At 53.1% G+C, this 57671-nt stretch carries 56 protein-coding genes and 1 riboswitch (1 of these 57 running past the window's edge); of the genes, 28 read left to right on the forward strand and 28 right to left on the reverse strand.

Annotated elements, in window-relative coordinates:
• Window positions 1-2304 (forward strand): hypothetical protein (locus ABJ205_RS10590; protein WP_348510052.1); only part of this gene is annotated, 2304 nt, incomplete at its 5' end.
• A 95-nt stretch (window positions 2305-2399) separates the two neighbouring features.
• Here the strand turns inward: ABJ205_RS10590 and ABJ205_RS10595 are convergent.
• The 4 genes from ABJ205_RS10595 to ABJ205_RS10610 all read right to left on the reverse strand — a co-directional run bounded on the left by ABJ205_RS10595 (window position 2400) and on the right by ABJ205_RS10610 (window position 4515).
• Window positions 2400-2783, reverse strand: a complete 384-nt coding sequence (locus ABJ205_RS10595) for a hypothetical protein (RefSeq protein WP_348157887.1) — start codon at window positions 2781-2783, stop codon at window positions 2400-2402.
• Between the two features lie 210 nt (window positions 2784-2993).
• On the reverse strand, window positions 2994-3521 hold the full coding sequence (locus ABJ205_RS10600) for a hypothetical protein (RefSeq protein ID WP_348157890.1): 528 nt from the start codon (window positions 3519-3521) through the stop codon (window positions 2994-2996).
• 286 nt (window positions 3522-3807) lie between these two features.
• The gene (locus tag ABJ205_RS10605; protein WP_348157893.1) at window positions 3808-4206 is read right to left on the reverse strand and encodes a hypothetical protein; all 399 of its coding nucleotides are present in this window, start codon (window positions 4204-4206) and stop codon (window positions 3808-3810) included.
• Between the two features lie 108 nt (window positions 4207-4314).
• Window positions 4315-4515: a hypothetical protein gene (locus ABJ205_RS10610; protein ID WP_348157895.1), complete on the reverse strand. Its 201-nt coding sequence runs from the start codon at window positions 4513-4515 to the stop codon at window positions 4315-4317.
• 447 nt (window positions 4516-4962) lie between these two features.
• On the opposite strand from ABJ205_RS10610, the gene ABJ205_RS10615 reads away from it, so the two are divergent.
• Window positions 4963-5244 (forward strand): hypothetical protein, encoded by a 282-nt coding sequence (locus ABJ205_RS10615; protein ID WP_348157898.1) that lies wholly within the window; start codon window positions 4963-4965, stop codon window positions 5242-5244.
• Here the strand turns inward: ABJ205_RS10615 and ABJ205_RS10620 are convergent.
• From ABJ205_RS10620 to ABJ205_RS10650, 7 genes are read right to left on the reverse strand one after another with little or no spacing between them, the layout of a single operon-like run.
• The gene (locus ABJ205_RS10620; protein WP_348510053.1) at window positions 5241-6116 is read right to left on the reverse strand and encodes a hypothetical protein; all 876 of its coding nucleotides are present in this window, start codon (window positions 6114-6116) and stop codon (window positions 5241-5243) included. The genes ABJ205_RS10615 and ABJ205_RS10620 overlap by 4 nt on opposite strands.
• 29 nt (window positions 6117-6145) lie before the next feature.
• Window positions 6146-7660, reverse strand: coding sequence for an aldehyde dehydrogenase family protein (locus tag ABJ205_RS10625; protein ID WP_348157903.1), 1515 nt, complete (start codon window positions 7658-7660; stop codon window positions 6146-6148).
• Window positions 7657-8592, reverse strand: coding sequence for a polysaccharide deacetylase (locus ABJ205_RS10630; RefSeq protein WP_348157906.1), 936 nt, complete (start codon window positions 8590-8592; stop codon window positions 7657-7659). Before ABJ205_RS10630 ends, ABJ205_RS10625 begins: the two co-directional genes overlap by 4 nt.
• 28 nt (window positions 8593-8620) lie before the next feature.
• Complete coding sequence (locus tag ABJ205_RS10635; protein ID WP_348157909.1) at window positions 8621-9814, reverse strand: CaiB/BaiF CoA-transferase family protein; 1194 nt, start codon at window positions 9812-9814, stop codon at window positions 8621-8623.
• Window positions 9811-10758 carry a hydroxymethylglutaryl-CoA lyase gene (locus tag ABJ205_RS10640; protein WP_348157912.1) on the reverse strand — a complete coding sequence of 316 codons (948 nt, stop codon included), beginning with the start codon at window positions 10756-10758 and terminating at the stop codon, window positions 9811-9813. The genes ABJ205_RS10635 and ABJ205_RS10640 overlap by 4 nt, the downstream gene beginning before the upstream one ends.
• Window positions 10755-11390, reverse strand: a complete 636-nt coding sequence (gene leuD, locus ABJ205_RS10645) for a 3-isopropylmalate dehydratase small subunit (RefSeq protein ID WP_348157915.1) — start codon at window positions 11388-11390, stop codon at window positions 10755-10757. Before leuD ends, ABJ205_RS10640 begins: the two co-directional genes overlap by 4 nt.
• Window positions 11390-12763: a 3-isopropylmalate dehydratase large subunit gene (locus ABJ205_RS10650; protein WP_348157917.1), complete on the reverse strand. Its 1374-nt coding sequence runs from the start codon at window positions 12761-12763 to the stop codon at window positions 11390-11392. Before ABJ205_RS10650 ends, leuD begins: the two co-directional genes overlap by 1 nt.
• 137 nt (window positions 12764-12900) lie before the next feature.
• Between ABJ205_RS10650 and ABJ205_RS10655 the strand changes: the two genes are divergently transcribed.
• The 5 genes from ABJ205_RS10655 to ABJ205_RS10675 are packed head-to-tail and all read left to right on the forward strand — an operon-like array spanning window position 12901 to window position 15137.
• Window positions 12901-13581: an isochorismatase family protein gene (locus ABJ205_RS10655; protein ID WP_348157920.1), complete on the forward strand. Its 681-nt coding sequence runs from the start codon at window positions 12901-12903 to the stop codon at window positions 13579-13581.
• Between the two features lie 30 nt (window positions 13582-13611).
• Window positions 13612-13779, forward strand: coding sequence for a hypothetical protein (locus ABJ205_RS10660; protein WP_348157922.1), 168 nt, complete (start codon window positions 13612-13614; stop codon window positions 13777-13779).
• Window positions 13780-13824: 45 nt separating this feature from the next.
• A complete protein-coding gene (locus ABJ205_RS10665) occupies window positions 13825-14043 on the forward strand; it encodes a hypothetical protein (RefSeq protein ID WP_348157925.1) in 219 nt (72 codons plus the stop codon).
• Window positions 14044-14064: 21 nt separating this feature from the next.
• Window positions 14065-14214, forward strand: a complete 150-nt coding sequence (locus ABJ205_RS10670) for a hypothetical protein (protein WP_348157928.1) — start codon at window positions 14065-14067, stop codon at window positions 14212-14214.
• Window positions 14211-15137: a polysaccharide deacetylase family protein gene (locus ABJ205_RS10675; RefSeq protein ID WP_348157931.1), complete on the forward strand. Its 927-nt coding sequence runs from the start codon at window positions 14211-14213 to the stop codon at window positions 15135-15137. The genes ABJ205_RS10670 and ABJ205_RS10675 overlap by 4 nt, the downstream gene beginning before the upstream one ends.
• A gap of 6 nt (window positions 15138-15143) precedes the next feature.
• Here ABJ205_RS10675 and ABJ205_RS10680 read toward each other — a convergent pair whose 3' ends face one another.
• Window positions 15144-15506, reverse strand: coding sequence for a hypothetical protein (locus ABJ205_RS10680; RefSeq protein ID WP_348157934.1), 363 nt, complete (start codon window positions 15504-15506; stop codon window positions 15144-15146).
• Between the two features lie 197 nt (window positions 15507-15703).
• Between ABJ205_RS10680 and ABJ205_RS10685 the strand changes: the two genes are divergently transcribed.
• The 3 genes from ABJ205_RS10685 to ABJ205_RS10695 all read left to right on the forward strand — a co-directional run bounded on the left by ABJ205_RS10685 (window position 15704) and on the right by ABJ205_RS10695 (window position 17764).
• Window positions 15704-16009, forward strand: coding sequence for an REDY-like protein HapK (locus ABJ205_RS10685; protein ID WP_348157937.1), 306 nt, complete (start codon window positions 15704-15706; stop codon window positions 16007-16009).
• A 3-nt stretch (window positions 16010-16012) separates the two neighbouring features.
• Window positions 16013-16846: an SDR family NAD(P)-dependent oxidoreductase gene (locus ABJ205_RS10690; protein ID WP_348157940.1), complete on the forward strand. Its 834-nt coding sequence runs from the start codon at window positions 16013-16015 to the stop codon at window positions 16844-16846.
• 108 nt (window positions 16847-16954) lie between these two features.
• Window positions 16955-17764: an IclR family transcriptional regulator C-terminal domain-containing protein gene (locus ABJ205_RS10695; protein WP_348157942.1), complete on the forward strand. Its 810-nt coding sequence runs from the start codon at window positions 16955-16957 to the stop codon at window positions 17762-17764.
• On the opposite strand, the gene ABJ205_RS10700 is transcribed toward ABJ205_RS10695, so the two are convergent.
• From ABJ205_RS10700 to ABJ205_RS10730, 7 genes are all read right to left on the reverse strand, one after another.
• On the reverse strand, window positions 17761-18621 hold the full coding sequence (locus tag ABJ205_RS10700; protein WP_348157945.1) for an isocitrate lyase/PEP mutase family protein: 861 nt from the start codon (window positions 18619-18621) through the stop codon (window positions 17761-17763). The two genes, ABJ205_RS10695 and ABJ205_RS10700, sit on opposite strands and share 4 nt — an antisense overlap.
• A 19-nt stretch (window positions 18622-18640) precedes the next feature.
• Window positions 18641-19408, reverse strand: coding sequence for an arylmalonate decarboxylase (locus ABJ205_RS10705; protein WP_348157948.1), 768 nt, complete (start codon window positions 19406-19408; stop codon window positions 18641-18643).
• Between the two features lie 31 nt (window positions 19409-19439).
• A complete protein-coding gene (locus ABJ205_RS10710) occupies window positions 19440-20642 on the reverse strand; it encodes an NAD(P)/FAD-dependent oxidoreductase (protein WP_348157951.1) in 1203 nt (400 codons plus the stop codon).
• Between the two features lie 97 nt (window positions 20643-20739).
• Window positions 20740-21948, reverse strand: coding sequence for a serine hydrolase (locus ABJ205_RS10715; RefSeq protein ID WP_348157954.1), 1209 nt, complete (start codon window positions 21946-21948; stop codon window positions 20740-20742).
• Window positions 21945-23141 (reverse strand): class I SAM-dependent methyltransferase, encoded by a 1197-nt coding sequence (locus tag ABJ205_RS10720; RefSeq protein ID WP_348157957.1) that lies wholly within the window; start codon window positions 23139-23141, stop codon window positions 21945-21947. The genes ABJ205_RS10715 and ABJ205_RS10720 overlap by 4 nt, the downstream gene beginning before the upstream one ends.
• Window positions 23138-24328: an MFS transporter gene (locus ABJ205_RS10725; protein ID WP_348157960.1), complete on the reverse strand. Its 1191-nt coding sequence runs from the start codon at window positions 24326-24328 to the stop codon at window positions 23138-23140. Before ABJ205_RS10725 ends, ABJ205_RS10720 begins: the two co-directional genes overlap by 4 nt.
• 44 nt (window positions 24329-24372) lie before the next feature.
• Window positions 24373-25650: a hypothetical protein gene (locus tag ABJ205_RS10730; protein WP_348157962.1), complete on the reverse strand. Its 1278-nt coding sequence runs from the start codon at window positions 25648-25650 to the stop codon at window positions 24373-24375.
• A 208-nt stretch (window positions 25651-25858) separates the two neighbouring features.
• Between ABJ205_RS10730 and ABJ205_RS10735 the strand changes: the two genes are divergently transcribed.
• The 9 genes from ABJ205_RS10735 to ABJ205_RS10775 all read left to right on the forward strand — a co-directional run bounded on the left by ABJ205_RS10735 (window position 25859) and on the right by ABJ205_RS10775 (window position 35002).
• Window positions 25859-27058, forward strand: coding sequence for a class I SAM-dependent methyltransferase (locus ABJ205_RS10735; RefSeq protein ID WP_348157965.1), 1200 nt, complete (start codon window positions 25859-25861; stop codon window positions 27056-27058).
• Window positions 27055-27417, forward strand: coding sequence for a hypothetical protein (locus tag ABJ205_RS10740; protein WP_348157967.1), 363 nt, complete (start codon window positions 27055-27057; stop codon window positions 27415-27417). Before ABJ205_RS10735 ends, ABJ205_RS10740 begins: the two co-directional genes overlap by 4 nt.
• 24 nt (window positions 27418-27441) lie before the next feature.
• Window positions 27442-28698 (forward strand): serine hydrolase domain-containing protein, encoded by a 1257-nt coding sequence (locus ABJ205_RS10745; protein WP_348157969.1) that lies wholly within the window; start codon window positions 27442-27444, stop codon window positions 28696-28698.
• 90 nt (window positions 28699-28788) lie between these two features.
• A complete protein-coding gene (locus ABJ205_RS10750) occupies window positions 28789-30213 on the forward strand; it encodes an MmgE/PrpD family protein (RefSeq protein ID WP_348157972.1) in 1425 nt (474 codons plus the stop codon).
• On the forward strand, window positions 30204-30614 hold the full coding sequence (locus ABJ205_RS10755; RefSeq protein ID WP_348157975.1) for a nuclear transport factor 2 family protein: 411 nt from the start codon (window positions 30204-30206) through the stop codon (window positions 30612-30614). The genes ABJ205_RS10750 and ABJ205_RS10755 overlap by 10 nt, the downstream gene beginning before the upstream one ends.
• Window positions 30615-30643: 29 nt before the next feature.
• Window positions 30644-31156, forward strand: a complete 513-nt coding sequence (locus tag ABJ205_RS10760; RefSeq protein WP_348157978.1) for a DUF3598 domain-containing protein — start codon at window positions 30644-30646, stop codon at window positions 31154-31156.
• A 170-nt stretch (window positions 31157-31326) separates the two neighbouring features.
• Window positions 31327-33699 carry a TonB-dependent receptor gene (locus tag ABJ205_RS10765; RefSeq protein WP_348157980.1) on the forward strand — a complete coding sequence of 791 codons (2373 nt, stop codon included), beginning with the start codon at window positions 31327-31329 and terminating at the stop codon, window positions 33697-33699.
• 23 nt (window positions 33700-33722) lie between these two features.
• On the forward strand, window positions 33723-34763 hold the full coding sequence (locus tag ABJ205_RS10770; RefSeq protein WP_348157983.1) for a DUF1838 family protein: 1041 nt from the start codon (window positions 33723-33725) through the stop codon (window positions 34761-34763).
• 41 nt (window positions 34764-34804) lie between these two features.
• The gene (locus ABJ205_RS10775) at window positions 34805-35002 is read left to right on the forward strand and encodes a hypothetical protein (protein ID WP_348158070.1); all 198 of its coding nucleotides are present in this window, start codon (window positions 34805-34807) and stop codon (window positions 35000-35002) included.
• Window positions 35003-35037: 35 nt separating this feature from the next.
• Here ABJ205_RS10775 and ABJ205_RS10780 read toward each other — a convergent pair whose 3' ends face one another.
• From ABJ205_RS10780 to ABJ205_RS10800, 5 genes are all read right to left on the reverse strand, one after another.
• The gene (locus ABJ205_RS10780; RefSeq protein WP_348157984.1) at window positions 35038-36591 is read right to left on the reverse strand and encodes a DUF87 domain-containing protein; all 1554 of its coding nucleotides are present in this window, start codon (window positions 36589-36591) and stop codon (window positions 35038-35040) included.
• A 121-nt stretch (window positions 36592-36712) separates the two neighbouring features.
• Window positions 36713-37489 carry an ABC transporter ATP-binding protein gene (locus tag ABJ205_RS10785; protein ID WP_348157987.1) on the reverse strand — a complete coding sequence of 259 codons (777 nt, stop codon included), beginning with the start codon at window positions 37487-37489 and terminating at the stop codon, window positions 36713-36715.
• Window positions 37486-38463 (reverse strand): iron ABC transporter permease, encoded by a 978-nt coding sequence (locus ABJ205_RS10790; protein WP_348157989.1) that lies wholly within the window; start codon window positions 38461-38463, stop codon window positions 37486-37488. Before ABJ205_RS10790 ends, ABJ205_RS10785 begins: the two co-directional genes overlap by 4 nt.
• Window positions 38460-39311: an ABC transporter substrate-binding protein gene (locus ABJ205_RS10795; RefSeq protein ID WP_348157991.1), complete on the reverse strand. Its 852-nt coding sequence runs from the start codon at window positions 39309-39311 to the stop codon at window positions 38460-38462. The genes ABJ205_RS10790 and ABJ205_RS10795 overlap by 4 nt, the downstream gene beginning before the upstream one ends.
• On the reverse strand, window positions 39311-41236 hold the full coding sequence (locus ABJ205_RS10800) for a TonB-dependent receptor (RefSeq protein ID WP_348157993.1): 1926 nt from the start codon (window positions 41234-41236) through the stop codon (window positions 39311-39313). The genes ABJ205_RS10795 and ABJ205_RS10800 overlap by 1 nt, the downstream gene beginning before the upstream one ends.
• A gap of 171 nt (window positions 41237-41407) precedes the next feature.
• Window positions 41408-41631, reverse strand: a riboswitch (cobalamin riboswitch).
• Window positions 41632-41949: 318 nt separating this feature from the next.
• Here ABJ205_RS10800 and gmd point away from each other — a divergent pair.
• The 7 genes from gmd to ABJ205_RS10835 all read left to right on the forward strand — a co-directional run bounded on the left by gmd (window position 41950) and on the right by ABJ205_RS10835 (window position 51145).
• The gene (gene gmd, locus ABJ205_RS10805) at window positions 41950-43071 is read left to right on the forward strand and encodes a GDP-mannose 4,6-dehydratase (RefSeq protein WP_348157995.1); all 1122 of its coding nucleotides are present in this window, start codon (window positions 41950-41952) and stop codon (window positions 43069-43071) included.
• Window positions 43072-43081: 10 nt separating this feature from the next.
• Complete coding sequence (locus ABJ205_RS10810) at window positions 43082-44053, forward strand: GDP-L-fucose synthase (RefSeq protein WP_348157998.1); 972 nt, start codon at window positions 43082-43084, stop codon at window positions 44051-44053.
• A 359-nt stretch (window positions 44054-44412) separates the two neighbouring features.
• Window positions 44413-45117 carry a hypothetical protein gene (locus ABJ205_RS10815; RefSeq protein WP_348158001.1) on the forward strand — a complete coding sequence of 235 codons (705 nt, stop codon included), beginning with the start codon at window positions 44413-44415 and terminating at the stop codon, window positions 45115-45117.
• Window positions 45118-45316: 199 nt separating this feature from the next.
• A complete protein-coding gene (locus tag ABJ205_RS10820) occupies window positions 45317-47302 on the forward strand; it encodes an exostosin family protein (protein ID WP_348158004.1) in 1986 nt (661 codons plus the stop codon).
• A gap of 116 nt (window positions 47303-47418) precedes the next feature.
• Complete coding sequence (locus tag ABJ205_RS10825) at window positions 47419-48309, forward strand: FkbM family methyltransferase (protein WP_348158008.1); 891 nt, start codon at window positions 47419-47421, stop codon at window positions 48307-48309.
• Window positions 48310-48317: 8 nt separating this feature from the next.
• The gene (locus ABJ205_RS10830) at window positions 48318-49271 is read left to right on the forward strand and encodes a glycosyltransferase (protein WP_348158011.1); all 954 of its coding nucleotides are present in this window, start codon (window positions 48318-48320) and stop codon (window positions 49269-49271) included.
• A 56-nt stretch (window positions 49272-49327) separates the two neighbouring features.
• Entirely contained in the window at window positions 49328-51145 is a 1818-nt protein-coding gene (locus ABJ205_RS10835) for a hypothetical protein (RefSeq protein ID WP_348158014.1), read from the forward strand.
• A 3-nt stretch (window positions 51146-51148) separates the two neighbouring features.
• Here ABJ205_RS10835 and wecC read toward each other — a convergent pair whose 3' ends face one another.
• The 3 genes from wecC to ABJ205_RS10850 form a co-directional block, all read right to left on the reverse strand.
• Window positions 51149-52405 (reverse strand): UDP-N-acetyl-D-mannosamine dehydrogenase, encoded by a 1257-nt coding sequence (gene wecC / locus ABJ205_RS10840; protein ID WP_348158017.1) that lies wholly within the window; start codon window positions 52403-52405, stop codon window positions 51149-51151.
• An 86-nt stretch (window positions 52406-52491) separates the two neighbouring features.
• Window positions 52492-53613, reverse strand: coding sequence for a UDP-N-acetylglucosamine 2-epimerase (non-hydrolyzing) (gene wecB / locus ABJ205_RS10845; protein ID WP_348158020.1), 1122 nt, complete (start codon window positions 53611-53613; stop codon window positions 52492-52494).
• Window positions 53614-53637: 24 nt separating this feature from the next.
• Window positions 53638-54705, reverse strand: a complete 1068-nt coding sequence (locus ABJ205_RS10850) for a CDP-alcohol phosphatidyltransferase family protein (protein ID WP_348158023.1) — start codon at window positions 54703-54705, stop codon at window positions 53638-53640.
• Between the two features lie 118 nt (window positions 54706-54823).
• Between ABJ205_RS10850 and ABJ205_RS10855 the strand changes: the two genes are divergently transcribed.
• Window positions 54824-55756: a CDP-alcohol phosphatidyltransferase family protein gene (locus ABJ205_RS10855; protein WP_348158026.1), complete on the forward strand. Its 933-nt coding sequence runs from the start codon at window positions 54824-54826 to the stop codon at window positions 55754-55756.
• Here the strand turns inward: ABJ205_RS10855 and ABJ205_RS10860 are convergent.
• Window positions 55735-56562, reverse strand: a complete 828-nt coding sequence (locus ABJ205_RS10860) for a glycosyltransferase family 1 protein (protein ID WP_348158029.1) — start codon at window positions 56560-56562, stop codon at window positions 55735-55737. The genes ABJ205_RS10855 and ABJ205_RS10860 overlap by 22 nt on opposite strands.
• 677 nt (window positions 56563-57239) lie before the next feature.
• Here ABJ205_RS10860 and ABJ205_RS10865 point away from each other — a divergent pair.
• Window positions 57240-57671 carry the beginning of an inositol-3-phosphate synthase gene (locus ABJ205_RS10865; RefSeq protein ID WP_348158032.1) on the forward strand. The gene runs 672 nt beyond the window's last position, so only the first 432 of its 1104 coding nucleotides appear in the window; it begins with the start codon at window positions 57240-57242; the stop codon falls past the right edge of the window.

Below are 57671 nucleotides of genomic sequence, written 5' to 3' on the forward strand. Positions count from 1 at the left end.
TCGATCACCGCAGGCAGCACATTTACGCTCGATGTTGACGGGGATCTCACCTTTGACAGCGCCAGCACGAGCAATGGCAATCTTCAGTTCAGCGCGAGCGGCGATATTACTGGCGGCTCTGTCGATACCTCGATTGGCAACGTCGCTGTGGGCGGCAGTGATGCGATCACGCTCAATGCAGGCGGCCTTCTGTCGATTGACAGTGCGACCTCGCTGGATGCTCTTAACCTTACCGGCGGCAGTATCGATGCGGGAATGATCTCCACCGATGTAGGTGCAATCAATGTCACTGCCACAGCCGATGCTGCCGTCAATGAGGCCATGCCAGCCACCAACATCATCATCACCGGTGCGAGCGCGGCCATCAACAGCGGGAACATCTCGGGCAATCTGACGCTCAATGCCAGTTCGGGTGATGCGCGCATTATGCCTGTGGGCGATGCACAGCTTATTGTTGGTGGAACCGCTGACCTGAATGCCGCTGGCAATCTTCTCATCAGTCATTCCGGCAACACCGACGCGTTCGATACGATTGTTGCCGATGGTCAATTGTTGATCGATTCAGGTGGGGACATCGCCGCACAGCCAGGTTCGACTCTGGTTTCAAATCAGAGCATCGATATTGATGCTGGCGGTGCAGTAACGCTCGATGCAATCCGCGATGCAGGTACACTTACGCGCATATCGGGCGATATGGGCGTTTCGGTCGACCGGATTGAAGCCGAGAATGCCCTTTTCACGGCGATCAATGGAACCGCTGCGATCACGAGTAATGCAGATGTCGAAGATCTAGTAACCATTTCTGCTCAGTCGGTGTTGATCCAGACTGTCGACGACCTGATCCTTGATGCAACCGCCAGCGGCGGCGGGGTCGATGTTTCAACGGCCGGTGATCTTTTCATTCAGTCGGTCGGTGCCACGCAAGACATTGCTCTGGTCTCAGCCAATGATTTGACTTTGAGTGGGCAAGTTAACGCAGGCGGCGATTTGATGATTGATGCAGGCGGTCTGCTCGCCATTGATGCCTTGGCGGGGGGCGCAAATGTGAGTGTCGGCGCGAATGATATCGCGATCTCAGACAACGGCGCTTTGGGCGATGCGATCTCCACGCAAAGCATCACGATCAATGCGTTCGAAGAAGCCCGCATTGGCGGTTCAGCTAGCAATTTGGGCGTGTTCGAGATCGACAATGACGAATTTTCTCGCATCCATTCTGCCGGAAGCGTGCTTTTCAGAGTTCAACCGCTATCGGCAGGCGGCGATGCTCTGATCACTGCGGGCGATCTTGATGTGATCGCAGGCGATGGTTCGAGCGTGTCTGGTCAGAACATCGGGCAGAACGGCAGCATTACTTTCCAATCAAGCCGTGACATTGTATTCAACGGCAATGTTGGGGTGACCAATGCGACGCTTGCGACGCTGCTTAGCGCTGAAACAGTCGATCTTCTTCGCATTGATAATGTGACCGGCGGTCTCCACGTCCTTGACGCGAATGGCACAATCACAGGCACCATTGATCTTGTTGCAAGCGATCTGCTCGCGGTAACCGATGCGGCCTTCGCCGACATTCAGGGCATGGATTTGGCAGATGTCGATGCGCGCTTGGCATTGAATGATGGGGTTGACCGCCCCGATGGCGTTTTGCGCGCGGATACCCTCAACATTGATACAATCGCCAGCCAGGTGTTCATCCAGAACACATCGGCTGACACTGACAATGATGGACGGCGTGGGATCACCGTCAACGCTCTCACTATTTCCGATAGCGGAGGTACGGTTCAGCCGATCGTGATTAATGGCGTGGTAAACGGTCAAACGGGACTTGGCGCGATTGCCGCAACCAACGTGACCAGCACATTTGACGCAGCCTCGACCATCAATGGATGCCTGGTGAGCAATCCCGCCAGCTGTATTGCGGCGACTGGTACGCCGCCCTCGCCAACGCCGCCGCCACCACCAACGCCAACGCCACCACCAACGCCAACGCCAACGCCACCGCCCACCTCGGTGCCAGCCCCGACGCCCTCTCCGTCGCCAACGCCCACACCGGTCGATATCCCGGATGAAATTGCTCAAACCAATTCTGAGACGCGTGATGTTGTCGAAGCACTGGCGGATCAATCCGAACCAGCGATTGATCCGCCCGCTTCCTTAGAGGCGCAGGAGTTTGGTTTCTTCGGTTCAAGGGCAGAGATAGATTCCTCCGAAACCGTCCTGATTGACGACCCCGTTACTGGCGTTGGCAACGAAGACTTTTGGACTGACGAGGATTGCGTTGAAGAAGGCGGAGAAAACGGCTGCTAAGGGTGCTGTCAGACGGTGTTGTCAGACTACTGTACTTGTTGTGTATCGGAGTTCTGAGGGTAGGGCATGTTCTGCGTATCGGAGACGAGTGCGGGTTAGACTAACAGCACCGATATGAGTGATACAGAACGCCTATGCCTATTCTTTCGTGCAATTTTGGCGCTTGCTAATTGAATCGCTGTTTCTGGGTCGATAACGCCCTCGATTTGAGAAATTGGAGGATTGTCGGGATCGGTTTGAAACAAGACATCGCTGGGCCGTGGTCTTGCGCTATCGCTGGGCGATAGCAGACGCGCACATTCTGACGTTCCGCCATTCGATGAGGTGCATTCCCAGCGCAGCTCCATCCGGCATGCATACCCGCTCACGTCGGGAATTGGGTCGGCATTGCGCGGGTATCCTCCTGGGATAAAGCGTGCTCTCACCAGTCCCTCGTATTCGCCGTTCACCAACGGAATTCGAACAGAAGTATCTGCCATTTCGCGTCCCTCCTAGTTCTTGAGGCTGCAAGTAAGGAACGCTGCCGTAAGCAAGAACAGCGTGGCGACGGTGACCCGCTTGAGCATGGTCATGTGATCTGACCTCATTGCACATTTTCCTTTATCTCAGACGAATTGCCTAATGCTGGTGGACCACTTCTTGGTGCTCGTTATCAGCAGTAACTGTGGTCAATCCGGTCGATTTAATGCTCAACGCACCGGACTGATCGATACTGTTTTGATGCTAAGGGTGCAGTTGGGAATCGTAATCTGAATCAGTGGGTTAGGAGAGTTATTGTTGAGGTGATAACTACTGTTGTTGTTGATTGAACGCCTCATTTCCGCGTCGACCAGAAACGAAATCACTCCCGAATCTGCATATTCCAATTGAACTTCTTCCTGCTTCACTTGCCCGTCTCGGACATAAAGAAGATTGGCATTGGAAGCGGAAGCTCCATCATAATACACCTCGACCAGATAGTACCTTGACGGGTTTGCTCGCGGGCGTGTCAATTCCAGGCCGAATGCCCCACTTGAAACGACTCTGGTTTCAGCGTTTCCTCGCTCAATAAGTAGACCTGTCTGCACGCTAAGCGTGTTTAGAAATAAGCTGGCGCCTGGACGCCATCTCACGGGACCATTGACTATTCCTTTTACCTTCAATGGAACTTCAAATTGACCCTTTTCAATTTCCAAATGGGTTGGCGCGCTGATTCCTGTAATCTTGGCCTCAGCCATGGATCTTGCCAATGCCAAGCGCTGTTCTTTACAGAGGGGGCTAAGGGTTGCACGCACTTGGACGTCAATATCAGCTCTTGCTGGATTAATGACTGTAGGGCGAACGCTTGGCTTCAATGCATCGCGGATCGCGTCACTGCGCCTGTCGATTGCTCTGAACTGGCAGGATAAGTGATTCCCGAGGCAAGTATAGCGCCTGCACCAATCGCGATAGTTGATTTCCTAACATTCATAACAGCCCTTTCCATGAAGCCCGCTCTGGTTGGATGCCTTCGTGCGTGTTGGTTCAATCCTCGATAACCGTGAGATCAAGACTCATATTCGCTTGCTTGTTTTCGCCGGGAAGGACCGAGAAGTTGGTGATCCCGGCGATATCAGTAGGCCCGCACATCAGGCGGAAACCGTTACGTCCTTCAGGTGTGTTCGCGCTCTTAGGGTCGATACTGCATCTCATCAGCGCAGTGGCGGACAGATCACCCCCGGTCAGCTCAGCCGCGTCGAAAGTCGATTGCATCTGACTGGCACCGCGCAGCTCCACTAGGCTGGGCGATGAACCGACGATTGTGATCAACTCGGGCAAGCCACCCGCAGATGAGGGCGCGTCACATGATGATTTGACGAGGTTCTCGCGCCGGTTACAGGTGCTGGTGTCATTCGATCGGAGAATAATTTTGATCGCCGTCAATGAGCGAGCATCACCTTCGGCCGTGTACTCAAAATCTTGCAGTGAATAGTCGCGCTGTCCGCAGCCGATCCGCTTTTCATCACGGCCAACGCTAAATATAGTTGTAAGTCAGGGACGAAAGCTTTCGACTGTGACGCCTGATGGTAGAGCACTTTCTTTTCTAGGAACTTCAACCACTTCCTCTACGGCTGGCTCCTCGGTAACTGGATAGTCAGATCCGCCCAATTCCGAGGGTTCATTTGGCGAACCACACGCGCCTAGAACCAGCGCCGCAGAAATAACGACTGAAGTTGGTACGTTGATTGCCATGATGCCGTTTCCTTCCGTGTAATCAGTTAAAAATGCAGTTGGCGCCGACGCGCCCCTTGGTGGAGCCGCTGTCTCCAGTTACGGAGCCACCAACACCACAACCTGTTGTACCAGTTAGATCATCGGCATTGCCTAGCATCCCGTCAGCCCCTCCAGTTTTCATCGCACTCTGGCGCGTTGCCTAGCCAAAAAGGAGAGGTAAGGAAGACAACTCTTGCATTGATTGAGGCAAGCAAAGTTCGGCGCAATGACCTGGCTTTCAAGACAATTCTCCAACAGTTTGGCATGCGACCAATTTGATAGGTGAGGAGTAGGCGTAGCGCTTCTGCAAAAAGTCCATGTCGTTGAGCCTAGTCCTCGAATATCGACCGCACTGAAGAGAACTATTGGATCGAAGGAAATGCCGCATCTACCATTTGGTATAAGACGAGGCGTGACGCTGATGTTATGTTGAGGTATTCTCTGGGTGAGGGCACGATCACGATGGACGATGAGAGCCGCAATCAATTAGCGCTTCTTGATGCGATCTATGGAGCAGCGATCGAGCCCAAGGACTATCTCTCATTCGCTAAGGTGTGGGACGAGACCATCCTTAAATTTGTGGAGGGCGACGAGGATGCATCGTATTCTTCACATGCTGACGCGTCGAAGAGATGTTCGTTAAGATCAATGGCGAAACGCATTACCTGTGGCGCGGTCGATCACGAAGGCGGAATTCTCGAGAGCTAAGTCACTAAATCTATGAGCTCTAGAAGCTCACCCTCGTTGCCAAGATAGGTGGCAGTCCGGCGACCCAAATAGGGCGCTGCGGCAACTCGCCGGACGGGGGTGAGAGGAGCAAGCGTGATTTGGTCAAGGTCTGCGACTCCAAGCGTCACAATTGCGTTACCGGGCGGCAGATGACCCACCTCAACCGGCCTTTTGATTGTTTGGCCGGGATAGCCGTCAATTTCGATGATGGGCATCCGTTTGTTATGAACCATAGTGAGACTGGTCATATGGTCATCGCTCAACCCAAATGCCCGGTTGATTGATGAATAAGGGATGGTGTGGGTTTCGTTTTCGTCCAAACCCAAATTGTCGCAATACCAACGCAATGCCGCGGTCCGATCATGCGCCGCGAGAATGCAGATAAAGGCCGCGTCTACAGGGCATTTCGCCCGAGGAAGATCAGTTGTCGGCGTGTCATCGCGAACTTCGTTTAGATAGACCATCTCCTGCCCGTTACCGACCATTTGCATGGCAATGAGGTGGTCGAGCCCGGTAATATGCCGCGGCGGCCCAACAATATTGAAGCCGCTGCCCTTTAACCGATCGGGCCATGAAAACGCATCTTCCACGCTCAGTTCGAACGCGGCCCAACCATAGCTGCTGGTTGCCCGAAAGCCTGCGGGAAGCGGCTGTTCGACAAGGCGAATGAAGCTGGGTGCACCAGATTGGTGTTGGAGCACGGCTTGTTTGTGACCCGCAACTTTGTCTGCTCGCCACGATGCGGCATCTGCTTGCGAGACAAAGTTTTCCGAGACCAGCTTCAGACCAAGACGGCCGCAATAATCCTCAAGCGCCAAAGCCAAATTGGGGACAGTCGCTGTTACGCACACTATGCTTCCATGCTTGAGACTGGCGCTAGTCATACAACGGCGCAAACGGTCTTCAATTCGAGGTAGTTTTCCAGGGCGGCCTGACCGCTGTCCCTGCCATATCCCGACTGCTTGGTTCCTCCAATTGGAAGCGAAGCATCATACATTGCGTGGCTGTTGATCCAGACGGTCCCAGCAGCCAGGCGATTGGCCAACCGCGTTGCGTTGGAGAGCCCTTCGGACCAAATTCCGGCGGCAAGGCCAAATTCACTGTCGTTGGCGGCCGCAACAACTTGGTCGGTGGTTTCGAAGGATTGGATGACTAAGACAGGGCCGAAGATTTCTTCACATGCTGCCGCCGCATTTCCGGGCAAGTCGGTGATCACGGTTGGTTCGACAAAGCTGGCATTCGGTCCCGAAACTTTGCCGCCACAATGCACCGTGCCGCCGTCATCGAGGGCGCTCTGAACATAGCTGGCAACTTTTGCAGCGTGTTGCGGTGAGACGAGTGGGCCCATCTGTGTATCAGGAGCGAGCCCATGGCCAAGCTTGATCGACTGGGCAATCTCGACAATTCCGGCGACGACCTGATCATATAGGCTTGAATGCACATAGAGACGGGAGCCGGCAATGCAGACCTGACCGCCGTTAAAGAAGATAGCATTGGCAGCGCCCGGGATCGCTGTGGAAAGATCCGCATCAGGCATAATGATGACCGGTGATTTACCGCCAAGTTCCAAAGTGACCCGCTTAAGGTTGCCTTGGGAAGCTTCAACGATTGCCTTTCCGGTAGAAGTTGATCCGGTGAACGCAATCTTATCTACTTGCGGGTGCGCGGCAAGCCGTGCGCCTGCTGCTGAACCAAGGCCTGTAACCAGATTGATGACACCTTTAGGCAAGCCTGCCTCAGCTATCAATTCGACAAGTCTAATAGCGGTAAGCGAAGTGTCTTCGGCTGGTTTCAATACAATGGTGCAGCCCGCTGCCAAGGCGGGGGCGAGTTTCATGGCTGTCAGAACCAGAGGGCTGTTCCATGGCACAATCGCGCCCACCACGCCGACTGCTTCCTTGCGGGTGTAGGCGAAAATTTCCTTACCCTCTGGTTGATAGGTTATCGAAGTTGGGATCGAGGCGCCTTCGATTGCGGGAGCTAGGCCAGCAAAGTAGCGAAATTGCGCAGCGGCACCCGGGATTTCGGCCCAGCGCCCGACATAGAGCGCTTTACCTTGGTCAAGGGTTTCCAATTCAGCGAGCTCGTCGATATTGGCTTCGATTAGATCTGCGATCCTGTGAAGAATGGCGCTGCGCTCCATCGGACTGGTTGCATTCCAAGGCCCTGTGTCGAATGCTGTTCGCGCGGCGAGCACTGCTCTATCAACATCTTCCGCAGCACCTTTTGCGATTTGTCCGATCACGTCCCCGGTTGCGGGATCATGCGTAGCGAAGTGCTCACCGGTGCTCGCATTGATCCATTCGCCGCCGACAAACAGTTTGTGTGGACTTTGGCTTAGAAACGCTTGGGCCGCTTCGCCTGGCGCAATCTCAGCAACGGATTTCTGGGTCATGCTTCGCTTCCTTTTGACGTCAGTTGCCCAGGGATATGATCGTGATGGTTGTTGGCATAGTGCTCGGCGAGTTCTTCGCGTGTTGGCCACCAAATACCATCAAGGCTTTGTGCAAATTCGATGAATTCCTGCAATGCACGGATCATATGCGCGCGGCCTGAAACATGCGGATGGAGCCCGACATTCATGATCCGTGGCTGGGTCGCGCCCTCTTTGTGCAGCACGGATAATTCTTCGATCAACAGGTCGCGATACTGATCGGTGGTGCGATTGTTGCGGGTCACGATGGTGAAGTCATTGATCACATTGGAATAGGGAACAGCGACAAGCGCCCCCGCATCTGTTCTGATCATGTAAGGCTGATCATCGTTCATGATGTCACAGTAGAATTTGAACCCTTCTTCAGCCAAAATTGTAGGGGTGTTGAGAGTGCCGCGAAGGCTTGACGAGAGCCAGCCTTTCGGGCGCTTGCCGACGTGTTTTTCGTAGATGTCGATTGAGCGCCGAATTATATCTCGTTCTGAATCTGGGTCGTCGTGGAAATCGGTTAGCAGTTCGCCTTGCTCAAAATTATGTGCGATTAATTCCCAGCCTCGATCAAGGCAGGCATCTGTCATTGCGCAGCGGCGTTCGAATGTCACCGCATTCGTCGTGCAGCTTGCCTTGGCTCCCAATTCATCGAGCATGTCGATAATGCGCCAGACACCTACTCGCTGACCGTATTCGCGCCAGCTGAAATTGGGATAGTCGGGGATCCGCCCGGCCAACATATTTGGAAGCAAGGCTGGCCCGCCCGCATAATAGGGTTGATCAGTATCTTTGGTAAGGTCCCATGTTTCCAGATTGATGGTTATGATCAACGCTACCCGCGCATTGCCGGGCCATTCCAGTTTGCCGCGCTGGGTTATCGGAGTAAAATCATATTCAAACATGGTGCACTCTCATCAAGATTTTGTTTGCTTACTGGTCAATTTGGGTCGCTCCATCGGCTACCAGTTCTTTTATTCCTTCTTCGGAATATCCCAATTCGGTTAGAATTTGTGCGGCGTTGGCGCTGGCTGTTGATAGGCTGGCGTCACGTGCGACCAATTGCCCATCCATTTCAATTGGGAGAGCTGGCAGAGCGGTTTGTGTGCCATCCGGCATGTTGACTTTTTCCAGCGCGCCGGACGCAATCAGATGCGGGTCATTAAACAAGTCATCGGGTTTGCTGATTGGAGCGAAAGGAATACCTGTCCCATCGAGTTTTGCGATAATTTCCGCCTTCGTCATCGTCTTCATTATTGCGCAGACTTGCGGCATGATCTTGCCGCGGGCTGCGACACGGGCATTGTTTTCGCGCAAGGACCCGTCCGACCAAAGTTCTTCGAAATCAAAGATATCGCAGAATTTCTTCCACAGCGCATCGGTAACAATTCCGATAAAGAGCGGTTCATCTTTAGTCTCAAAAACATCGTATATTGCCCATGCCGACACGCGCACTGGCATGGGCTTTGCGGATGCTCCAGTAACAGCCAATTGCGCCATATGCTGACCCACGAGATAGGCTGTGGTTTCGAAAAGCGATGATTGGACTTTCTGTCCTTTTCCGGTCCGGTGACGCTCTTCAACAGCTGCTAGGATGCCGATAACGCCGAACATGCCCCCTGTGACATCAATCACGCTGGCCCCTGCGCGCAGCGGTTGGCCAGGAGGGCCAGTCATATAGGCCAGTCCCCCCATCATTTGAGCTACCTCGTCAAGAGCGGTACGGTTTTCGTAAGGGCCGGGCAGGAACCCTTTCTGGGAGGAGTAGATCAATCGGCTGTTGCTCGTTGAACAATCCTCATATCCAAGGCCTAGGCGATCCATCGCTCCAGGACGGTAGTTCTCAACAAGTATATCGGCACCTTCAACCAATTCGCGCGCGACTTTCTTGCCGGATGGATGTTTAAGATCGAGGCAAATGCTCGATTTGTGCCGGTTATACATGGGGAAGTAGCCAGCGCCCGATCCGCGAAGGTCACGTGTTCGATCACCTCCGATTGGTTCTACACGCGTGACCTGCGCACCCAGCGATGCCAAGATTGCGCCAACGGTCGGCCCCATGACCATGTGAGTGAACTCAACGACCTTAAGACCGCTTAAAGGGCTAGGTGTGGCGGTATCAGTCATGATGCCGCTGCCGACTGGCTAGAGCTTAGATACCCCAATGGTACGCCTGCATCAGCCGTGAAACCATACAGCGGTTCATCCGGCAGAGCATTGGCAAGAATGGTTCGAACTTTAAGCAAAGCATCGAGGTCAATTCCGCAATCTAGGCCCATAGCGTTGAGCATGAAGGCGAGATCCTCGGTGACAATGTTTCCAGACGCACCCGGCGCAAATGGACATCCACCTAACCCACAAAGTGAGGCATCGAATGTTGTGATGCCAGCCTCTAACCCGGCGACGACATTTGCCAGCCCTAAACCGCGCGTATTGTGCAGATGTAGGGAATTCAGTTTGTTAGCCCCCACGGCGTTTTTGACCTGCTTTGACAGGTTGCGCACTTGCGCCGGATTAGCATAGCCAGTCGTATCCGAAAGGCACAATTCCATCGCACCTGCCGCGATGGTTTTTTCCGCCAATCGAGTGACCGCGTCCGCCGAAATTGGCCCCTCCATAGTGCAGCCGAAAGCAGTCGACAGGCCGACTTCGAAATAGGGGCGCGATTTGGTTGGTTGCTGGTTTACAAGATCTGCGATTGCCCGGATCTCTTCCAGCATTCGGGCATGGTTTTTGCGGACATTGTTAAGGCTGTGCGTTTCCGACATCGAAAAGGGTATCGAGATTTTATCTGCGCCCGCCTCAATGGCTCGTTCCGCTCCTCTAAGGTTGGGCACAAGCACCGCAACCTCAAGATTTGGCAAGGTCTTGGCAAATGCGACCAATTGGGCCGTGTCTGCCATTTGCGGCAAGAGCTTTTTGGGAACAAAACTGCCAACTTCAATCTCGCCAACACCGGCTGCGGCTTCCGCTGCAATCCATGCTTTCTTGGCGCTTAACGGCATTACTTGGGCAAGGCTTTGGAGGCCATCGCGCGGGCCGACTTCGCTGATTGTTACCTTTGTGCTCACGAAAGATGACCCTGTTGATCTTGCGGGTTCAAATAGATCCAAGGGCGTTCTTTTGCATCTGCGGCCTGCCAATTGGCGATTGAAGCTGAGTGTTTCAGGGTCAGATCTATTGGTTCGAGCCCGCTCGTCAGTATGGCTTTGGCCTCGTCATCGATTTCAAAACCCCAAAAAGTCCCGCCCGAAAGAGCGATTTTTTGAGTCGATAGATCGACAGTCAATTCGCCATCTAATTGCGAAATTTCTTCAATCGCCCTCTCGGATAGAGCAATGCAGAGTAAGCCGTTTCGCGAGCAATTGTTTTGAAAAATCGGCGCAAAGCTTGGCGCAATGATGGTTCGGATCCCATATTCCGCCAACGCCCAGACAGCGTGTTCGCGGCTGGAGCCGCACCCGAAGTTTTCTCCAGCGAGTAGAATGCCGGCGCCTGCAAATTCCGCGTGGTTGAGCATAAAAGCTGGATCTGGCTCATAGTCAGTTCCAGACAGATAGCGCCAACCGGCAAATAGGCCTTTCGCCAGCCCCGTTTTTCCGGTGCTGCGCATTTCGCGTGAGGGGATAATCTGGTCAGTGTCAATATTGACCGTTAGCATCGGAATTGCACGTGACCTAAGACTGGTGAATGGACGGGGCATCAATTCAGCTCCCGATGGTCAGTGATAGCGCCACGAACTGCACTTGCTGCGACGGTTTCCGGGCTGGCGATATGCGTTTTCACCGAGACACCTTGCCGGCTCTGAAAATTGCGATTGGTTGAACTGATCACGCGCGCACCTTCCGCAAAGCTCTCGCCCCCTGCAAAGAAACACATTGAACATCCACTCTCACGCCATTCAAAGCCAGCATCCAAAAATATCTGGTCCAGCCCTTCGCGTTCGGCCGACCGTTTTACTTCTGATGAACCCGGCACGCAGATCGCTGTGATCCCAGCAGATACTGTTCGGTCCTTGAGTATTTTGGCGGCCCGGCGAAGGTCGCTGAGCCGGGCATTGGTGCAACTGCCAATGAAGGCGGCATCAATCGAGGTGCCTATCAGCTGCTGACCGCGTTCCAACGCGATGTATTCGAGAACCGCTTTGTCGGCATTGCTGGGGACGCAACCTGTGATTGGGATGGTGGCATCGACGCTTGTTCCCCAGCTGATCATGGGCGCAAGCTTGGCTGCGTCAATGACAATTTCACAATCAAATTGAGCGTTCTCATCGCAATGTAGATCTTGCCAATCTGTAAGTGCCGCATCCCAGAGTTTCCCTTTTGGGGCAAAGCGGCGGTTCTCAAGATAATCAAACGTCTTCCCATCTGGAGCGATGATTGCGGTCATGGCGCCGAATTCGGTGGCCATGTTGCACAGGGTCATCCGCGCTTCCATGCAAAGGGAACGGACGGTTGAACCGCAAAATTCGATGACGCAGCCCGCCCCGCCAGACGCTGAATGTTCTGCAATAAGAGCTAGGATCAAATCCTTTGCTGTTACGCCCTGACTAGGAGTTCCTGTAAACTCAACTCGCATTGTTTTGGGCCGTTTTAGCCGCAATGTCCCCGTGGCCATTGCATGTTCAGCATCAGATGAACCCACCCCCCACGCTAACGCGCCAAAGGCTCCTTGGGTGCAAGTGTGGCTATCAGGTGTAATCAATGTGCAGCCTGGCAAGACTATGCCCAGTTCAGGAGATATGACATGCGTGATCCCCTGATCTGGATCGGTCACGTCAAACAGATGGATTCCTGCTCTTTTCGCAGCTTCGCGTGTTTCCGAAATGAAGGCCTGTCCGCCGGGTATAAGGGTTTTGTCACTGCGTCCGGGCCTAGTGTCGACGATATGGTCCATCACGCAAAACACCCTCGACGGATCACTCGGTTGACGTCCTGCCGCAGCCAGCGAGTTGAGCGCAACGGCTCCAGTGCGTTCGTGTAGGAATATCCGGTCGATCGCGATCAGAGCGCCGCCCTGCATGATCGGCGCTACCGTGTGGCGATCCCAGATTTTGTCGAACAGTGTCTTGGACATGGCCCTGTTCGCAACAATCACACCGGTAAAATACACTGATCTCGGCCAAATGCTCGCTGTGCGAGCAAATTTCCCGTGAACCTCCGCGTCTGCATCTGGGCAAAGCATAGCTCAAATCGATATGCAGGAGGTGCAGAATGACGCAAATTGGTACCACGATGGTTCGGGATGGTCGCACAGCGCGGCAGATATTTGACGAGCTGATTTCGAATCCTGCACGCAAGAAGTTTGGTTTTGGACAACGCCTCGCAATTGTGAATGTCGATGTGCAGCAGGCTTACACGCGGACTGATCTATTCAAGACTGCCTATGAAACCGATCCGAGACAAATCGAATACATCAACACTATTTCGACAATGGCCCGCGCCAAAGGAATGCCGGTCATTTGGAGTAGGGTAGCCTATAAAGATGATGCCAGTGACGCGGGGGTTTGGGGCACGCGTACTGATACAGAGGACTCACTTCAGAACATTCGCTATGGATCACCGCGGCACGAATTTGACCCGCGCTGCGATATCGGGAGCGATGATTTGTGTTACACGAAACGTATGCCGAGCGCCTTTTTTGAAACGCAGCTCGCCAGTTATCTGACGTGGCACAAGGTTGACACTGTTGTGGTTACGGGCGGCTCAACTTCAGGCTGTGTCAGGGCGACCGCAGTAGACGCATTGAGTTTTGGGTACCGCACTATTGTCCCGATTGAGACCTGCGCGGATAAACATGAAAGTTATCATTTTGCCAATCTCACTGACCTGCAAATCAAATATGCTGATGTGGAACCGGTCAGCGCAGTGGTCGATTGGCTGGAGGCGCGCTAATACCAAGAGAATTGAGCGATCCGGGCCTGTATGATTACGCCCCGTATGGTGGTCGGTCCAAAATCCAATGGCCTGATGGAAAGACCTGCGCTGTTTGGATCGCCCCCAATCTGGAATATTACGAGCTCGGTCAGCCTCTCAGTCGCACTTTGTGACCATATCCCAGAAGTCGTAGCCGATGCCAATGCGTGCGGCTGAGAGTTCTTCAGTCATGGCATTTACAACACGCGGTATTCCTATGGCATGGACGAAGCGCAAGAACGCGCGATTATCGAAGATTCGATAGAAACGGTGGAGCGGACAACTGGTCAACCGACCCAGATTAAAGTAACAAAGGGTTCGCTAACCGCGATCCCATACTCTTTGGAGGTGAACGACCATTTTGGTTTCTTCATCTACAATATGTCGCCGCGAGAATATGCGGAATCTCTGATCCGACAATTTGACCGGCTGGCAGATTAAGGCGCCGCTTCGGGCACAGTCATGTGCATACCGCTACACAGCTATCTGATCGGTCAACCGCACCGGATTGGCGCCTTTGAGCGTGTGCTTGATTATATCAGCCGAGACGGGCGAGCATGGATTACCAAAGCGGGCGATATCGTAGACAACTTCAAGGAGCGGCAAAAATGAGCCTTGATCCCGAATATCTGATCTACCTAAAACGCCGGGAGGGGATGGATCATGATTTTTATCCCTACAGCAACTTTTTCACACGTCCCAAAACCCAATGGGCCAATGGTGAGAAGCTGTTGATCTGGCCGGTTGTCAGTCTGGAATATTTCCCGATGGTTCCAAGCGATGATCCTTTTCGCGCGCCCGGCCATATGCAGACTGCTTACCCAGATTACCGCCATTACACCGCACGCGAATACGGAACTCGGATCGGTATCTACCGGCTGCTTGATGCGTTTGAGAAATGCGGGATCACAATATCAATCGCGATGAATGCGGCAGTGGCAGAACGTTATCCGGAACTGGCGGGCGATATCATCTCCGCCGGCCACGAAATCATAGCACATTCGGTTGATATGAATGGCACGATCGCGGGCGGGATGGATGAAGAGGTCGAGCGCAGACTGATCATTCACAGTTTCGATACGATTGAAAAAGCAACCGGGCAGCGGCCACGAGGGTGGCTTTCCATTGCGCGTTCGCAAAGCTTCAACACTCCGTGGCTTTTGGTGGAAGCTGGCGCAAAATACATGTGTGATTGGGGCAATGATGAAGTGCCCAATCGTTTCGACACCCAAAGCGGCCCGACAACGAATATCCCGCTCAACCATGAATTGTCTGATCGGCAGATAATCAACGTCCAGCAGCACTCAATTGACAGCTTTGCGGAGCAAATTCGAGACGGCAGTGATTGGCTTCTGACCGAAGCCGGCGAGCATGGTGGCCGTCTTCTGCTACTTCAATTGACGCCCTATATCAGCGGGCTGCCGTTCCGCATCGGAGTGTTGGAGAGATTGATCGCAGATCTTTCTGCCAATCCTGATATTCGCTTTGCCACCGGCGCCTCTCTTCTCAAACAATGGGAATCCAGCTGCAGTTAGTTGCAATCAACTGTCCCGAATATCTTTGCTGACCTGCTCCAGATCGGGTTCGTTTTCCCGCATGGCTTCGACATTTTGCTGAACCCCGCGCATCACGCGGGCGATATATTCTCGGGTGCTTAGGCCTCGTTCAAATGCGGCATCACGATCGGGTGTATAGCTTTCGATGTCATCACGATTGATGGTGCCCTTTTGATCCAAGAGCCGTTCGATTGTGTCGAGCCTTTCGCGTACAACCGACACCTCGGCAACCACGGCCATCAAGATCGAAAGCATCCGTTCGGATTCGGGTGCGTCAAAATATTGAGGACGCTTGCCTTTCGCCTTTTTGCCTGCGAGCGAGATCCAATCCAGTTCATCGCCGCTCATAATCCATTTTCTCCGATCGAAGTGGTCATGCCGCTAAAAGGGCAAACAACAGTGTTTGCGGCTTAATCGATAGGCGAGACCGGTCTCGTGCTTGCATATGCAGCCGTGTTTTTCTCGCTCTGCGGATAAATCGACCGAATCTACGAGGCGTCTACTAGCGACTGACTAGCTGTTTCCTAAACGAAGGGAACGGCACCGTGAAAATCATTGTTTTGTTTAATCTCAAGCCCAGCGTCAATCGCGCGAGCTACGAAACTTGGGCCAAAACTACCGATATCCCGGGCGTGAACGGGCTGCCATCCGTCGACAGGTTTGAGGTGTTCAAGACCACTGGCGTGCTGGGCGGAGATGCAAAACCAAGCTATGAATATGTCGAGATCATTGATGTGAATGACATGGATGCCTTTGGCGCGCAGACCTCCACCGAGGTATTTCAAAAGGTCGCAGCAGCCTTTGGGGATTTTGCCAAGGACCCTGAATTCATTTTGACAGAGGCACTTTGATCTATGGCCCAATTTGCAGGAAAAACCGTCATCGTCACTGGTTCGGGCCGACATAGGGGACTGGGCCAAGGGATACTTCAACGCTTTGCCGATGAAGGAGCGAATTGTGTCGTTTCCGATATTGGATCGCCTAAGGAACATATGGGTTCAGACCACATTGGTTCGACGGCGGAGATGGAAGAAGTCGCTCAGGAATTGATCGAACGAGGCGGGCAAGCGATGACCGCACCGTGCGACGTGCGTGATCCAGATGCGTGCCAGGCGATGATAAATGCAGTGGTGAATCATTTTGGTCACCTGGACATCATGATCAACAATGCGGGCATCGGATATATCATGAAGCCGCTGCTTGAAACGAGCGCCGATGAATGGCGTGCGGTGATCGATGTAAACCTTTCAGGCGCGTTCCATTGCACCAAAGCGGCTGCTCACCATATGGCGGATCGGGGCGAGGGTGGACGGATCATCAACATCGCAAGTCAGGCGGCGAAAAGCGGCTTTCCCCATATGGTACCGTATTGCAGTTCGAAACATGGGATGATCGGGCTCACCCGTTCTGCCGCAGTTGAATTGGCGCAAGAAAAAATCACCGTAAACGCGGTGTGTCCAAACCACGTCACGACAGGATTGGGTGAAAAGCAAAATGCCTATTTCGCAAACTATAAGGGCTTCGCGGATGTCGAGGCGTATCTTGAGGATATGCGCGCCCGCAATCCTTCGGGGCGCACGGGTTTGCCTAGCGACATCGCAGCGGCTTGCGCTTGGCTAGCCAGTGATGACGCCGCGTATGTAACCGGAGAGGCGATGAATGTTTCGGGAGGGGAGGAAATGCACTGAGCAAGCTTTGGGAGCGCAGAAAGCTCTCCGACCTAGACTTGCGAAACATTGTAGGTTCAATGCCGTACGCATAGGATCAAATGGTCTAGCCTGAAAAGAAAGATCAATATGGCCGAAGCAAATTTCGACAGGGGCGTGCCGATACGAGCGATTAGCCGAGGCTTGTCGGTTTTGAAGACAGTCAATCGGATCGGCCCGATTTCCATGATGGAGATATCACGGGCTTCTGAAGTCCCTTATCCCACAGCTTGCAGGATCGTGCAGACGCTTATTCACGAAGGTATGATCGAGAGGGAGCCGGCGCGAAAACGCTACCGCGTCACCGGGCTGGTGCAGACACTATCTACTGGCTACCAGGCCGAAGATGCACTGGTTAACATTGCGCGGGACCATCTCGTCGAACTAACTGAACAGGTTAACTGGCCTATATCGTTGGCTACCCGAGTTGGGACCAGCATGATGGTGCGCGATTCCACCCACGGCTTAACAAGTTTGACTTTCACAAATTACTATCCGGGTTACACTTTGCCCATCTCAGAATGTGCGTCCGGTAAAGCATATATCGCGCATTGCGGCGAAGCTGAGCGTGAGGCGATTATTGAAGGCTGGCGTGTAACAGATAACGATACATCGCGGGTTGGGCTTGTGATGGTAGGTGACAATGCTGTTTTGAATGACATTCGGGCAAAAGGTCATGCCGTTCACAATCGCAACACATACACAGTCGATGCTGGAAAAACCTCGTCGATTGCCGTTCCTATCTTGCGAAAAGGACAGGGCGAAGTCGCCGGGACCCTGACGTTGATCTACTTTGCGTCTGCAATGGATAACACCGAGGCCGCACGTAAGTATCTTAACTGTTTGCAAGAAAAAGCCCGTGATATTGCGCGTGAGCTTGATGCTGCAGAAGCTGCCTAAGCTTTTCCAAAACGCTTTTGCAACGCTGCGATCCGTTCCATCCCTAGAAGCTGGGTCATCTCTGCGAAATCGAACATTGCATCGCCATCTTGACTAGCATTGTCCCCACTCAATCTAGCAAAGAACTTATCGGCAGCGGCTGCTGCGCTAAGGGGGCCTCCAGCTGGGTAAATGACAATTGAGACGCCCAATTCCTCATATTGCGAAGGCTGTAGGATAGGCGTCTTCCCGCCATGTGCGGCGTTGATCATAAGTGGAAGGTTTAAGGTTGTCGCAGCTCGGTTAATCTCGTCAGCTGAAATGGGCGCCTCTAGGAACAGCCAATCGGCGCCCGCTTCCGCATAGGCTTTTAATCGGTTGAGCGCGGCATCAAGACCTTCTGATAGCCGTGCGTCTGTGCGTGCAATTATCAGCATGTCATCGTCCCCGCGCGCTTCACTTGCGACCTTTACTCGCTGGCGCATCTCGTCAATTGGAACGACATCCACTGGCCCGGAATGGCCGCACCTTTTCGGGAAGCTCTGGTCTTCGATTTGGATCGCCCCGATCCCGGCATGGGCGTAGCCGCGGACGCAATGATCGAGATTGGCCAAACTACCAAAGCCAGTGTCTGCATCTGCGATAATGGGGGCGGAGCTTTTCTCTGCCATCCGAGCAAAAGGTGTGATGAAATCTCGGTACCCGGCAATGCCGACATCAGGTTCGCCCAAAGTCGATGCGGCATTCCAATAGCCAGAGGCATAATGCGCGCCAAATCCATATTTGTTGACGAGCAGCAATGACATCATGTCGTGGATACCTGGCGCGACCAAAATATCGCCCGATGCGACGCGTTTCCGAAGTAAAGCGCCGCTCATACCAATCTCTCAAGAATGATCAGAACTCCTCTAACAGGCGGCCAAAGCCAGCAACCTTGTCGGTGATCCCATTCATCCGCAATGCGTTCCAATATGTTGCTGTGTTAATCGCAATCACCGGTTTGCCCAGATACATTTCTGCTGCTGCGGCTAAACGGGTCATCGAAAGATTGGTTCCCACTTGCACGATTGCATCGACATCATCGCCATCAAGTGCGTGGAGTTGGTCGCGCAAGGTTGCGGTGGGCACTTGGGCGATACTCGTCCAGCTCGGGCATTGCAGACATATGTCACGGACAACCTCTATCCCGTGATCAGCCATAAAATGTGCGACCTGGGCATTGGCTGAAGGGTAATAGGGCGAGATAACCGCTATACGCCTTATATTGCCGTATGCATTGAACGCTTCGATCAAGGATTGTGAGCCGGTGCAAAGCTTAAGCCCTGCTTCCGCTTCGATATTGTCACGCCATTTTTGAGCGCCTTCAGCGCCCCCGTAGAATGTGACGGCGGACATCCCCATGACCAGAAAATCAGGGTTGCAGGTCAAGGCACCGCGCACAGCCGCAAGCGTATTGCGCGATATTTCCAATGTCCCCGCCATAAAGCTGTCATCCGAGATCGCTTGGGCATCATCGACGACAATTCGGCTGTAGTGGTTGGTCACGCCGACCGGCCGCATTCCATCAAAATCGGGCTGAACGATGGTATTAGTTGATGGCCCCAATACACCGAATAATGCACGGTAGCCTTGTGCATCGGGGTTCGGGCGCGCCATCAACGGCATTGGAACGACTCTTGATTTGGGCGATCATTCATCAGACGATTTCTTTTTGCTTTTCAAGGCTATCGATCATCGATTGCCGCAGTAAATAGCTTCGCCGCAGCGCATCGTCTGACTGATTGCGCTTCATCTCGGACTTGCGCAGCTTGTGTTCGGAACTGTTTCCTTGTGCAAGATATTCCATGTTCCGGATCGTTTGCGCTTGAATGAAATCATGAGTGGTTTTGTGCCGTTGCCGCTCAAATTTTCCAAGAAGAGCGTCGGTATCTCCTCCATTGTAAATCATCTCAAGCTTTTCGCACAGATTGATTGCGTCATGAATCCCGCTGTTCATCCCAAAACCGCCGAGTGGATTATTGAGATGGGCCGCGTCACCGATAATGACCACGCGGTCATGCACAAATTTATTCGCGACCCTTTGGTGCACGCGGTAAATTGTCCGGTGTTTCGTCTCAACTGCCTCACCATTGCCAATCAACCGGTCAAAAACATCGTTCTTATAGCTATCTGAAGTTAGCAGTTCATCGCTTTGCTCGTCATTAGCCGGAACAAGGATACGCCACAAGCTGGGAACGCGTAGCAACACCATCCATTCTTTGGGGTCAGAAACATAATTCACATAACTCAAATTGGGGATCTTCGTTTCGATCGGCTCATCCGTGCTGAAACAGAGAAATTTCTCGGGATATGTGAAGCCTGTAAAATCGGTGTCGAGCCACTTTCTGATAATGCTGTTCGCACCATCAGCGCCAATCAGAAAATCAGCGTCAATTCGCATGATCGATTCCGGTGTTTCAGCGTAAACTTCCACGCCATCGGCGTTTTGATGAAAGCCAACCACACGGTGATTGAACAGCACCTGTGCTTGGTCCTGTTTACCGATTGCTTCTGATAGCATCCTCGACAGGTGGTATTGTTCGCATTGGAGCCTGAACGGATATTTTGTGACATCGGCAATTTCGCTCAAGTCGAAATCGATCACTTCACCCGTTTGCCGTTCGCGAAATCGGAACACAGGTGCTTTCAAACCTTGATTGATCAAACATTCCGCAATGCCTAGGTCATCGAGCATTTCCAGAGTTGGTGGATGGAATGTTGAAGCGCGTAAATCTTCTGCATTGCTTTGCCCAGACTCGACTAGGATCACATCAATATTGCGTTGGGCAAGGAAGTAGGCGGCTACTGAACCAACAGGTCCAGCACCGGCAACCACAACTTTGGTTCTTGCATGTTTCATAGTGTTCCGCCTCGAATACACAAAAGTGATTTCGCGTCTGAAATACTGGAACTGAGCGGCGAGTTACCCTGGCCTTTGAGTTGTGCTCGCACAGCGATTAAGGGGCTTGGAGCCCTGAAAGCACAGCATTCACGATGATCGCGTCGTCATATGCGAAGCTAACCATTCCTGTTCGTACAATCGTCACCCCAGCAGATGGAACGACATAAACGCGTTGGCCGCCAAATCCGTCGAAAAATATGACATCTTCGGCCAAGAAGGGCTCTGATTGGATAACACCCGGGCCGGGAGGCGGGCTATAAGTACGCTGAGGAAGCCATTCGTTTCCAAGCCAAATGTGCGCTGCGTAGTTGGGATTGGTTGGAGAAGGGGTCAGAATGTCTTTTAGAATTTCGCGCGAAATGATCTGCCTTTGGCCATTGCGCCCATGATTGCGGATCAGTTCACCTAGTCGCGCCCAATCGCGAGCCGCTGCAAACATCCCGGAAAAATAGTGCGGATTACCGTCTTCGCGGTCTAGCCACAATTTCGCCGGACCACCCCCAACTGCGCACCAGAGGCGTTCCCTAAAATACTCGGTATATCCGCCATATCCGGCAGAGATTAGAGCATTGTTGAGCGCCAAACCGGCAATCTGACTGTTGGAATTAAGATACCAAAACTGCTCGCCTGCAGGACCTGCGGACGGAATTTGTAGAGCGACTTCGTTGATGTTGTCGCTCCACAAAAGAGCGACAGATTCTTCGCCGCCAAATGGAGACGCTCGTTGCCCGCTTGCCATGTGCAGCAATTGGCGGAAGGTCAATTGGCCGCGCGGATCCGCACTCCATTGCGGAATGTACGGGGCCACTGTTTCATCGAGTGACCCGATCACCCCATCATCCAATGCGGCTGCGAAAGTCAGAGCAAGCAGAGATTTCTGCATTGAATAACTGTCAGTCAGGCTGGTCTCATCCAAACCCAAATTGTAGCTTTCATGGATAATTTCCCCATTCAGCAAAATGAGGAGGCTAACCCCGTCAATCTGGTCTGAATAAGATTTTGCATTTGCGAGTGCGCCGTTAAGCTTACTGTTCGCCGGAACCGTTTTCTGAGGCAAGTCGCGTGTGTCACAGCCATCCAGAGAGGCCGTGAATTGGAACCGATCGACGTCTATGACGGTTAGGTCAGCCATGCTTTGAGCAAATTCGGCGACATCGCGTCTTTGCTCATTTGGCGCAGAAGCAATCTCGGGCGATCCGCTTGCAACAGGAGCGCAAGCTCCGGCGATGGCCGCAAGGCAGGTTAGCACGCAAATGCGTTTCATTTCCAAGCTCCGAATGCATGCCAAGCCGGTGCTCGGCCATGGTCTTCCGTTTCACCCTCTGTCGCCGTTGTCGGGAAGACAGACTGATCGACTTCGGCCTTGACATGGGTTTCGAACAACGAATCTGGAGCGAAGCCTGCTTTGATCATGATTTCATTCAGATCAATCGCATGCATAGACGACCAAAACGGCTCGTTGTTGTTAAACGCGTCCCAATCCCTGATGAATTGTTCATAGATCGGCATCTCATCGGTGTATGCGGGCTGTTCCAGATGGAACATGACCCCACCTTTGGCCAAGGTTCGATAGCCTTCGTTGATGATCGCGGGCAGGGCCGTTCCGCTGGTTTCGTGCAAAAACATCGTGGTTTGCACCCAATCGAAATAACCATCCTCAAAACGCGAAAGGTCTTCGGCATTATGCTGCAAGAATGTAATGTTGTGCGCGCCCAGCGCTTTTGCACGGGCATGACCATAACGTAGCACTGGTGCAGCGGTGTCGATGGCGATGATTTCCGTGTCGGGAAATGCGAGCGCGAGCGGCACGATATTGTGTCCAACGGTGCAGCCGATATCCAGAATTCTGCGCGGCTTCCATCCGGGTTTTATCTCTTTGATCCATTTGACAAGCGCCTGCCCACCGCCGTCAGATAGTGCGCCGATTGTGCCTGCCGTGGTCGCGAAAATCCCGCAATCGTAATTGGCGCCCGCCGAAATATCGTTGGGGCGTTCTTCTCCGTGATAGCTGCCTGGCATACAATGGATATCGACCGCTGCTTGATAACGAGGCGTTTCAACCGAGGAATCAAGGACCAGCCTGTTACTGCCCTCGTTTAACGCTTCGACCTTTCCGATCAAATCTTCGAGTTGGCGCAGAACCAACATGCGTCCGTGATGCTGGCGATATTCCATTGAGTTGCGTTTGAGACCGGACCAAAATTGGTGCCAAGGATTGCGGTTCATCGCTTTGCGAATTTCGAACCGATCCCTTGGTCCGCGTCCGTGCTCTTTCTTGAACGCCGGCAGAACTTCTGTGTCGTATACGAGCTTGTTCCCTGGCCCTAACTCGCTCGCCAAATACCGGTTGAAATTGGCGAGAAAGTTAAACCGGGCGCAATCGTCGTGTCCAGGCTTCGGAAAAACCGCATGCTGAGCAACGGCAGTATAGGGTGGAGCAATGTCTTCACGCTTCACTGTGCAGCTCCTTCAGTTTTAGGCGTCCACACGGGATACCGACCAAGCAGCAGAAGGATCATTCCCCCCACAAAGAACAGGGCCATGGCCCAAACAAGAACCAGATCGTAATTGCCGGTCTGATCGCGGACTGCACCATACATAGTCGCCGAAAGGGAAGAGAATATACCGAACGGCATATACAAAAAACCATAGATCCGGCCGTAGGACTTCATCCCGAAATAGCGGCTGGAGAGATAGGCAATCATGTCGCTTTCTGCACCGGCGGCAAAGCCAAGCAGGTATCCCGCAACGAAGATAACGGGAGCCGGGGTCGAGGTCCCGATCAGCAAATAGCATGCAACGATTGGCAGCAGGAGGACGGGGACTGCGATTGCGGGTGCCCAAAACCGATCAAACAGCAAACCGACAATAATCCGGCCGGAGAATATCCCGAGCGCGACGACGCTCATAACACTGGCGGCTGTAGTGGGGGCCAGGCCGTGCATCTGTACCATCTGGACCATGTGAATATGGGCTCCGCCATAAGCGAGCGCGATGCACATGATTGAGATAAATAGTATCCAAAACCGATGCCCGGTCAGCGTCTCGCGCAGTGTTTTTCCAGACAGCTCACCAGAAGATGAAGCAACTTGGAGCGGGCGCTCTTCGGGAAGCGGGTCGCGGAATAGAAAGTAAGCCAAAGGCAGACCAACAAAAATGGGTAAGGCCGCCAGTGCGAGAAAGACATTGCGCCAATTGCTTGCTTCCAAAACGGCATTTGCGATCTGCGGAACGACAAATCCGGCTAGACTGGTGCCCAGCAACAGAATTCCAAGCGCCAATCCTCGGTTTTCGTAGAACCACAGATTGATTGTGCGGCTCCAGGAAACCGGAGTTGAACCGATGCCCACAATCCCAATAAGCGCCCAAATACCGTAAAATGCCATGAGGTTGTCTGGTACAAACGCCATCAAACCAAATGCCAAACCAAATCCGAGCAGAGACGCCATCGCCACTGGCTTGGTTCCGACGCGGTCCGCCAATGCGCCTACGGCAGGTGCCAAAATTGCGCCCAGCGTGCCGTAAATGGCAATCCCGATGCTAATTTCCTGAAATGACCAACCCATCGCATAATTGATCGGTCCTATAACGATCGGCAGCGTGTTGAAGGGAATGGGAGATGCACCTGTTGCAACCCCTGTCATTCCCGCGAAAAGGCTTCTCCCTCCTTTACGGAATTCGCCGAAGCTCACGGTGCGGGGACTTCTTCAACCGCGTCACCCATCGTCTCTTTTTTCAGGATGTTTATCAAGGCAGCGCGGCGTGCTGGATCTTGCTCATTACCTGATGAGACCACCATAGTTGTACCCGGAGCAAACGCATCTGGATCGGCTACCAACGCATCCATTTCTTCGTCAGTCCAAACACGCCCATCGCGCCCATGGGCTGCCATACCGGGCGTATAGTTGAAATTGGGAACAGTCCCGATCTCTTGGCCAAAAATTCCGTAGAGGTTGGGCCCGGCTAAATGCTTGCCGTCCTTATCCATCGTGTGACAGAAACCGCACCATTTGAAGTTCTCTTCTCGAACCTGACGTTCAAGTTCCGTTTCGGGAGTAACTTGTACCGTGATGACAGGATCAGGGTGGGAGGTAACACCTTCTGGTGCGACGACCATTTCCCCACTTTCAATCGGGCTGACCCGGAACATACCGTAGGGCCCATAAAGCCCAAGTATGCTTAGTGCGGCGACGAATGCCATAGTGGGCATGCCAAATCCCATTTGAATTGTGGTGCGGTCCACCCCCGTGCCGGGCTGCCGCTTTAGCAATCGCGCCAGCCCCCAAACCGCACCGCAAACTCCAAGAAATACAACTAAGGCCATCGGTGCCTTGTCGTACCCATCAAACGAAACAGAAATGAATGCTGTTAGGGCGCCGTTGAGCAGTACAAGTAAACCGAATCCGGCGGGAAACGCTTTGAACAACCCTTGGCCGTAGAGAAACAAGAAAATCGCTCCGGTAATCAGTGCAGTTAACGTGAGCACCAAAACGACAAAGCCTATTGCGGCGTGAAAGTAGCCGTTGAATAGCCAGACTGCACGGTTTTCACCGATCAATGCTGGTATGTCGATCAAGCCGAACAGATAGAGGTCGTGGCCACTTCCCCATCCACTGAGCAATCCGAATATCCACGGAACTGATAATAACGCTGCAGTTGTGAAGGTCAGCGCAAATGCCCAGCGATTGGCTGTGAGCGGTAGTTTGGAATTGACCGGAAAACTGCGAGACTTCCAAAGTTGAATGAGCATCCAAATGCTGAGGATCGTAACAATCAAACCAATTGAATAATGCCATCCGCGATAAACCTCACGCATTGCGTTCGCTTTATCTTCCCGCGGCATCAGCATGGTGGTGATGCTGAGCGCAAAGAACGAGATCGCCCATGCATTGCCTAGCCAGCTATCGCGTTTTGCCTGCGGCCATGCAGCTGGCTCATTTTCGGAAGCTTCGATCTCATTCGGCATCGGGTTTCTCTTCAAAGTTGCATTGGTTACACCCAGACGACACCAATGAGGCTAGCGCTACCACCCTAAATCGAAAATTTGATCGCGGTTCGGTTAAAATCGACTTTGTGCCATGCTCAAAGCGGGTAAGAAGGTAGCCGGGAATGTGCGGCCTTGCCTGCGGTTGGCTGCAGCACTTTGGCGGATTGAGTAATTGGATGATTGGGCCATGACACAGCACGTTTCTGGACAAGCAAAGCACGACATTCTTGTAGTTGGCGATCATGATGACCGCGCCCGTCAGGAGTTTGCGATGAGCCTTAAGCGCTTTACGCAAGACAAATTGCTCCCCGGATTACAGCCTGTGTTCGGCGGGCGGGCTTTGCCCAAATTTAAAAAAGAACATGGTGTTGAACCGGTAGACCGTCATCAAATCCGCAAAGCGATGGTTGGCGATACATATTTTCAAACCTATGCAATGACGAACCGGGTGGCCCAAGAGCTGCTGTGGTCCTCAGTTCAGCAACCGCTTGAACGCAATTTAGACAGTATCAACGAAACCGCAGCAACGCTCTCCGCTACCAACAAAGCGCCGCTTGAGTCTTCATCTGAGTTTGATGTTCCATGTTATGTGAGCGCGATTGATATCCATTGCATGCCCGGTGGTTATTGTTCAGCCGAAAGCGATGCAGGCGTTGCCGCAGGCGCACTCTATGATCGCGGCGTCTACCTGTATTCTATGGGAATGATGGGGCCGGACAATGACGATATGGGCCGCTCGGTTTGCAACTTCATATCTCGCAACCTTGATGGTTTTTCGCCGACAGCTATCCTTGATATGGGCTGCACGGTTGGTCATTCCACACTTCCTTACAAGGAGTGCTTTTCCCACGCGCAGGTGACCGGGATCGATGTTAGCGCGCCGTGCGTGCGTTACGCCCATGCCAGGACCGCAGCCAAAGGCCTTGAGGTTGGTTTCTTGCAGCGCGATGCGACCAAAACCAATTTCGCTGATGGGAGCTTCGATTTAATCGTAAGTCATATCCTGCTGCATGAAACCAGCGGAAAGGCGATGCCGGACGTGTTTAAAGAATGCTACCGGCTGCTTAAGCCTGGGGGCTATATGATCCACGCCGACTTGCCGCCGTTCCATAAGATGGGGCCATTCATGCAGTTCATTCTGGATAATGAAACCCATTACAATAATGAACCGTTCTGGGGCGCGATGCGTGAGCTTGATCAAGAGCAAATGGCTGTGGATGCAGGCTTCACAAAGGCGAATGTTCGTTTTGACAACGCGCCGATGGCAATTGTCGAACAGTTTGCGCCTGATAGTCCGCCAGAACCAGATGAACAGGAATTTGCGGCTGGTGAATTTGCGCCCGGCGGTGGTTGGGAAGTTCTGATCGCGCGGAAGGATCCAGCATGAATAACGAAGCATCCCATTCGCGATTACCGCGTTTCTCCAAAGGCAAGCGGCCGCAATTCTTTGATGAGGAAAGTCAGGATGAGGTCATGTCGATGATCCTCACACTGGCCAGCGAGTTTTCCGCGATGCGCGACCGGCTCGACACGATCGAACAAATTGCCGAGCAAAAAGGCATCATATTGGCAGATGAGATCGAGAACTTTGCCATTGATGCGCAGGGCGAAGCGCGCAGGAATGAGCGCCGCGATGCTTTATTGCAGGCCATGTATTTTGTTTCGCTGAAAAAGGCTGAAGAATTGGCAAGCGGCCAGGATCAAGAGCGTTATTCTTCAACATTAGAGGAAATTGCCGAGGGTTGATGTGTGCCATCGGAAAACTGTGACATGTCGAAGGTGATAGATATCGTGGTTAGAAAAAAGAGTTGGCGCCGTACCTTCTTGGGTTTGAGCGCCGCTACGACCCTTGTCGGTTGCGCAACAACGCCCGCTCAGGTTCAGGATGAACAATGGAGCGACCGGCCGGCCTCTGCTGAACGGATCTATTTGGAAAGACTTCGACTTATTCAAGGGCGAGCGCGGTTCGACTATGACATCATGGCCGATGTTCCCGGAGCAGATGGGGACGCTTCTGAGTTGCCAGTTGTCGACGCCGGATCGATCGCACCGCATGCGGTCAAAGAGGCAATCCAATACGCTGAGAAGACCAACAGTTTGGCTTTGCTTGTTTGGCACGATGGGAAGTTGATTACCGAGCAGTATTTTCAGGGTATGGCGGCCACTTCGCCGATGAATGGGAAGTCCTTTCCTAAGGCGCTTGCATCGATTGCTATCGGACGCGCTATCGCTCTTGGCGATATCAAAAGCCTCGATCAAAGTGTCGCCGACTTTGTCCAGGAATGGCAGGGTACGCCCAAGGCAGCGATAACAATTCGTCACGCTCTGACTATGCACACAGGGCTGCTGGAGCAGGGTTTCGATTTCTCCGAAGATAGCCCCTTTCCGCGGGCCTACCTTGATCCCTACCATGGCCGCTACATCATCGATGAGTACCCTTTAACCCATACTCCAGGTGAACGGTTTGCGTACGCCAACGCTGCGAGCGATCTTATCGCGGTCATAATCGAGCGTGCGACGGGCCGGGAATATGAAGAGTTTGTCGGTAACGAGCTTTTTAAACCGATTGACGCGCCGGGCGGGCGCGTATGGCTCAATCGCGAAGGCGGACTGGCGCATTCCGGGTGCTGTATGGAATTGCCAGCGCAAACTTGGCTCAGACTGGGTGTGTTGCTCGCCAATGATGGAATGGCGAAAGATGGCCGACTGTTACCGGAAGGTTATGTTGTGCAGATGCGCCAGCCGTCACCGGACAACCCGCACTATGGATTGGGTGTTTGGCTTGGCAGTCCTTATCTGGAAAGACGCGGCTATCTGGGTACGAAAAGCAACGCGACTGGGGTTGTGCACAGTGCTCCCTACCTTGCGGAAGATGTCGTCCTTTTCGATGGGAATGGCCACCAGGTCGCGTACATCGTGCCATCAGAGAAGCTGGTAATCTTACGCATGGGAAACCGGCCAGGTGAGGGTGTTGAATGGGATAACTCAGTCATCGCAAACGCCATTCTCGGTGGGATAGTGCGATAATGGTTGACTGTTAGGCGCGATTTATCCGCTTAGCGATTATACCTTAATCCTTGGCGGCGATGGGCGCGATGAACATTATTCTCGCGCGATATGACGAAGGTCAATCATCCTGTTGAACTGCAATCGCGCATAGATGGTGAAACCACCAATCGGCTGGTGGATCTTATCTTGGGTGCAAGCCTTGCAGATATGGATCCGCGAGCTTTGGTTGACGCTAAGAAATTTCTCGCTGATTCTATGGTGGTTGGTGTTGGAGGTGTGTCGAACCGCGCGAGTGGTAAGGTTTTCGCCGCAGCACGCAAATGGGATGCTGGATCGAAAGGCCGATGCGGTGTTCTTGGCCGGCCCGGGGCACAATTGTCGCCTCATTCCGCCGCGGTCGTGAACGGGTTTCAAATACATTGTCTCGAATGGGATGCGCTTCACGAGCCGTCAGTCGTAATTGCGCTTTGCACACCCGTTGCCGCGATCCTCAGCGAGGGGCAGGTCGGGAAGGCGAAGTTAGATGATTGCCTCTTCGCCTTGACCGTGGCTGTGGAGGTGGCGGTGTTATTTGGTGCGGCGGCAAAGGGGCATCCGCGCTTTTTCCGACCATCTGCTGCGGGACTGATGGGGGCGGCGGTCGCAGTCGGCTTGTTGCGGGGGTTCGATCGTAACGAGATGACCCAGCTCCTAGGGCTGGCATATAGTCAGGTCTCTGGGACCATGCAGGCCCATTGGGAGGGGTCTGAGGCGCTTCCAATGCAAATTGGGATTGCGGCGCGTGCTGCACTAACGGCAGCCGATCTTGCGCAAGCCGGGCTGGGCGGACCGGTCGATATTATTGACGGCAAATTTGGTTATTTCAACTTGATTGAGGCGGGCGGCGAGGTCGAACCTCATTTGCAGAAATTTGGCGATCCTTGGAAAATTTCTGAGGTGGCTCATAAGCCTTTTCCTGCGGGAAGAGCGACACAGGCAACTCTCACTGCGATTATGGATATGGAGGAGAAGGCCGCATTCCCAATGGATGATGTGGCGGCGATCACAGCCTATGTCCCTCCTCTAATTCTACTCTTGGTTGGGCGGCCTTATATGCCGGATATGGAGGCTGCTTATGCGAGGCTTTGCCTATCATGCATTGCCCCGATGATGATCCGCCAGGGAAGGATCGATCCCACCCTATTTACTGAACGCCATTTCTCTGTGCCAGAGGCGTTGCTTGACGCTCAAAAAGTCAATGTTGTGCTCAATGACAATCCTGATCCTAACGCTTTGGGGCCGCAGCGGATTGTGCTGGAGTTGAAGGATGGCCGAGTTTTTGAACAGGATGTCATTGTTCCCTTCGGTTCTCCGGACAGGCCGTTAAGCCGCGAAGATGAGATCGCGAAAGCAAAGTTAAGCTTCACTGCGGCTCGTTTCGCTTGCGATGAGAGCAGCATGTTCGCCGTGTTTGACGCGAGTGACGAAACGACTTCGTTCGCTGAAATCGTTGAATTGTTTACCAAACCAATAAGGGCTGATTCATGCCTTTAACTCGTCAAAAATTGATCGCAGCAGGCGTCGACAACTTTTTCAAAAAGTTAAACGCGCATGACCTCGAGGGCGTAATGGAAGGGGTCGCGGACGAATGCGAAATGCGCATTCCTTCGAGCAACTTTACCTATACCGGCAAGGCCGCGCTCCGTGACCATCTCGATGACTTCATTTCGAGTTTTCCGGTCATCAATTTCCGCGATTTTATCTTCGCTGCAGACCTTGAGGAAATGCGGTTGGCCGTGCGTTTCAATATCTCATTGACCGAAGATGATGGGACCGAAACCCACATGTCGAATTGCAATTTTTTCGAAGTGGATGAGCAAGGCCTTTTGACCGACATTCTTATTTTTGCCTCGGCTCCCCTCAAAAAGGGATTTGAAGTCGGGTCGAGCACTTAAATCAAAATTTGAAAGACTAGGAAAAACCGATGACAGCTATGACTCCGATCAAAGAAAATATGCCGCTCTTGGCCAAGGCCGAAGGTGTCTGGGAGGGGGTGTATAGGTATTATGATGCTGAGACGGGAGAAAAGGTTGATGAGCACAAATCTCGTTTGATCTGCCGCTTGCCAGACGATGCGACCCCGGCGGACTATCATCAAACAAACCATTATTACTGGGCGGATGGTCGTCAAGAAACACGTGATTTCCCTGCGAGTTACCGAGATGGTCGCATCTGGTGGGACAATGAACACATTAAGGGCAATTGCGGAGCCATGTCGCCTGATGACAAAGGGCTGAGCATGTGTCTCTATTGGGAGCGCAAAGGCGAACCAGGTGTCTACCTTTATGAATTCATCCAGGTCGACCCGGAAAACAAATTGAAATCGCGCACCTGGCAATGGTTCCGTGATGGCAAGTGCTTCATGCGAACATTGATCGATGAGAAGTTCGTCACCTCAGATTGGCAAAACTGGGACAATTTCGACGAACCGCATTGATTTAATTCAGTCACTTAGAGATTTTTTATCCGCTGGCCGAACAAAGCCAACCTGGCTTCGGAGCGATCTCGAAATGCACTGATAGTGTTCAACTATGAGCTGATTAGGTTTCTGCATGAATTACAGAAATCGCTTTCGTATCCAGCGCCATATGAATTGGGGAATTTTTTATGCAGACGACTATAAGAGCGCTCACCACCACTAGCCTCGCCGCAGCAATTTTATTGCCTGCAGTTCCTGCATTGGCGCAGGATGAGGAAGCGTCCGCAGAAAGTGATAATAATCAGATCATCGTCACAGCGCGTAAGGTAGAAGAGAGCATCCAGGACGTCCCTGGTGCAATTACAGCTTTTTCTAGTCAGGACCTTGAAGATCGCAGCGTAACTGAACTGGAAGACATTGCGTTGCTGACACCAGGTCTTGTGTTTGAGGATTTCTCAAATGGCGGTTTCGGTTCGCCAACCATTCGCGGTGCAACACAATTTAATGTCGCGGCGCTTGAGCAGAATGTCGCCGTGTTTATCGACGGCATCAACATTCCTCGTAACTATGCTTTTGATGTTGGCGCGACCGATTTTAGCCGTATTGAAGTTGTCAAAGGACCGCAAAGTGCTCTGTACGGTGCCAATGCTTTTTCCGGCGCTATCAATTATGTCACGTCAGAGCGTAACCTAAGTGAATTGCAAATCTCCGGCAAAGCCGAGGTGTCTGAAAATGGCGGATTTGATTTGTTCGGCAGAATTAGTGCTCCTCTAGTTGAAGATATTTTGGCGCTTCGCCTTGCCATTGGGCATTCCGAATTTGATGGTGATTTCACCAATAGCCATCCTTTTGCAAGCTCCGCCCCTAATCCTGGTACTGATGAAGATTTGGGCGGTTATGATAAATTCTCGTTGACCGTGGGGGCTAGCTTCAAGCCAGTCGACGCATTGCAGATCGATTTTGATTACTATCGGTTTGAAACGGACAGTGAATCTCGCGCTCAATTCCGTCTAGCTCGCGGTACGGACACCAACTGTAGCCCGGCTACCGTCTTTTTCGCCCCGGTTAATCAGCTCTTTTGTGGTGAAATTCCGTCGACACCCGCTCCTGGAGCTAGCGGCACAGAAGGGCTCGTTGTTGACCCTCGTTCATTTGGCCTAGAGCAGACTTCGGAACTATACCGCATTGGTGTTGACCTTCAAATTAGTGATCAGCTCTCATTGAGTTATCTCTATGGCAACTATTCTGGTGATGTATTCTCCGCAGGTAGCAGCGATCGTGATGCCATTGTTGGAACCAGCCTGTTCGGCAGTACTGGTAACGTATTCACTTTCTTGCCATCAGGCGGATTTGATTATGATACGCATGAACTACGGTTAGAATATCAAGCGGATAACGGTATTTATCTGTTGCTCGGCGGTTACTATCAAGATGGCACAGATGACAGCGAGATAGCATTCGGATTTGTACCATTGGGCGGCTTGGATCCTATTACTTCACTGATAGGTGTAGGACTTGGCGGCGCCGATATTACAGGGAACGTTTCAACAACCGTAACCGAAAAAACCTCCGTTTTTGCTCGTGCCGAAGTGCCGTTGCTTGATGATCGCCTCACGTTGAACGGTGAAATTCGCTACACCGATGAGGACATCACGTTGACAGATACCGCTCTGCCAACACCGTTTACGCGTCCCGATTCATATTTCACGGCGCGTGCCAGTATCGACTACAAAATTACCGATGATAATCTGATCTATGCCTCGGCAGCACGTGGTTTCAAATCAGGAGGCATCAATACCTCGACATTTGCTGGTCTGGCTGCTGATGAACGGTTTTTTGGGCCGGAAACAAACTGGACCTACGAAATCGGTTTGAAAAACACCTTCTTGGATGGCGCCGCTACATTGAATGTCGCTGCATTTTATATTGACTGGTCGGCTCTGCAATTGCCGGTATCTCCGGTCGGTGCAGCGGCGAATGCGACATCCATCACTGAAAATCTTGGCGCTGCATCTTCGAAAGGTATCGAGATTGAAGGTGTGTGGGAATTCATCGAAGGTTTCGCCATCAATGCAGGCGTTGCTTATATTGATGCCTCATATGACGAAGGCACCATTTCAAACCGTCTGCTTTCGGCGGGTTCTTTCACAGCACTCCCATTCGAAAACCCGGTATTGTGCGATGACATGGTCTGTAATGCTAATGGTGATGTCGGCGGCAATGATTTGCAACGGACATCAGACTGGCAGTGGAATATCGGTCTTTCAGGCGAAGTCCCCGTAAATGATAATTTTGATGTCTTTGGCCGTGTTGACGTTGCTGGCCAATCTGAACAATTTGTCTCAGAGATTAATGCCGCGACAATCGAAGCACGTGCATTGGTGAATGCTCGTTTGGGCATTCGCGGTGATCGTTGGTCGGTGTCGGTTTGGGCAAAGAATTTGTTTGATAAAGAATATGTGTCGAACGCGTTCTTCATCGCCAATTCTTTCCAGCTGGATTATGTTCCAACGCTTGGCAATCAGCGCCGCATTGGTGCGGCAGTAAGCTTCAACTTTTAACTCCTAAAAAACTGGAATATTATATGGATCGCAGAGAGTTCGTCACCGCAGGAGCCGCTGGAACCGCAGCGCTCATGCTTTCAAGCGGCTGTGCCAATGCTCGTCCTGTTGCAGCGGTAAGCAGCTCGTCGCCCCGTGGCGTCGAAAAAGGCCTGAAAGGCGATTTCCTCGATTTAACAAGTCCAAGGGGCAATCGGGATGCGATTGCACGGATCATGGGCGATGTTGATCTTCAATCGACCAAATTCGGTTGGTATTCGGGTATCGTTCAAGGCGTCAGGCCCGGCGAAGGTGTCCGCGATCTGTTCGGGTTCACTGGGTTTTCATGTGCGAAGCTTTTGCCATCTCTAGAAGGGAAAGATCCTGGTTTCCGTAAAGTGCTGCGTGAAGTCGGCTATTACACTGATCTGCAGACTGGCGAGATTATGGACACATGGTTCAACCCTTACCTTGAAGAAGAGGTTCCGGTTGTTCACATCGCCAACGATCCGTTCAATTTTGAATTGACCGATTACGTGCCATTGCCGCCTAGTTATGGTGGTTTGAATGACGCGGCGCCCCCAAAAATTCCTCTACAATTAGACTGGAGCCGCAAGGGCAATGTGCTGAACATGGCGCAGCGGATAAATCTGTTTTACCCTGCCGCCTTGCAGCCATCCAGTTGGCCGCGCGAAAGCGGGAGCCCATTTAACCAAGTCACCGAAATGTTCATGTATCAAATCGACTGGAGCGAGATGCAGAACCAGGAAAACACCACGGTAAAAACCAATGGCACATGGTCTAGGATCACGCCTTGGCTGCCGTGGATGCTGATGGGGCCGACAGATGGCCATATCAATTACAGCTGCTTTATGGGTTCTGGCGACACGCTGAATCTGGCTGATCCGGTGGCGGTTGAATATGCGCGGGTCAATCATCCCAAATTCTTAGAAGCACCTGAGGTTTGGGAAGACCCGTCCCTATCGTCACTTGAATGGTTTGCACGCGAGCAAAAAGCGGCACCTTTGCCGGCAGATGGGCAAATCCCATTTGCGCCGCGTTTGGATCCTAAACTTCCATTTTAGTGGACTATGGGAAGATCAGCTGCGCAAGCTAAGGTGAGATTCTGGAAAGCTATGTCACTAAGAAACAGGGTGAAAAGCGGTTGGAGTTTCTGCACAAGGCGCTGAAACAACATGGAAAAGCAGAGGTGATTGGCGTTAACGGCCTAAAATCTTACCCTGCTGCAATGCGCAAACTTGGCAATCTCGACCGCCGCGAAATGGGTGGATGGAAACAAAATTCGCTCGAATTTTACGGGTAGTTGCCACCGGGCTTCAGCACCGTGGCAGCACAATTCTAGGCTGCTTCACTCGCGCTGATACGCTCGGCGACGTGGGGCACAATAATGCTACGTTCACCGCCGAACTCTTCCCGTATTACGATCAACCCGCTGCGTTCCAGATGATCGAGCAAGCGGCGCACCCGGCTGGGAGAAGAGCTGCCATATAGAATGGCCAAATCTTCCTCAGCGGGGATCGGTTCGCCGAGCGCGGTTGCAACCACCATCGCAAGATAAGGGGCGAGCACATCCTCATCGACGGTTGCAATCACTTCTTGAGCGACATCTTTGGCGATTCCTTCAAGTTTGTGAAGCCCGCCAATCTGACATGCGAACAGTCGCCGGAAATGCCCGATATCGACATGCGCGCTTGCAACGCCGCGCTGGCGGCACAGGATTGCAAAATCGCGAAACAACGACGTGGCTGTCCTGAAGGTGGAGCCATCGCCTTGCGCCAATTCCCGAACGACATCGTCGATTTCAAATGCGCCATCTGCATCATTGCTTGCCAAGACCTTTGGGCAATTGTCTTGCACGCTAGCGGTCGCTGGTTCGACGTTCCCACTTGCAGTTCTCCCATCATGCTCAGAAACATCCGTTAGCGGCGTTGCAATCGGCGTCGCTGCCGGTTGAGCCGCTGACAAGGCATGCTCTAGCTCGGAAGCTGGGCGAGGGGTTGGTACCGACCGAGAGATTTCAGGCTCTGAAACTGCCTCATCCAACTTATTGGTAAGCAGCGTTTCCATGCCTTCGCCGGGTTCATTGGGCAAAGGTAGCAGGCCGTGTGATACGTTTTTGCCGCCGGTACGAACAGAACCTACGTTCACTGCCACTGGGCGGCGACTAACAGCAGGGCCTAGGCCCAAGAACTGCCCGCGTTGAAGGTCCCGGATGCGATCAGCTTGGCGGCGGTCCATACCAAGCAGGTCGGCTGCGCGCTGCATATCAATATCCAGGAAGGTGCGGCCCATAAGGAAGTTTGACGCTTCGGCTGCAACGTTCTTCGCAAGCTTAGCGAGGCGCTGTGTTGCGACGATCCCAGCAAGCCCGCGCTTTCGCCCGCGGCACATCAAATTGGTCATAGCTGCAAGGGTCATGCGGCGTGTTTCATCGTTCATTTCGCCCGCGGCGGCTGGCGCAAACATCTGCGCTTCGTCAACAACCACGAGCGCAGGATACCAGTGGTCCCGCGGAGCATCGAACAGAGCGGACAGGAACAGGCTTGCACAGCGGATCTGTTGTTCTACTTCGAGCTCATCGAGCGCCAGAACCACTGATGCGCGGTGCTCCCTTACTCGGGCCCCAAGCGTTTCAATCTCGCGCGCGGTATAGGCGGCGCCATCAATCACCACATGGCCAAAAAGGTCAGCCAGCGAGGCGAAATCCCCCTCAGGGTCGATCACAACTTGTTGCACGAGCCCGGCACATTTTTCGAGCAGACGCCTAAGCAAGTGCGACTTTCCTGAACCCGAATTGCCTTGCACCAGCAAGCGGGTGGCCAGCAGTTCTTCGAGATCGATATCGATGCTTTGTCCGCTCGAATCTTCGCCAATGTTGATTTGGGTGCCCACTTCCCAAGTCTAGGCAAGCGTTGCCCATGCGCAAAGGCGGGCGGATTAGTTTTCCAGCGATTCAATTGAGCCAATGGACTACAGAGCCCGAGAGCGCGTGCGCTGGGCTCAGTGGATGTGCTTATGCTGGCCCTAAAACTTCAAGGAAAACACCCTCTTCTGCCTTGATTTCCACGCGGGCCTTGATGCCAAAGACATCTTTCAGCCGCGGACTGGTCATGGTTTCTTGCGGAGTGCCCTCAGCAACAATTCGTCCATCTTTCATCCAGATCAGTCGATCCGCATAGCGGGCCGCCAGTGACAGGTCATGGACGACTGCAAGCAGCGCTCTGCCTTCGCTACATGCGCGGCCAAACAATCGCAGCACTTCATGGGCGTGGCGCGGATCAAGTGCTGCAACAGGTTCATCGGCGATGAGTACAGGTGTTTGCGCGGCTAAAGCTCTTGCCAAATGCACCCGCGAAAGCTCGCCGCCCGAAAGCGTGTCTGCGGCGCGTTCCTCAAACCCTTCAAGATCGCATGATGCGATCGCATCGGCGACGGCGTCCTTATCTTCTGGGGATAGGCGTGAGGGCACTGCGCCATAAGCAAAGCGTCCAAGGGCCACGATATCGCGCACGGGCTGCGGCCATGCGAGCGCACGGGCTTGGGGCAAATATGCGACATGGCGCGCGCGCTCTACCGGGCTCAAGCTCGTAATATCGTGACCCGCAATCTTTGTTGAACCAGCGCAAGGCGCCAACAATCCCAAGGCCAGCCGAAGCAGCGTTGTTTTACCAGCGCCATTGGGGCCGATTAAAGCGGTAAGAGTGCCTTCCTCTAGCGCAAAGCTCGCGCCTGAAACGAGCGCATTTTCTTGGGCTGAATAGGACAAATCTTTGGCGCTAAGCAGGCTCATGCAAGCCTCCTACGCGATGCGATCCAGATGAAAATGGGTGCGCCGATTAATGATGCAACCACGCCCAGTTTGAGTTCGAAATCGGTCGGAATTATGCGCACACCGATGTCAGCAAGGACCAGCAAAAGCGCTCCGAGTAATGCCGAAGGAGCCAGCAAACGCGACGCGTCATAGCGCACAAAGGGGCGAACCAAATGCGGCGCGACTATCCCAACAAAGCCAATTGCCCCTGCAATGGCTACCGCTGCACCAGTGGACAGCCCTGCGCCGATAATCATGGCTAACCGCTGTTTCTTGAGGTCGACGCCAAGTCCAGCCGCTGCCTCTTCACCAAGGCCAAGCGCCGCAAGCCCTCTACGAGATGTCAAAAGAACGACCATCCCAAGTCCCACCAATGGTGCAGTAAATAGGAGGTCATCGTAGCTACGATTGGCGACGGAGCCGAGCATCCAGTTGACCATATCGGCAAGGCTGAAAGGGTTGGGGGCCAAATTCATCAACAGTGCCATTAGAGCGCCGGAAAAGCTGGAAAGGCCAACACCGATGAGGATCAATGTCACGACCGATACACTGCGTAGGGCCGCGGCTGCCACTATGAACGTCGCCAGCAATGCTCCGGCGACAGCGGCCAGAGGTAAGGCGGCAGCAGAAACAGAGGTAAGCCCAAAATAGAGTACAACGCTTGCGAAAAGCGCCGCAGTTGCGGAAACGCCAAGGATACCTGGTTCTGCTAGAGGATTGCGCAACAAGCCTTGAAGAGCCGCCCCGCTCATGCCAAGCGCTCCTCCTACAATGGCTGCTGCGAGGGTCCGCGGAAGACGGATATCCCAAACGACTATTTGGTCTCCGGCGCTTGCCCCAAATGCGAGTGCACGCAAGACCCGGTCCAGTGGCAAGGGCACAGACCCCAGTAAAAGCGACAAGATAATCGCCAAGATCAAAGCGATGACAAGAACGGCATTGACCTTGCTCATTGCTCGCCTTTCGCAGTCTTTGCCATCGTCTCAACCGCTTCGATCAAAAACCATCCTCCACACGATGTCCAGGCGCCGTCAATTGCCGCAACCGGCAACTCGCGCATCTGAGCCTGTGCTAAGGGATGCCGGGTTGCACTCCACTTTTGAATGTCGCTCCGCTGACTCTCAAAAAAGGCTGCCACAACCAGATCAGGGCGTTCATAGGCAAGGCGTTCAAGTGGGATAGGATGCCATCCTGGGTCATCTTGAAAATTTGCAAGGCCAGCGACCTGCATAAGTTCATGGATAAGCGTGCCTTCGCCAGCGGTAACACCCCCCGGCGTCATATAGAGAGCGGCGGGCGAGCTTCCCTCATTCTTAGACAAAGCTGCCAAGCGGCGGTCCAGCTCTCTGATCACTTGGCGCGGCTCTTCCCCTTGTCCAAGCGCATCGCCGATGCGCACAACCTCTTCGCGAACTTCGTCAATACTCTGCGGAAATCCAATCTGGACAACTGGTACCCCGGCGCGTTCCATAAAGCCTGTGACATTGGGCCCGCCGCCGTAAGAACGTACAATCAAATCCGGCTCAAGCGCGAGCACATCGGCGGTGCGTGGGCGCACTTTGCGAAAGCCTTTTGCCTCGTCGCGCAAATATGAAAAGCGTTTGTCCGCGTCGATGGAGAGTGCGAGGATATACTCACGCGGCGCAAACTTCAGGACATATTGATCCGCGCAATAATCAAGGCTGACTATGCGCTGCGGACCATCGCTTCTCGGCGGCGCAGTTTGCCTTTGCTCCTCACCTGCCGAACAGGCGAGGAGTGAAAGGCTCACAAGCGCCGCCAAGATCGATGGCTTACGCATTACATCGCGTAACGCACGCCGCCAAAGAAGGCGCGGTCTGGCTGACCGAATTGGAAGATGGTTTCGTATTCCTCGTCGGTCACATTTTCGATCCGGCCAAACAGTTCGAGATTTTCTGTAATGCCATAACTCACCCGCAGATCTGCAAGAAAATAACCATCGTTCTGGCGGGTGTTGGCCACGTCGTCAAAACTGTCACCAACGATCAAAACTGTCGCGCCGATGCCAAAGCCGCTTTTCGTGCGATAATCCGCGACAAGGCTTGCGGTCTCTTCGGCCCGGCGAGCGAGGCGGTTGCCGGTAGTGTCGTCAAAGGCGTCGATGATTGAGTAATTAAGCGACACATCGAACCCTTCAATCGGCTGCAGTGCCACACCAAATTCCCAACCGTCAGCAGACACGCTGTCGATGTTGTTATAGGTGCCAAAAGGGCGCGGGTTATTGGGATCACTACAGATAGGGATGTCTGCACTACAGCCGACAAATCCGATTTCATTGGTACCGTCACGATTGAAGTAAGTGACACCGACCTGCGCGCGGCCATCAAGGAAGTTCTGAGTGAGGCCCACATCCCAGCTTTCTGATTCCTCAGCAACAAGGTCGGGATTACCGAAGCTGCTGAAGCGCTGGAACAGCGAAGGCGCCTTGAAGCCTTCGCCATAGCTTGCACGAACGACGCTGGAACCTTCATTGGGTGAAAAGGCACCGCTGGCTGAAAAGATGGTCGCGCTGCCAAAGGTGTCGGTGTCGTCATGGCGAACACCGCCTGTAAGCGAGAGGCCGTCCACTGGTGTCACGTTTACCTGCGCATAGACGGAGTTGATCCTCGCATCTTGTGTCGGGGTGACCGAGCCAAAGCTGGTGGAAGTGAACTCCGATTCCTCCCGTTCTGCGCCAAAAACGAGCTGTGCATTGTCGCTTGCGTCAAACACACCTTGATATTCGAAACGGCGGTTTTCACCGCTGCCTTCAAAGGTCACAAAGTCAGTGTCGAGGTTGATGTTCTCGCGTTCAATATCGGTGTAGGCAAAGCCAATCCGATTGCGGAATCGACCATCAAGGAGCGCAGCGTTGAGGCCAGCATAGCCCACGAAATCCTTGCGATTGGAAACCTCATTCGTGTCACCGAATGAAAAATCAGGAAGGAAACCGTCAATTTCAGTCTCGCCATCTGCATAAAACGCCCGGAAATCGAGAGAGACATTGTCCGACAAGGCTACATCGACCTTGCCGTTGAAACCGATGCTCTCAAACCCGTCAGCTTCTGTGCCGCCGCGTGTTTCATTGAAGGCCGAAATGCCGTCAGTGGTCAGATAGGTGCCGCCAAAGCTTGCCGCTACAGGACCAAATTTTCCGGAGACATTGCCGACGAATTCCGCAGTATCGCGGCTTCCATATTCGGCCCGTGCGAACACGCCCAGTTCCTCTGTCGGCTCGCGGGTTAGCATGTTCACGACGCCGCCAATCGCCTGACTTCCGTAAAGCACGGATTGCGATCCGCGCACAACCTCGACCCGGGCAATATTCCCGGTGAGGAGGGGACCGAAATCAAATCCGCCGCCGATGGATGATGGGTCGTTCAATTTAATCCCGTCGATCAGGACCACTGTCTGATCGCTTTGCGCGCCTCGGATAGAGACGCCTGCCAGAGTGCCGATCCCGCCATTACGGTTAAAGGTCACGCCGGGGACTGCACGCAGCAGGTCGATGACATCGCTTGCTTGCCGGGTCACTATCTCGTCCTCTGCTATCACAGTGACGGAGGATCCCACCTCGGCAAGCGGAGTGGCGGTCCGATTGGCGGTAACGACGATTTCGTCAGAGCCGGTATTCTCGGCCCCCTGACGATCGGTGCTCTGCGCAAAAGCAACGGAAGGAAGCAGCGCCAAAGTGGAGGCGGCTGCGAGGTAAGCTGTGTATTTCATTGGTAATTATCCAAAGTGTTGCCACTCGGAGAGCTTTTCCTGCCCCCAAGAAGCGCAAATGACAGTGGCCCTGCTGCAGACACTCTTGTGACTGCTGCATGGAAAAACGAGCCGTAACGCTGTCGCTACTTCGGAATAGAAATTCCCTGTCCCACTGGGCTGGACCCGGCCCCGGACGAACGACGCGATGGCAGGTCTCCTGGCTTGCTGATCATCACACCTGAACCGTCTTCCCAGCTTTGACACGAAAGGTCATCGCCAGTGACATCATGGTTCAGAGTTCCCAGCTTACAGTTGCGGGCACAGCGCCGGATTTGCTTGGTTAAGCGCACCGGCTTCCCTCTTAGCTTCCCGCACAATACTGCACGGTCCGCACCATCTGAGGGCGCGCTAGCCAAGGGAAACACTCATGTCAATTTGGCAGGGCCAGTGGAAAAACTATGAGATCGGACCCATTTCTTGGCTCGCTATGACCAAAAAGGGTTGGACGTCATTCAGCCCATGGCTATGCGGCTGTCGACATAAAGCATGAGGAATATTCTCTTGCCCGCCTGACCTCGCCCGGTTGGGTTAAGTCATGTCTCAATCGCGATAGACAGAGCGTTGCCATGTAGAAGGGTGCTTGATCTAGAAACGGCTAGGCCGCAATTTGGTCGCTCAATCAATAATTACGCCGTAGTCCATAAGAATTGCTACAAGGTATACCCAATTATATGACCAAACGTGCACTCATCACAGGTATCACCGGACAAGATGGTTCTTATCTTGCGCAATTCCTTCTTGAAAAAGGGTATGAGGTACACGGGATCAAGCGGCGAAGTTCATCCTTCAATACCCAGCGCATTGATCACATCTATCAAGACCCGCATGAGAGTGATCCGAAACTGACCCTGCATTATGGCGATTTGACGGACACCTCAAACCTCACGCGTATCATCAATGAAACGCAGCCTGATGAGATTTACAACCTCGCAGCGCAGTCTCATGTGGCCGTGAGTTTTGATGCCCCTGAATACACAGCAGACGTCGATGCACTGGGTACCTTGCGGTTGCTAGAGGCTATCCGCTTTTTGGGGCTTGAGAAGAAGACCCGGTTCTATCAGGCCTCTACCTCTGAATTGTACGGTCTGGTGCAGGAGACACCGCAGAAAGAAACAACCCCGTTTTACCCGCGCTCACCCTATGCGGTGGCGAAGCTATATTCCTATTGGATCACGATCAATTATCGCCAATCCTACGGCATGTATGCCTGTAACGGGATTTTGTTCAATCACGAAAGCCCCCGGCGCGGCGAAACCTTCGTGACGCGCAAGATCACGCGCGGCCTTGCCAATATCGCGCAAGGGCTTGAGAAATGCCTGTATATGGGCAACATTGATGCGCTGCGTGATTGGGGTCATGCTCACGATTATGTGCGAATGCAGTGGATGATGCTTCAGCAGGATGTGCCTGATGACTTCGTCATTGCAACCGGCCTCCAATATTCGGTACGTGAGTTCATTGGCTGGTCTGCCAATGAGCTTGGTATCACACTGGAATTCAGCGGTGAAGGCGTGGATGAGATTGCAACTATTTCCGCGATTGAGGGGGAGCATGCGCCCGCGTTGAGTGTTGGCGATGAGATTGTGCGGATTGACCCGCGCTATTTCCGTCCTGCTGAGGTGGAGACGCTCTTGGGCGATGCGACGAAGGCGCGCACTGAACTTGGGTGGGAACCGGAAATTACGGCTCAAGAAATGTGTGCAGAGATGGTGGCCTCAGACCTAAGAGAGGCAAAGCGCCACGCTCTTCTCAAGTCTCACGGGCTTGAACTGCCTGTGAGCATCGAAAACTAAGGTTGCGCTCATGACCAAGATTTTTGTAGCTGGCCATAAAGGCATGGTGGGCGGCGCAATCGCTCGCAAGCTTGAGGCGCGCAAGGAGGCAGGTGAGGCGATTGACCTGATTACCCGCGACCGGTCCCAGGTTGATCTGACAGACCAATCGGCGGTTAAGGACTTTCTGCAAAGCGAACGTCCCGATACCATTATTCTAGCTGCTGCAAAGGTTGGCGGGATTTATGCCAACAACACCTATCCAGCAGATTTTATCTATGAAAATCTGATGATGCAGGCGAACATCATCCATCAGGGATTTGAAGCAGGCGTTAGGCGGCTTTTGTTCCTTGGCTCCTCTTGCATCTATCCTAAGGCCGTTCCGCAACCCATGTCCGAAGAGGCGCTTCTAACAGATGTGTTGGAGCGGACCAACGAACCTTATGCGATTGCGAAAATTGCAGGGATCAAATTGTGCGAAAGCTACAATCGGCAGCATGGTACCGATTATCGATCGGTCATGCCGACCAATCTCTATGGGCCTGGCGACAATTTTCACCCTGAAAACAGCCATGTCTTGCCTGCCTTGATTCGGCGCTTTCACGAAGCCAAAGAACAAGGTCTAGATGAGGTTGTAATCTGGGGAAGCGGGAAGCCGCGCCGCGAATTCCTACATGTGGATGATATGGCGGATGCATCCTTGTTTGTGCTCGATTTGGCAAAGCAAGGCTATGAGGCCAATACGGAGGCAATGCTAAGCCATATCAATGTTGGGTGCGGCACGGATATCTCGATCTTAGAGCTTGCGCAGATTGTGGCTGGCGTGACTGGGTTTACTGGCGAGATTAAAACCGATCCTTCTAAGCCAGACGGCACCATGCAAAAGCTCATGGACGTAGGAAGGCTATCGGCCATGGGTTGGGATGCGAAAATCCAATTGCAGCAAGGGATTGAAGAAACCTACAGTTGGTTCCTTGCAAACACTTCTGCAATCCGCCGTTGAGGCGAAAGTAACCCTCCCCCTTAAAGCGCCGTTTTTGGATCATCATACAACAAAACCTTGCAATAAAGGCCTTCCAAAGGTGTTCGTAGACGATTAAACCCATAGATGAAGCGCTAGCCATCCTTTGGTTTAGCTGCAATGGTTAGGATTAGGGCGACAAAAGGCGGCTTGAACGTGAATTCGCAAATGGTGACAATTTGTCTCTGAGCTTTATGGTCAGATCAACGCTTCACTCGATTTAGGGATGAGGGTCTCATATTTCTAATGACCGTTGATTTTAGTGCTGTCATGAAGGCGCATTATAGTAACGATTATCCCCAAGTGCGGCTTGGCAATTAATAGTATCAAGGATTACGAAAGTGTTCGGATTTGGTTCTCAAGATAAGAAGCGCGGCTGGGACACGGCTTTTCACGCTGCGAATGATGCCCGAGATGCACAACAATGGCTTCAAGCTGCTGCCAGCTATGAAACCGCGCTCTCGTATGACGATTCTCGGGTTGATGTGTGGGTCCAATTTGGTCACTCACTTAAGGAATTTGGCGCTTTCGGGGAATCGGTGAAAGCTTACCGACAAGCGATCAAGCTCAGTGCAGGCGATGCCGAAGTGCATGTTCACTTGGCGCATGTTCTCAAGCGGATCGGCTCGTATGGGCCGGCAAGAGCAGAATTCAAGAAAGCAATCGCGCTCGATCCGTCTGACGCCGATTCCGCGTCTGAAATCGATATGCTCGAAGAAAAAGCGTGCGCAGAAGCGCAGAAACCTTCGCAAGTCGAACAGTTGATTGGAGCGGAAGAGCTCGGTCACGAGGACGTTCACCAACCCATCTTTAGAGAGTTCGAGGTGACTGCGTCGCATTTTGCACAAGAAGGGGCGCTTAAGGCTCTCAACAAGAAATTGGAGGCCGATCTCCATATCTTAACCCAACAAAATATCGGACTGCAAAAAGAGTTGCGCAAACTCGCTGTTTCATCAAAAACTAGCTCATCGAAAGCAACTAGAGCAAGGCTAGGCACGAAGAAGGCGCCTCAAACGCGTGCTGGAAGAACGCAAGAAGCGACCTGATACATAGGCTGATGCGTTCTTGGATTTGCCTGGTAATGTGGCTTGGCATAGTGGGGCGACGGTTTGGCGTGTTCACCCTTTGCAAATGTCGATTTTCTGCCAAGAGCTTATATCGTTGAGAGCGTTGGAAATGGGTCGCTTGGTTTGGCAAAAGCTAGCGACGACCATAAGCGTAATTTCTGAGGATTTATAGAAGCGTATGGAACAGCTCAGTCGAACGGCGCTCTTCATCGATCATGAGGTCGAAGGCGATCGGCATAGCGAAGCGGGTTATCTGGCAAAGGCGCTGGACAGCTATCAGAGAGCTTTGGCGCTTAATGCAGATGCGGATTGGATCCAATCAAAAATTGACCGGCTCACCGCTAATGCACCCGATTGTGTTCCTGGCGACGAGGTGCAGTGCCTCAATCTGTTTGTTCCCTTCTATACGCCCCCCGACAAAGAGCGGGCTAAAGAGATACTCTATTGCCTTGAAAAGAACCTCGCGACGAAGCTTTTCGCTAGTATTGTTCTGTTAGTCGATGATGACACTGACATTCCTTATGAGGGTCAGGAGCTTTCGATAATCCGGTTGGATCATAGGCCGACCTACCTTGATTGGGTCAATGAAAGTCGGCTGCGCTGTCCGGGCCAAGTGTCCATCCTGGCCAATAGCGACATCTACTTCGATGACAGTATTGCGCGCCTGCTTGAGTTGTTTCGCGCTAACCCATCGGCCTTCGTGGCGCTTTCCCGACTTGAAAAGGGTGATGAGGGGCTCACAGCGCATCCAAATCCGCATTTCTCGCAGGACACGTGGGCGTTTCTTCCCGATCGCTCCGTTGATTTTCCGTCGCAAAGGGCGCTCAACATACCTATCGGTGTGCCGCGCTGCGATAATAAGATTGCCTATGTTTTCGCAACAGAAGGCTACGAGGTGTACAACCCTTATCCAATCGTCCGTTCGATGCATGTGCACCAGACGAACCTTCGCTATTACAATAAGCGCGCTGATCGACGAATTTTGGGCGGCGTTGCAATGGTTCACCCGGGCCAGAGCCTGTTTGAGCCCTCACGCCTCGATCTGCAGGTGTGGTCGATCCAGTCCAAGCATTTCAATGGGGTGAAGCTCAATCGCTCTTTGGAAAGCTGGGCGAAAGCTGAGGCTAAGGCGGCTGAGCCAAGACCTCTATGGCTCGCTCACGATGAAGACTGGCAGTACCCCGCCGAGACCGAGCGCCAAGCGTTTTATAAGATGCGTGAGGCGTTGGGTGATGAAGAGCATCTCACCTCTGCCATCTACCTCGGCTTTCCATTTGCCACGCTTATCGACCTTCGATTGAACCTTGGCAAAGAGCATCCACGTACCAAGGCGCTTAGCAATGCTCTATATAACCTGCGCTCAGAGTTGCGAGCATATGAGCGTGTTGTCACGGTCAGCCAGCATATTCGCACGCGTGAATGCGCCGATTTGTTTTCCGAAGCAGGTGTCACCGATCTGTATTGGTCGCACTGTGTGAAGGGCCAGACGAATTTCCCCGGTTATCTCGATACCCAGATCCATCCTTTCCCGCTTTATCCGGTCCAACAATTGGTACGTGATGAGGCGGATTTTGACCGCCAGCGTATGTACCTTTTTTCCTTTGTCGGAGCACGCGGGGCAGGCAATTATCTAACGGAAACGCGCAATCACATTATCGATTTGCTCTCTACCGACCCGCGCGGGTTAGTGGTGAGCCGCGACAATTGGCACTACAATAAAACGGTCTACGACGCTCAGATCTTGGGCCGCGTTGCAGAAGACAGCAAAGGGATCGTCAATGAGGATCGCTCTGCTGAGTTCCGGCGAATTATGGATGAAAGCGTCTTTTCGCTTTGCCCCTCTGGCACTGGCCCCAACTCAATCCGTCTTTGGGAAAGCCTCTTAAATGGGTCCATTCCGGTTATTTTGGCTGACACTTGGCAGGTTCCTGGCGATCCCAAGTTGTGGGCCGAAGCCTGTGTCATGTGTGAGGAAACACCTGAGGCAATTGCCGCCCTTCCTGATATGCTTGCTGAACTGGCGGCTGACCGAGCGGCCCTAGTCAAAAAAAGGAGGGTCATTCAGACCCTTGCACAGCGATATGGACCTAAGAAATTCGTTGCCGATATTCTCGATTTAGGCCTTTTTCCTGAAGGTATATGCAGTGAGCTACAGTGTGAATAGTGGATATTGATGAGCGTGTATTTAATTAGCTCCAGATTGATGGCTGTATTTGCAAATACCCAAGTTGCTATTTGCGTCATCTATTGCATCGCGAGCGCACGGCGGCCTAGTATCCAGTGAACCTTCGCCGCGTCCTTTTCCGCAAAATCCGCGACAAATTGTCCAAGCCTACACAGGAAGTGAAGATGAGCTTTGAGAAGCATCCCCTTGTACCTGACTATGTTTATAGCCCGCGTACTACAGATGACGAGGTTCCCTTCTTCGAGCGGGCATATCTTCGCGAAGACAAGTTCTACGGCGCGGATATGAAGGCCAATGACGACCGCTTCGAGTATGCTAAGCGGCTAGGGTATTCACGTATGGAATATCTGCGCGCTAGGCTTGGTGATGTGGATACATCATTTGAGTTTTACGGAGACAAGGGGTTCGCCTGGCCGGTCAATCACGATCTGGTATCGCAAGATAAGAACGCGTTTTTTGTCTGTGCAGGGGCAGGTGGCAACATCACCTTTGAGATGGCTTTAGCCAATCTCTACAAAGACAAGACGGTTTATCTGCTCGACCCTTCACCCCATTCGATCAGGCATGTCGAAAACCAAACTTTGCCGAATAATCTTCTATTCGAAAAAGTTGGACTTAGCGATAGGACCGAAACCTTGGTCTTCCATAAGCCTTCAGCAGAAGGGATCGGCTCACTTTCAGCGCTCGCCCTGAACCCAAGCGATGACACATTTGAGCTCCCGGTGGAAAATCTGGAGGATTTGTGCACGCGCGTAGGCCGCGATCCGGCGGATATCACTTATCTTAAGTTCGATATTGAAGGGTCGGAGCACGTTGTGATCGATCATATGATCGAACGCAAAATTTTCCCAAAACAAATTACGCTTGAATACGATCAGCCCGTGCCCCCGTGGACGATCGAATCTTCGCTACGCTCGCTCATTTGCGCGGGCTACGAGCTTCAGGCCATTTGGGGTTTGAATGTCTATCTGACTTATAAAGGCTAAGCGCTAGCATGGATTACACCTCCCCCTATATCTGGCCCAACCCCGCCTTCCCGTTCCGGGAATATTATGACGGGCCAGAGTGCCGAATTTTCATCATCGAGAACATTCACCACAATTGGGAGTGGTTCCGCGATTACCATAAGCAGTTTCGTGATAACGATATTTTCCTCGTCTACTGCGGTTGGTATTTCGATGACTTTTTCGCCAAACAGGCGAACATTATCTTTGATGGGCTTTCGATGAAGCGCAAGAATTTCTTCATGATGTTCAATTCCGAACACGAAATGGAGAATTTCGAGGTGACCGGCCTTCCCGGTGATATAATCAATCACAATTGCTGGCTCGACACCACGTCCTTTGGCGTGATGGAGGGCACTGAAAAGATATATGACGCGATCTACACCGCGCGGTTAAGCCCGTTTAAGCGCCATGAGCTTGCCGTTAAGGTGCCCAATCTCGCTCTGGTCGCTGGCCTTGATCATGGGAATACATCTGACAAGCCTGTCCCGCCCCACGCCTATCGTAATGAGCGCATTCTGACCCCTGATGAGGTGTGTGAGAAGATCAACCAGTCGCATTGCGGATTGCTTTTATCGGCGGCGGAAGGCGCCTGCTTCTCGTCTAGTGAATATCTGCTTGCGGGCACTCCGGTCGTCTCCACCAAGTGCTTTGGTGGCCGCGATGTCTGGTACAATGACTACAACTCGATCGTGTGTGAACCAGATCCTGATGCGATCCGAGATGCGGTTGCGTATTTTAAAGAGAACCCCCGCGATCCGCTGCGTATTAGGCAGGATCATATCGATTTGGCGCAGATACACCGTGCCCGTTTTGTGAAAGCGCTCGGCGATATCTTCGCCCGTTTTGGTGTCGACAAAGACGCGCAAACATTCTTCGATGAAAAGTACATGCACAAAATGCGCCGGTCTTATAAGCCGGACTTCGATGTTATCTTTGGCTAAGTCTACGCGCACAAAACCCCTCGACTTTGTGGCTCAATGCGTGTGAACTCACTGACGTGATTTCAGTCATCGTCTACGGTCGTAACGACAATTACAGCTATGCGCTCGATCGCAGGACGGCGCTTGGCCTCAACCAGATGGCACGCCAGCTGGTGGTGGGCCGCGATGAGATCATCTTTGTCGACTACAACACCGACAATGATCTGCCGACCTATCCAGAGGCTATTGGCGATACGCTGACGAATGAGGCGGTTCAGTTGATCCGAGTGATCCGCGTGCGACCGGATATCCACGAGGCCGCCTCGCCGGATGGGCCTCCGGTGCGTGAGGCTTTTTGCCGAAATGTTGCGCTGCGCCGGGTGAGCGGGCAAAGCGAGTGGGTTTTGTCGACCAACCCCGATTGCCTTTTGATCAGCCCGTCTGGCGCGCGGTTGAGTGATCAGGTTGCCGGTTTGCCAACCGGGTACTTTGGTCTGCCTCGTTTTGAACTGCCAAGGATTGTGTGGGAGAGCTTGCCGCGTAGCGCCCCAGAGGACGCAGCGAAGTTGGCGCTCAAATATGCTGGTGCCTTTGCACTCGAAGAAACCGTGCGCCACTATTTGCCCGCGATTGGGTATGATGGTCCGGGCGATTTCCAACTCGTCAGAACGTCTGATTTGCAAGCCATTTGCGGCTTTAACGAAGAGATGACACGCGGGTGGCATGTGGACAGCAATCTCAACGCGCGGCTTGCGCTGCTACACGGAACTCTCAGCAATTTTAATGAAGCAACTGGCAGCGACTTGGCGCTCTACCACACAGAGCATTCGCGCCGGATATCGGCAAAGCATCAATCGGGCCGCGCTGAGGATCCGTTCGATGTGTATGTCGATCAGGTAACTGAAACTGTGCCCAGGGCACAACAGTCAAATTGGGGCGCAAAAGGACAAGACTTCGAGGAGTTTCGTCTTGCAAACCCGCCGGGACGCTCGGCGATTTTCGACCTGGCCCAAATTTGCGATCAGCCAAGTCCGGTCAGCTATATCTACGGGCCTGAAACCTTTGATGCATTGCCACAGACACCGGACGAACATTTATCGGCATTTCTGGTCGATCATCTTGCCTATCTGAAGCCGGGTACGAAAGTGGGGTGGCTGTGCGATGATGAGCACCTTAGCGCGCAGGTTCATGTGTGGGTAAAGGCAGCTGGGCTTGATCTAACAATTCTGGATTTGGACGCTGAGCGCGATTATGCCGCTATTATCGAGCAGGCGGATGTTGTGTGCTTTGCTCCGCCAAATGGACCCGCATCCGATGACAATGCGTTTTATGACAGGGCGCTGGCACAGCTTATCTTGAGCGAGGATGAGCGGATCGCTTCAGGCGCGGCGCCGCGTCGAGTGGTGGGGCTGAATATCCCTCATACCCGGTTCGAGGAAACCTTCACCACCTTCATCGCGAGCGCCCTAACGCCGGTATCCTCGCGTATTCGCTTTGGCGAGGTGAAACCTTCTGAGTCCGGCCCGATTGACCTCTCCGATAGCTTTGAACCGGGACCATCTGGCAAAGTGGAAGGCGGCAAAATCGTCAGCAAACTGGGCGACGAAGGCTATATGGCGATGGTAAGGCGCCCCATTCAACCGGGCAAATGGCGCGTCGATTTTACCATTCACAAGACAGTTTTTGGCGCCGGGCGTATCATAATGGATGTGGTCCTTGATACGCAAAGGGTCGCCCATGCTGCCATCTCAAAACTATCGTTTAGCGGCGCATCGGGATCAATCGAGTTTGAAAGTGGGCTGGATGGGATGTTTGGCGGTTATTTCGAATGCCGCTTATGGGTGGATGGCACGAAGTCAGTCATCCTCCAGAATGTCACTTTGACGAGGGTTTAGAAGTTAACTCCAAACCCCGCGAGTGTCGTACACGGCCGCATCACCGCGTTCTTCCTTCGGGATGGCTTTGAAGACGTCGTGATCGACCAGCAGCAACAAGATACCGCAATCCTCAAGCGCTGTATCAATATCGATCAGCTCAGCTTCAGTTCCCTCAAAGTCGGTGGGCAGCTCGCTCGCATAGGGCTCTACCACTCTGACTCGCTCGCCATATTCGCGCGCCAATGAAGCCGCGATATCGAGTGCTGGGCTTTCGCGGAAATCGTCAATGTTCGCTTTAAAGGCAAGACCGAGGCAGGCGATTTGCGCCTTCGGGTTTGCGTCTGCGAGCCCACGCGCACGTTCCAACACATGGTGCATCTTCGCGTCATTGGTTTCGCGCGCTTGGGCGATGATCTTCGCCTCTTCAGGCGCGCCGTGGACGATAAACCACGGATCCACCGCAATGCAGTGTCCGCCGACGCCGGGACCTGGTTGCAGAACGTTGACACGCGGGTGACGGTTGGCGAGACGGATAACCTCCCACACGTCGAGGCCTTGTTTGTCCGCGATCATCGAAAGTTCATTGGCAAAGGCAATGTTCACATCGCGAAAGGCGTTTTCGACGAGCTTGGTCATTTCTGCCGAGCGTGCGTCTGTGACCACGCATTCACCTTTCACAAAGCGTTTGTAGAAGGCCAGCGCCTTACGGGCGCAGCGCGGCGTGATCCCTCCGATGGAACGGTCGTTGTGGATGAGTTCTTCAAGGATACGCCCGGGTAAAACACGTTCCGGGCAATAAGCGATAGAGATGTCCGGTGTCCCGTCGCAAAGTCCCGGCATCGCAAGATCAGGGCGCTTTTGGGCAAACACGTCGCGCATTTTCTCCGTCGTGCCCACCGGTGAGGTGGATTCAAGAATGACGCAGTCGCCTCTCTTGAGGACGCTTGCGACTTTTTCTGCAGCTTGCAGGATGTATGAGATGTCGGGCGTATGTTTACCATCGTTGCTGAACGGGGTGGGGACAGCGATGACGAAGACGTCCGAAGGTTCGACTTCGAGACTTGCGGTCAAAAGGCCATCGTTGACGACGGCTTGGACAAGACCGTCGAGATCAACCTCTTCAATGTGCACTTCGCCGCGGTTGATCGTGTCGACCACGCTCTCGCTCACATCCACGCCCTGAACCTTGCACCCGGCGCGAGCCATCACGGCAGAGGTAGGCAGCCCGATATAGCCAAGGCCAATCACGCTGGCGTTAAGAGTTGTCTTTTTAAGCAAAATGCACTCCGTCGCTCGTGGGCTTATCGCCCGTGTGGATGTGCGTTAACTCCAAGAAGATAAGATTCAGTAAGTGCGTTTTGAGGCTAGGCCGCCAAAAGATCACAAATGCGCTTAGAGGCGTGGCCATCCCCAAACGGGTTGTGCGCGCGCGCCATCGCTTCGTAAGCAGCTTTATCGTCGAGCAATGCACCCAATTCGCGGACAATTGCGTCTGCATCGGTGCCCACAAGCTTTGCAGTTCCGGCTTCGACGCCTTCTGGACGTTCGGTGGTTTCGCGCATCACGAGAACGGGTTTACCAAGAGCTGGTGCCTCTTCTTGAACCCCGCCGCTATCGGTCAGCATGATATGAGCGATATCGAGTAGGCGAGCAAAATGCGGGTAATCCAGCGGTTCGATAAGGGCGATGTTGTCTAACCCTGCGAGCTTTTCATTCATGACTGAGCGCACATTGGGGTTGAGATGGACGGGGAAGATGATCGCAACATCTTCGCGTGCAGCAATTTCGCGCACCGCCTTAGCAATCTCCTCCATCCCATCGCCGAAATTCTCGCGCCGGTGGCTGGTCATGCCGATGATGTGCTTGCCTTTGAATCGCTCTTCGATCTCGGCAAGGCCAGAAGCGAGTTGAGGTTTTACAGCGACTTCATTTGTAACCCAATGCAGCGCATCGATCACAGTGTTGCCGGTGACGTGAATAGTCGCGGGGTCCACATCCTCGCGTCGCAGAGCGCTTGCGGCGGTCTCGGTGGGCGCGCAATGGAGCTTCGCAAAGCTACCCACCACCTTGCGGTTCACTTCCTCGGGCCACGGACGGTAAATGTCGCCGCTGCGAAGGCCTGCTTCGACGTGGCACACTGGGATCTGCCGGTAATAGGCCGCAATCGCGCCTGCCATGACGGTGGTTGTGTCGCCTTGTACAACCACCCAATCGGGCTTTTCTTGGTCCATCACCTTACCAAGACCAATAAGCGCGGCTGCGGTTAGCGCGTCCAGCGATTGATTGGGCTTCATCAGATCGAGGTCGTGATGGGGCCTGATCCCGGCAATCTCCAGCACGGAGTCCAGCATGGAGCGGTGCTGCGCTGAGACGCAAATGCGGCTTTCAAAACGGTAGTCTGCTTCCAGCGCGTGGAGCAATGGGAACAGCTTGATCGCCTCTGGCCTTGTACCGAAGACGGTAAGGATGCGCTTTTTGTCTGACATGTGGCGCTCATTAACCGCTTTTCGTTAGGATTGTCTTGCTGTTGTGCGCAGAAGAACGGTCGAAATGGTGATAAGCCAGATCCCAGCTGCGAGCGCAAAGAGCAAAAGCATCCATTCCGCAAACCCAAGCGCAAAGGTGAGCGCGAACACAAGCGCATAGACGTCGCGCGAGGTGATCGATGCTAGGGTGTTCTTCACCTTCGAAGGGTTTGCGTTGAAATTGTTCTTGACCGCGTCGAAGGTGAACGGCCCGCCCATGGCAATCGACCTTAATCCAAGGGCGGTCAGTCCGGTTGCTAAGAGACCAAGACCAACGGCTCCATAGGTCGCTGCATCAAATTGCCCTTGCATCCATAAATTGAGCGAGGCGAGTGATAGGAAAGCCAAATTGGTGATCCCATCGATGATCGTGTCGAGCTTCGCACCAAATTGTGAGGAACGCTTGGTTGCGCGCGCGATTTCGCCGTCCACCCCGTCGATGACAGAGGCCGCATGGAAGAGGAGCGCGCCTGCAATCAAGCCCCACGCGCTGCCAAAAAGGAGGCAGGCGGCCATTAATACCGCGGTGAAGGCGGCTAAGCCTGTCGCATGGATCGGTGTGACGCCGGGAATTTTCAGGACAATATTCGAAATCGCGCGAGAGATCGGCCGATTCAGATATCGCGACACCAAACCATCCGAAGTCTTACCCGTCGCCCTCACAATGTCTTTGCCGATTGTGTTGAGGAGGCGGATTTGACCCGGTCCTTGCCTTTCTTGTGCGAGCCAATGCACAGCTGCGTCTTGATTGGCGAGAACCACTGGCTCACCGCAAAGTACAGACACGCCGTCCATAATCGGTATGCCTTCGGTTAAGTCGCCTTGATCAGGATTGCCCTTTGCTACCCGAACGTTCGGCAAGAGACGCGCGAATTCTGATTTTGCCCATCTGGTTGGCTGCCACCCTCCGGGGACGGCGATGATCACAACATCGCTGCTTCCCAGTTCTTGGCTCTGGTGCACAATCACGCCAGCGCGTACAGCGGCCGGAATCCCAGCGACGAGGTGATTGGCTTCAACGTTGCTGGAGAAAAGCAGGACTGCTCTTGTCATCGCTAGTGGGTTTTTCCCGAGAACTCGTTAAGATATGAAATCGAAGGCGAAGTTGAGGCGTAGTCGTGAAAGCTTACGCAAACAAGTCCACGCTCGGAGAGCAAGAGGCGATAGAGTAATGGTCGAATCAGCACACGACACCGCATCGCCCGATCAGACGGCGCCCAATCAGACAGGACCCAAGCTCACGGATGAGGGCCGTCCTCGCGAGCTCGAAGATTGGCTCAATCGGAAGTTCTATCATCCGCTTTCCATGCGGATTGCTAAAGCCCTCGTACCCACTCCGGCTACACCCAATATGGTTTCTGTCGCGGGCGGATTGATGATTGTTCTGGCGGCGGCTGCCTATGGGCTTGGTTCAGGCTGGGTCGCGGCGCTGACCGGTCTTGGCCTGCATATGGCGTGGCATGTGTTTGATGGAGCAGACGGTGATCTTGCCCGTCTGACAAAACGGTCAAGCGCACACGGCGAAGTGATTGATGGCATTTGCGATTATGTTGGCCACATTATTCTTTATTTGACGCTCGCTTACATGCTGGCGGATCACATCGGATGGGCAGCTTGGGGCTGGGCCGTCGCCGCAGGGGCAGGGCGCATTGTTCAAGCCGCGCATTATGAGGTACAGCGAAGACAGTATCAACACTGGGTATACGGCACAAAATGGCTGCGCGTATCGGCCAAAGATACGGGCAAGCAGGAAGGCATCATAGGCTTTTTCGAAAGCTACTATGTCAACTTGGCGAAGCTGCTTGCACCGGGCGGGCGTGAGGTTGATGAACTGGTTGAGGTCAGCATCGAAACCGGGGATGCGACACACAGTGAAGCGCTGCGCACGATCATCGCGAAGGAAGTCAATCCGGTGCTGCGCTCGACCTATCTGCTTAGCGCCAACTACCGCACCATCGCACTTGGCGGGACAATGTTGGCTGGCTCGCCCTTATACTTTTTCATGTTTGAGGCGATCGGGCTCACCTTCGTGTTGATAGGGTCGATCATCGTCTCGGGCAGAACCACGCGGCGCATTCGCCATCAGGCCAAAAGCTTTCGGTAAATCGCAAGATTATCAACGGCAAAGCGTTCCCAAGATAGCTCTTTGGCCCGAGCAAGTCCTTTTTCTCGCAAGGAGGAGCTGACCGTTTTGTCCGCGACCACTTTGGTCAACGCAGAAGCGATCTCGTCTGTATCATAAGGGTTCACGAGCAAGGCCGCTTCTCCTGTGACCTCTGGCATGGCGCTGAGATTGCTGGTCACAACCGGGCATCCGCAGGCCATTGCTTCGGCAACGGGATTGCCGAAGCCCTCGCAAAAGGATGGGTGTAAAAGCGCCTGTGCGCCCGAGTAAAGCTGAAGCAGGGTGGGGAAGCTGACGGCGCCAGTGAAATGCACCTGCGCGCCAATGCCAAGCTTGTGCGCAAGCGATTGCAGATTGCCGCCGCCTGCATTTCGTCTTTGTACCATCACAAAGGCCATGTCGGTGCGGCCTGCGTACGCTTTCGCAAAGGCACCAAGCGCCCTTTCGTGATTCTTGTACGGCGCGCATTGACCGGCAGTGAGGATGAATTTCTGCTCCTTAGTAAGCCCGATCGATGCCAGCGTCTCATCTTCAACCTGCACTTGCCGGAACCGGTCGGATACCCCTGAAAGTGTAACCTCGACCTTGGCAGCGAGGCCCGGTTTAAGACGCACAATTTCGTCTCTTGTTGCCGCGCTCACCGTCGCAATAGCATCCGACTTTGACAGAGCTCTGTTGATGCCATTTGCGTAAAACCGCCGCTCAATCTGGCCATACCAATGCGGGTTGCACCACTGCGGGTGCGTCATCCACATCAGATCATGGACCGTGGTAAGCGTCTTCATTTTTAGCCCTGAGGGCAAAATATTGAACGGAGCGTGGAAGAGATTAACGTGTTTTAGATCCACCAACCGGGGCAGCCACCACATGGTCTGTGGGCTGTTGGCAGGGGCGGCAATTCTGATCTCTTTGACGTTATTTGCATTAGTTAACGGGTCAATGCGCTCAGCGTTCTTAAGCAGTAAAAAGTCCAAATCGGGCGCAATTTTTGGCAAATGGCGCACCAAACCCCAAGTGACCTCGCCAATTCCGCTAGGTTTGTTCCCAATATATCTACAATCGATGCAAACAAGTGTCACTTTGGTGCAATCCAATTCATCGGCAAATCGGTGGTTTTATGGAGTGGCTGAGTCGCCATTTGTGCTCGAAATCTCATGAATCGGTGCACTTCAATACGATTAATTGCAAGCACGGTGCCTGTGACAATTCTGCGCAGCTTCCCGCTGTTTCCCCCAGATTGATCTTTTAAAGGTTGTGCAAGTGCACAATTTGTGGGACGCACAATCCTAGGTAATGCTAGTTTTGATGCAATTTGGCTTGGCATTTGGGGATGCCAACATTTTGCTGCGGTCTGATTCGGTGTTCAGGAATCAGACCGTAAATTTCAACATTTACCTAGGGTAGGGGCATGAAATGGGCGCGTAAGTGCGGGCCTGACTAAATGGGTGTTCTAGGAATTAAAATGCAGTCGATTAGAGTTGCAGTCGTCGGTGTGGGAAATTGTGCCAGCTCTCTTGTTCAAGGGGTGGATTACTACAGGACCAACCCCTCTGCCAGCGGTCTGATACGAGAGATCGTCGGAGGTTATTCGGTATCCGATATTGAGTTCGTCCTCGGCATTGATGTCGATGATCGCAAAGTGGGGAAAGACCTTTCTGAAGCGATATTTGCTGGTCCAAACAACACAACTGTTTTTCATCCAGATATAAAGCCAAGCGGCGCGCTCGTTATGCGCGGGCCTGTGATGGATGGCGTTGCTGATCACATGGTCGGCGTCGGTGATCGTGGGTTTATGTTGGCTGATCGTGAGATTGCTGTTTCTAAGGCCGAAATTGTAAGCGCTCTGCGCGAGGCGCGGACTGAAATTCTCGTCAATTTCTTGCCAGTTGGCTCG

It is taken from the genome of Erythrobacter sp. (assembly GCF_039988855.1).
Classification (GTDB): domain Bacteria; phylum Pseudomonadota; class Alphaproteobacteria; order Sphingomonadales; family Sphingomonadaceae; genus Erythrobacter.

Excerpts from the sequence above, each read along its gene's own strand:
- ABJ205_RS10615 (WP_348157898.1), top strand. The coding sequence starts at position 4,963 with ATGTTGAGGTATTCTCTGGGTGAGGGCACGATCACGATGGACGATGAG.
- ABJ205_RS10700 (WP_348157945.1), bottom strand. The coding sequence starts at position 18,621 with ATGAGCGGCGCTTTACTTCGGAAACGCGTCGCATCGGGCGATATTTTG.
- ABJ205_RS10735 (WP_348157965.1), top strand. The coding sequence starts at position 25,859 with ATGACACAGCACGTTTCTGGACAAGCAAAGCACGACATTCTTGTAGTT.
- gmd (WP_348157995.1), top strand. The coding sequence starts at position 41,950 with ATGACCAAACGTGCACTCATCACAGGTATCACCGGACAAGATGGTTCT.
- ABJ205_RS10765 (WP_348157980.1), top strand. The coding sequence starts at position 31,327 with ATGCAGACGACTATAAGAGCGCTCACCACCACTAGCCTCGCCGCAGCA.
- ABJ205_RS10635 (WP_348157909.1), bottom strand. The coding sequence starts at position 9,814 with ATGACTGATACCGCCACACCTAGCCCTTTAAGCGGTCTTAAGGTCGTT.
- ABJ205_RS10690 (WP_348157940.1), top strand. The coding sequence starts at position 16,013 with ATGGCCCAATTTGCAGGAAAAACCGTCATCGTCACTGGTTCGGGCCGA.
- ABJ205_RS10810 (WP_348157998.1), top strand. The coding sequence starts at position 43,082 with ATGACCAAGATTTTTGTAGCTGGCCATAAAGGCATGGTGGGCGGCGCA.
- ABJ205_RS10755 (WP_348157975.1), top strand. The coding sequence starts at position 30,204 with ATGCCTTTAACTCGTCAAAAATTGATCGCAGCAGGCGTCGACAACTTT.
- ABJ205_RS10670 (WP_348157928.1), top strand. The coding sequence starts at position 14,065 with ATGTGCATACCGCTACACAGCTATCTGATCGGTCAACCGCACCGGATT.
- ABJ205_RS10795 (WP_348157991.1), bottom strand. The coding sequence starts at position 39,311 with ATGCGTAAGCCATCGATCTTGGCGGCGCTTGTGAGCCTTTCACTCCTC.
- leuD (WP_348157915.1), bottom strand. The coding sequence starts at position 11,390 with ATGCCCCGTCCATTCACCAGTCTTAGGTCACGTGCAATTCCGATGCTA.
- ABJ205_RS10610 (WP_348157895.1), bottom strand. The coding sequence starts at position 4,515 with ATGGCAATCAACGTACCAACTTCAGTCGTTATTTCTGCGGCGCTGGTT.
- ABJ205_RS10595 (WP_348157887.1), bottom strand. The coding sequence starts at position 2,783 with ATGGCAGATACTTCTGTTCGAATTCCGTTGGTGAACGGCGAATACGAG.
- ABJ205_RS10745 (WP_348157969.1), top strand. The coding sequence starts at position 27,442 with ATGTCGAAGGTGATAGATATCGTGGTTAGAAAAAAGAGTTGGCGCCGT.
- ABJ205_RS10655 (WP_348157920.1), top strand. The coding sequence starts at position 12,901 with ATGACGCAAATTGGTACCACGATGGTTCGGGATGGTCGCACAGCGCGG.
- ABJ205_RS10680 (WP_348157934.1), bottom strand. The coding sequence starts at position 15,506 with ATGAGCGGCGATGAACTGGATTGGATCTCGCTCGCAGGCAAAAAGGCG.
- ABJ205_RS10760 (WP_348157978.1), top strand. The coding sequence starts at position 30,644 with ATGACAGCTATGACTCCGATCAAAGAAAATATGCCGCTCTTGGCCAAG.
- ABJ205_RS10715 (WP_348157954.1), bottom strand. The coding sequence starts at position 21,948 with ATGAAACGCATTTGCGTGCTAACCTGCCTTGCGGCCATCGCCGGAGCT.
- ABJ205_RS10710 (WP_348157951.1), bottom strand. The coding sequence starts at position 20,642 with ATGAAACATGCAAGAACCAAAGTTGTGGTTGCCGGTGCTGGACCTGTT.
- ABJ205_RS10665 (WP_348157925.1), top strand. The coding sequence starts at position 13,825 with ATGGACGAAGCGCAAGAACGCGCGATTATCGAAGATTCGATAGAAACG.
- ABJ205_RS10695 (WP_348157942.1), top strand. The coding sequence starts at position 16,955 with ATGGCCGAAGCAAATTTCGACAGGGGCGTGCCGATACGAGCGATTAGC.
- ABJ205_RS10855 (WP_348158026.1), top strand. The coding sequence starts at position 54,824 with ATGGTCGAATCAGCACACGACACCGCATCGCCCGATCAGACGGCGCCC.
- ABJ205_RS10730 (WP_348157962.1), bottom strand. The coding sequence starts at position 25,650 with ATGCCGAATGAGATCGAAGCTTCCGAAAATGAGCCAGCTGCATGGCCG.
- ABJ205_RS10850 (WP_348158023.1), bottom strand. The coding sequence starts at position 54,705 with ATGACAAGAGCAGTCCTGCTTTTCTCCAGCAACGTTGAAGCCAATCAC.
- ABJ205_RS10785 (WP_348157987.1), bottom strand. The coding sequence starts at position 37,489 with ATGAGCCTGCTTAGCGCCAAAGATTTGTCCTATTCAGCCCAAGAAAAT.
- ABJ205_RS10770 (WP_348157983.1), top strand. The coding sequence starts at position 33,723 with ATGGATCGCAGAGAGTTCGTCACCGCAGGAGCCGCTGGAACCGCAGCG.
- ABJ205_RS10860 (WP_348158029.1), bottom strand. The coding sequence starts at position 56,562 with ATGAAGACGCTTACCACGGTCCATGATCTGATGTGGATGACGCACCCG.
- ABJ205_RS10750 (WP_348157972.1), top strand. The coding sequence starts at position 28,789 with ATGACGAAGGTCAATCATCCTGTTGAACTGCAATCGCGCATAGATGGT.
- ABJ205_RS10740 (WP_348157967.1), top strand. The coding sequence starts at position 27,055 with ATGAATAACGAAGCATCCCATTCGCGATTACCGCGTTTCTCCAAAGGC.
- ABJ205_RS10725 (WP_348157960.1), bottom strand. The coding sequence starts at position 24,328 with ATGACAGGGGTTGCAACAGGTGCATCTCCCATTCCCTTCAACACGCTG.
- ABJ205_RS10660 (WP_348157922.1), top strand. The coding sequence starts at position 13,612 with ATGATTACGCCCCGTATGGTGGTCGGTCCAAAATCCAATGGCCTGATG.
- ABJ205_RS10705 (WP_348157948.1), bottom strand. The coding sequence starts at position 19,408 with ATGCCGTTGATGGCGCGCCCGAACCCCGATGCACAAGGCTACCGTGCA.
- ABJ205_RS10830 (WP_348158011.1), top strand. The coding sequence starts at position 48,318 with ATGGATTACACCTCCCCCTATATCTGGCCCAACCCCGCCTTCCCGTTC.
- ABJ205_RS10675 (WP_348157931.1), top strand. The coding sequence starts at position 14,211 with ATGAGCCTTGATCCCGAATATCTGATCTACCTAAAACGCCGGGAGGGG.
- ABJ205_RS10600 (WP_348157890.1), bottom strand. The coding sequence starts at position 3,521 with ATGGCTGAGGCCAAGATTACAGGAATCAGCGCGCCAACCCATTTGGAA.
- wecB (WP_348158020.1), bottom strand. The coding sequence starts at position 53,613 with ATGTCAGACAAAAAGCGCATCCTTACCGTCTTCGGTACAAGGCCAGAG.
- ABJ205_RS10790 (WP_348157989.1), bottom strand. The coding sequence starts at position 38,463 with ATGAGCAAGGTCAATGCCGTTCTTGTCATCGCTTTGATCTTGGCGATT.
- ABJ205_RS10630 (WP_348157906.1), bottom strand. The coding sequence starts at position 8,592 with ATGTTTGAATATGATTTTACTCCGATAACCCAGCGCGGCAAACTGGAA.
- ABJ205_RS10800 (WP_348157993.1), bottom strand. The coding sequence starts at position 41,236 with ATGAAATACACAGCTTACCTCGCAGCCGCCTCCACTTTGGCGCTGCTT.
- ABJ205_RS10820 (WP_348158004.1), top strand. The coding sequence starts at position 45,317 with ATGGAACAGCTCAGTCGAACGGCGCTCTTCATCGATCATGAGGTCGAA.
- ABJ205_RS10650 (WP_348157917.1), bottom strand. The coding sequence starts at position 12,763 with ATGTCCAAGACACTGTTCGACAAAATCTGGGATCGCCACACGGTAGCG.
- ABJ205_RS10625 (WP_348157903.1), bottom strand. The coding sequence starts at position 7,660 with ATGACCCAGAAATCCGTTGCTGAGATTGCGCCAGGCGAAGCGGCCCAA.